This is a genomic window from Pseudomonas sp. TH07, from assembly GCF_016651285.1.
Lineage (GTDB): Bacteria > Pseudomonadota > Gammaproteobacteria > Pseudomonadales > Pseudomonadaceae > Aquipseudomonas.
The window spans coordinates 6,304,680-6,362,350 of sequence record NZ_JAEKED010000001.1; the positions used below are offsets into that span (position 1 = coordinate 6,304,680).

A 57,671-nucleotide genomic window follows, 5' to 3' on the forward strand; every position below is an offset into this window, starting at 1 on the left:
GGCATGTAGAGCATGTCGCCGTGACCCAGCAGTTGTTCGGCACCGCCCTGGTCGATGATGGTCCGCGAGTCGATCTTGCTCGACACCTGGAACGCCATGCGGGTCGGGATGTTGGCCTTGATCAGACCGGTGATCACGTCCACCGAAGGCCGCTGTGTGGCGAGGATCAGGTGGATACCGGCAGCACGGGCCTTCTGTGCGATCCGCGCGATCAGCTCTTCGACCTTCTTGCCGACAATCATCATCATGTCGGCGAATTCGTCGACCACCACCACGATGGTCGGCAGCTTGACCAGCAGCGGCGCCTCGTCGTGGATGCTCTCGCGGTTATACAGCGGGTCGGTCAGCGGTGTACCGGCATCCTGGGCTTCCTTGACCTTGGCATTGAAGCCCGAAAGGTTGCGTACGCCCATCTTCGCCATCAATTTGTAGCGCCGCTCCATCTCGGCCACGCTCCAGCGCAGGGCGTTGGCGGCGTCCTTCATGTCGGTCACTACCGGGCACAGCAGGTGCGGAATGCCTTCGTAGATCGACAGTTCGAGCATTTTCGGGTCGATCATGATCAGCTTGGCGTCTTCCGGGCCGGACTTGAACAGGATCGACAGAATCATCGCGTTCACCCCCACCGACTTACCGGAACCGGTGGTACCGGCCACCAGCAGGTGAGGCATTTTCGCCAGGTCGGTGATGACCGGACGGCCGCCGATGTCATGGCCCAGGGCCAATGTCACCGGGGATTTGAAGTTGTCGTATTCCGGGGTCGACAGCACTTCGGAGAAGCGCACGATCTGCCGATCCTCATTGGGAATCTCGATGCCCACGGTGGTTTTGCCGGGGATCACTTCGACCACCCGCACACTGGTCACCGCCAGGGAACGCGCCAGGTCCTTGGCCAGGTTGGCGATGCGGCTGACCTTGACCCCGGCCGCCGGCTGGATTTCGTAACGGGTAATGACCGGGCCCGGGTGAATCGAATCCACCGACACCTCGACCCCGAACTCCTTGAGTTTGATTTCCAGCAGGTGGCCGACCGCCGCCAGGGATTCGGGGGAATAGTTGAGCTGTTTCTTTTCTGCCGGGTCGAGGATGGAAATAGGTGGCAGCGTGCCTTCAACGGCGCTGTCGACGAACAGCGGCACTTGCTTCTCTTTCTGCACGCGCTTGCTCGGTTCCGCTGCTTTCGGCGGAGCGGGGGCGATGACCGGCGGCACCTGTTTCTCGCGCTCGGACATGTGCTTGCTCAGGGCCTGCTCGCGCTCGATCAGGCGCTCCTTGACCTTGGCCTGCTCGCGCTTGTCGGTCACGGTTGGGGCCACGACTTCGTCGACCCGGGCATCCACTTCGCGCAACTGGGCCACCAGTTGCTTGCGCTCGGTACGGGCCGCCCACCAGCGATTGGCGGCGCCCTGGAACAGTTCGAACAGGTCGAGGGTGATCTTGCCCGTGACGTCCATGACCTTGAACCACGACAGATCGGTGAACACAGTGAGGCCAAACAGAAACAGCGCGATAAACATCAGGGTGCTGCCCTGGATGTTCAGTGCGTTTTTGGCCAGGTCGCCCAGGCTTTCGCCCAGCGCCCCACCCGCCCCGGCCGGCAAGCCGGTGGCAGCGTGGAAATGGATATGGGCCAAGGCGGCGCCGGACAACACTAGGAACACCAGGCCAATCAGGCGCCAGGAAAACAGCCAGCCGCTCCACTGCCAGGGTTCATGCCGTTGACGGAAGATCTGATAAGTCTTGATCGCCAATAACAGCGGGAAGATATAGGCGAAATAACCCAACACCATAAACAGGATATCAGCGCTGTATGAACCGGCAGGGCCACCGAAGTTCTGCACATCTTCGATCTTGCTGTTATGGCTCCAGCCCGGATCGTCCTTGCCATAGGTCAACAATGCCATCATCAAAAACAGGCATAAGGCACCAATGGCGATCAATGCACCTTCCTTGAGCCGGTAGTGCAATTGCTGACGCCAGAGCGGGACTACTGTTTTAGGTGTTGCGGTGGATTTCTTCAAAACGCGTCTTTTCCTGCGCCTACGGCGCGTCCAACTGATGATTGACTACAAAATACTGCTCGAACGAGCAGGTAAATAAAGTTGATTGGCCTGACTGGGGCTACTTTTAACACTCTGCCCCGGGATCCTGAAACAGGGCAATTCTGAATATCTTGATACATACCGGCATTGTACGGGTTTGCTCGCTTCATGCCACGCTGGTACATCCTCGGTTTAGCATAACCAACGGCACTTTACGCACTATTCAATTTGAGCATGCATTGCCTTTTGTGACAAAGGCTTATGAGGTGTTTTTATGAACCAAGTGAAGCATTCACGCCTGATTATTCTGGGCTCCGGCCCTGCCGGTTACAGTGCTGCCGTGTATGCCGCCCGGGCCAACCTCAAGCCGACTGTCATTACCGGCCTGCAGGCCGGAGGACAATTGACCACCACCACCGAAGTCGACAACTGGCCCGGTGACGTCGAAGGCCTGACCGGCCCGGTGCTGATGGAACGCATGCAAAAACATGCCGAGCGCTTTGATACCGAGATCGTCTACGACCACATCCACACGGCCAAGTTGCAGCAGCGACCGTTTATCCTGATCGGCGACAGCGGCACCTACAGCTGCGACGCACTGATCATTGCCACCGGTGCATCGGCCCAATACCTGGGGCTGCCGTCGGAAGAAGCCTTCGCCGGCAAGGGGGTATCGGCCTGCGCCACCTGCGACGGGTTCTTCTACCGCAACCAGGTGGTCGCTGTGGTCGGGGGCGGCAATACCGCCGTGGAAGAAGCACTGTATCTGTCGAACATCGCCAAGGAAGTGCACCTGGTGCATCGGCGCGACAAGCTGCGCTCGGAGAAAATCCTGCAGGACAAATTGTTCGAGAAAGTCGCCAACGGCAATATCCGCCTGCACTGGAATCAGAACCTGGATGAAGTGCTGGGGGATGCCAGCGGCGTGACCGGTGCCCGCCTGCGGGACAGCCTGAGCGGCGCCACCCACGAGCTGGAGCTGGCCGGAGTCTTTATCGCCATTGGCCACAAGCCCAACACAGACCTCTTCCAGGGCCAACTGGAGATGCGTGACGGCTACCTGCTGGTCAGGGGCGGCAGTGAGGGCAATGCCACCGCTACCGGCATCGAGGGGGTGTTCGCGGCCGGCGACGTTGCCGACCATGTCTACCGCCAGGCCATTACCTCAGCCGGGGCCGGCTGCATGGCGGCGCTGGACGCCGAGAAATTTCTCGACGACAACTAAGCGCTCGTCCTACGCTTGGGGCGGGCCTTCGCGGCCCGCCACCGCCCTCCCCTTCCGCAAGTTTGAATACCATGCTGACCTGGCTCCAACGCAACACCCTTGATTTCCCTCCTCTGGAAAAGGCCATGCGCGACCCCAACGGCCTGCTGGCAGCTGGCGGCGACTTGTCCGCCGATCGGTTGATCCAGGCCTATCGCCATGGCTGTTTTCCTTGGTTTTCCGAAGGCCAGCCCATTCTCTGGTGGTCGCCGGACCCGCGCACCGTGCTGTTTCCGCAGGAACTGCATGTGTCCCGCAGCCTCAACAAGCTGCTGCGCCAGCAACGCTACCGCGTCACCTTCGATCAGGACTTCGCCGCGGTCATCAGCGCCTGCGCCGCGCCGCGCGACTATGCCGATGGCACCTGGATCACCGACGCCATGCAGCAGGCCTACCTGCAGTTGCATGCACGGGGCTACGCCCATTCGGTGGAAGTCTGGGACCAGGGCGAACTGGTCGGCGGGTTGTACGGCTTGGCGATGGGCCAGCTTTTTTTTGGCGAGTCGATGTTCAGCCGAGCCGACAACGCATCGAAATTCGGCTTTGCCACCCTGGTCAAACACCTGCATGAGTGGGGATTTGTGCTGATCGACTGCCAGATGCACACCAGCCACCTGCAAAGCCTGGGCGCCCGTGCCATCACCCGCAGTGACTTTGCCGGCTATCTGCGCCAGCACCTGGATCAGCCCAGCCGCGCCACGTGGGTTTGCTGAGCGATTTTTGCACCTGTGGCTTACACTTAATTCAAAGCTTATTCCGAGGGTTGACTCATGACCGAGTTGGCGCGTTTGAAGTTCTATGCCACTCAACCCCACTCTTGCAGCTACCTGCCCGATGAACAGGCCACCACCCTGTTTCTCGATCCTAGCCAGCCAATGGATGTGCATGTCTACGCAGACCTGTCGGAAATGGGCTTTCGCCGCAGTGGCGACCACCTGTATCGCCCGCATTGCCAGAACTGCAACGCCTGCGTTCCCGCACGCATCCCCGTCGCGCAGTTTTTGCCCAATCGCCAGCAAAAACGCATTCTCAAGCGCAACAGCGAACTGAGCGTGAAAGCGGTGAAGCCTGCATTCAGCGAAGAATATTTCGAGCTGTACCGCCGCTACATCGAACAACGCCATGCCGATGGCGATATGTTCCCGCCCAGCCGCGATCAGTTCTCCACGTTCCTGGTGCGCGACCTGCCGTTCTCTCGATTCTACGAATTCCGCCTCGAAGGTCGCCTGCTGGCCGTGGCGGTGACCGATTTGCTGCCTAATGGCTTGTCTGCGGTCTACACCTTTTACGAACCGGACGAAGAGCGTCGCAGCCTGGGACGCTACGCGATCCTCTGGCAGATCGGCGAAGCCCTGCGCCTGGGGCTGGAGGCTGTCTACCTCGGCTACTGGATCAAAAACTGCAAAAAGATGAACTATAAGACCCAATATCGCCCTATCGAGCTGCTGATTAACCAGAGATGGGCAACCCTCAGCTAGAAGGTCTTGGCTTAAACCCCATTTTTCGGGCACAATGCACGCCGCTTTTGCCTGGCGCAGTTGCACCGGGCCATTCATTGGATACCGAGGGCTTTACTGCATGTCGAAAGAAGACAGCTTCGAAATGGAAGGCACTGTCGTCGACACCCTGCCCAACACCATGTTTCGTGTGGAGTTGGAAAATGGGCACGTCGTAACCGCGCATATCTCCGGCAAGATGCGCAAGAACTACATTCGTATTCTTACCGGTGACAAAGTGCGCGTCGAGCTGACGCCCTATGACTTGAGCAAAGGGCGCATCACTTACCGCGCTCGCTAAGCAAGTCAATACAAGACGCCCGGTTATGCCGGGCGTTTTTGTTCGCGTCGAGAAAACCTGACAGGCGCCGGAGCGGCTTACCCCGCGCAGATCGATGCGCCGCGCACGCACAAACCCCAGATAGCACAAAGGCACCTTGCGGTGCCTTTGGCTGTTTTACATCGATTGCGATCACGCCATTTCTGCGGTGGTCTCGAAGTCGAAGGTCAGCTCGCCGTCCTTGATGTCGATGTGAACCACACCGCCATGATCGGCCAACTCGCCAAACAGGATCTCCTCCGCCAGCGGACGCTTGATCTTGTCCTGGATCAAACGCGCCATTGGCCGCGCGCCCATGGTCACATCGTAACCACCCGCCGCCAGCCAGCTGCGAGCAGCATCGGTCACTTCCAGCTGCACGCGCTTGTCTTCCAACTGCGCCTGAAGCTCGGTAAGGAACTTGTCCACCACACTTTTGATGACCTCATGACTGAGGCGACCAAATTGGATAATGGTGTCCAGGCGGTTGCGGAACTCCGGCGTGAAGCTCTTCTTGATCACTTCCATGGCATCGGAAGAGTGATCCTGGTGGGTGAACCCGATCGAAGCCCGCGCGGCCGTTTCAGCACCGGCGTTGGTGGTCATGATCACGATCACGTTACGGAAGTCAGCCTTGCGCCCGTTGTTATCGGTCAGGGTGCCGTGGTCCATCACCTGCAACAGCAGGTTGAAGACTTCCGGATGCGCCTTCTCGATCTCATCGAGCAGCAATACGCAATGCGGCTGCTTGGTAATCGCTTCGGTCAGCAAGCCGCCCTGGTCGAAACCGACATAGCCGGGAGGTGCACCGATCAAACGCGATACGGTGTGGCGCTCCATGTACTCGGACATGTCGAAACGAACCAGCTCGATCCCCAGCGCCTTGGCCAACTGCCGCGCCGCCTCGGTCTTGCCCACCCCGGTAGGACCGGCGAACAGGAAGGACCCCACAGGCTTGTCCGGAGACTTGAGGCCCGCACGGGACAGCTTGATGGCGGTAGACAGCGAGTCGATCGCCGCATCCTGACCGAAGACCGTCAGTTTCAGGTCGCGCTCAAGATTACGTAACAGCTCCTTGTCGGAACTGGTGACGTGCTTCGGAGGAATACGCGCAATTTTCGCGACGATATCTTCCACCTGCGGCACTTCAATACGTTTGACGCGCTTTTCGACCGGTTGCAGGCGCTGATAGGCACCCGCCTCGTCGATCACATCAATGGCTTTGTCCGGCATGTGCCGATCATTGATGTAGCGTGACGCCAACTCTGCGGCAGCACGCAGCGCTTCATCACTGTATTCAATGCCGTGGTGCTGCTCGAAGCGCCCCTTAAGGCCACGCAGGATACCGATGGTGTCTTCAACCGAAGGTTCGGACACATCGACTTTCTGGAAGCGCCGCGCCAAGGCACGGTCCTTCTCGAAGATCCCACGGAACTCCTGGAAGGTGGTCGAGCCAATGCAACGAATATCACCCGAGGACAGCAGCGGTTTCAGCAAGTTGGAGGCATCCATCACGCCGCCAGACGCCGCACCCGCACCAATAATGGTGTGGATTTCGTCGATAAACAGGATCGCTTGTGGGCGTTTTTTCAACTCGCCAAGCAACGCCTTGAAGCGCTTCTCGAAGTCGCCACGGTATTTGGTCCCGGCCAGCAAAGCGCCCAGGTCCAGGGAATAAACCACGCTATTGGCCAACAGATCAGGCACCTGATTGTCGACGATACGCTTGGCCAGGCCCTCGGCGATGGCAGTCTTGCCGACACCCGCCTCACCCACCAGCAACGGGTTGTTCTTGCGACGACGCGCAAGGATCTGCGCCACCCGTTCAACCTCAAGCTCACGCCCCACCAACGGATCGATTCGACCCTGGCGTGCGAGTTCATTGAGATTACTGGCATAGGCATCCAGAGGATTGCCCGAAGAAGAAGACTCACCACCCTCTTCGTCCTGCATATCTTGCTCACCTTCAGAGTGATCGCCATGCCCCGGCACCTTGGAGATGCCATGGGCGATGTAGTTGACGACGTCGATGCGGGCAACGCTCTGCTGTTTCAGCAGGAACACGGCCTGACTCTCTTGCTCACTGAAGATTGCGACCAGCACATTGGCGCCGGTCACTTCCCGCTTGCCCGAGCTCTGTACGTGGAAGACAGCACGCTGCAATACCCGCTGAAAGCCCAGAGTTGGCTGGGTTTCACGATCCTCGTCATGCACGGGGATCAATGGCGTGGTGGAGTCGATGAACTCCTGCAGATCATGCTTGAGTTTGTCGAGGTTAGCTCCGCAGGCACGTAAAACAGTGGCGGCGGCCTCATTATCTAAAAGAGCCAACAAAAGGTGCTCAACCGTCATGAACTCATGACGCTTCGAGCGGGCCTCCTTGAAGGCGAGATTGAGGGTGACTTCGAGCTCGCGGTTTAACATAGCTTCACCTCATACCCAAGTGGTCGGCGTTAACCGTCCTTCTCGATTTCACAGAGTAGCGGATGCTGGCTTTCCCTGGCGTACTGGTTGACCTGCATGGCCTTGGTCTCGGCGATGTCGCGGGTAAACACTCCACATACTGCCCGTCCTTCTGTGTGAACGGCCAGCATTACCTTGGTCGCCAGCTCGCGATTCAGGTTAAAAAACACCTCGAGCACTTCGACGACGAAATCCATCGGTGTGTAGTCATCATTGAACAAAACCACCTTGTACATCGGCGGCGCCTGCAATGCAGGCTTAGCTTCCTGTACAGCCAAGCCAGCGGAATCGTCGTCGTGTAGATCCGGGCGATCCTGATTGAATGTTAGTCGAATCTGGCTGAATGCATGCATGGAAAGAAAGGTTCGTTAGTTGTGCAAATACAGTGGTGGGGGCACCTCGGGACGATTTCAACTCCGACCGCCGGGTCACCTTGACTATCGGCAAAACGGTGTTACAACCAATAGAGCCCACATTGGGTAAAAAAGGTCCGCGCAGTCAACCTTATTTATCAGGTCCCAGTGCGGATGAACGGATGATACTCCAGTGATGGAGTCTGTTGCAGAGGGATATGAGTATGGCAAGCGGCAAGGTCAAGTGGTTCAACAATGCCAAGGGCTACGGTTTTATCAACGAGGAAGGCAAGAGCGACGACCTTTTTGCCCATTACTCGGCCATCGACATGGATGGCTATAAAACCCTGAAAGCCGGGCAGCCCGTGAGCTTCGAGATCATTCAAGGCCCCAAGGGCTTGCATGCCGTGAAGATTACCGAGCTCAAGCTTCCAGGCGAAACCAGCCATGAAACACAGCAGGAAACAGCCTTGAGCTGAGACTCGCCAGCATCCGGACATAAAAAAACCGGCCGACTCAAGGGATTGAGTCGGCCGGTTTTGTTTTAGCCGTCAATCACTCACATATGCGAGATCAGCGCATCACCGAACGCGGAAGACGACAGCAGCTTGGCACCGTCCATCAGACGCTCGAAGTCATAGGTCACGGTCTTGGCCGAGATGGCGCCGTTGGTGCCCTTGATGATCAGGTCGGCCGCTTCGGTCCAGCCCAGGTGGCGCAGCATCATTTCTGCGGAAAGAATCAGCGAACCCGGGTTCACCTGGTCTTTACCCGCATACTTCGGTGCAGTGCCGTGGGTAGCCTCGAACATGGCGATGGTGTCGGACAGGTTGGCGCCTGGCGCGATACCGATCCCCCCCACTTCCGCCGCCAGGGCGTCGGACAGGTAGTCACCATTGAGGTTGAGGGTCGCGATCACATCGTATTCGGCCGGGCGCAGCAGGATCTGCTGGAGCATGGCGTCGGCGATGGCGTCCTTGACGATAACGTTCTTGCCGGTTTTAGGGTTCTTGAACTGCATCCACGGGCCGCCGTCGAGCAGGGTCGCGCCGAACTCTTCGGCCGCCACTTCGTAGGCCCATTCCTTGAAGGCACCTTCGGTGAACTTCATGATGTTGCCTTTGTGCACGATGGTCAGCGAGTCGCGGTCATTGTCGACCACGTACTGCAGCGCCTTGCGCGCCAGGCGCTTGGTGCCCTGCAGGGAAACCGGCTTGACGCCGATGCCGCAGTTTTCGTCGAAACGGATCTTGGTGACGCCCATTTCTTCTTTAAGGAACTTGATGACCTTGGTCGCTTCCGGCGAACCGGCTTTCCACTCGATGCCGGCGTAAATGTCTTCCGAGTTCTCACGGAAGATGGTCATGTCGACGTCGCCTGGTTTTTTCACCGGGCTTGGCACACCTTCGAACCAGCGCACCGGGCGCAGGCAGACATAAAGGTCGAGCTGCTGGCGCAGGGCCACGTTCAGGGAGCGGATACCACCACCAACTGGCGTGGTCAGCGGGCCCTTGATGGACACCACGTAATCCTTGACTGCGTCCAGGGTTTCCTGAGGGAGCCAGGTGTCCTGGTCGTACACTTGAGTAGCCTTCTCGCCGGCATAAACCTCCATCCAGGAAATTTTGCGCTCGCCGCCGTAAGCCTTCTTAACAGCAGCATCTACAACCTTGATCATGACCGGGCTGATATCAACGCCAATACCATCACCTTCAATAAAAGGGATGATCGGGTTGTTAGGAACATTGAGAGAATGGTCTGCATTGACGGTGATTTTGTCGCCGACTGCTGGAACCTGAATCTTCTTGTATCCCATGCTGAACTCCGTTGTGTGGATTGAACATCTGGCTGCGTTCGAGCGTACCCCAGTTGAATCTGCACGGAAACCTCAGCTTCCCGTCATCTGCCGGGAAGTTGCACAGTTCGCCGCGTACAAGCCTGAAATCAAAGGGAAAAGCGCCAAACTTGAGCACATCGGTCGACTCTACGCCCCCACCGCGCCTGCGACCTTTAGACCAATGGACGAGTAGCGCCCTCTATGAACCATCGGCGTTTTGCCAGCTACCTATGTATAATGCCGCCGCTGACCACAGAGTCACGACGGCTGACCTCTCTAAGACGAGGCTTTCCGCCCGAAAAGCCGAGCTGTTACCGCAGCTCACCCGCTTGACGCTCGACTGATGCACCCAACATCACCGCGAAGAAATCTCGACATTCGGCTCATGGACGACTTTGAACGAACGCGCTTACCCGGCGCACCTCGAGTTTCTGCGCACGCTTTAGCAAAGAAGAGAGTTAATCCGAATATGCCCACCCGTTCGAAGATCATCTATACCTTCACCGACGAAGCCCCTGCACTCGCCACCTACTCACTGCTGCCTATCGTAGAAGCCTTCACCGCTTCCGCTGATATTGCCGTGGAAACCCGCGACATCTCGCTGGCTGGCCGCATCCTCGCAAGCTTCCCCGAGCAACTGGGCGCCAAAGCCGTGCCGGACCACCTCGCCGAACTGGGCGACCTGGCCGTCACGCCGGAAGCCAACATCATCAAGCTGCCGAACATCAGTGCCTCGGCTCCACAACTGCAAGCCGCGATCAAAGAGCTGCAGGACCAGGGTTATGCCCTGCCGGACTACCCGGAGACCGTCACCAGCGACGCCGACAAAGAAACCAAGGCCCGTTACGACAAGGTCAAGGGCAGTGCGGTAAACCCGGTACTGCGCGAAGGCAACTCCGACCGTCGCGCTCCACTGTCGGTCAAGAACTACGCGCGCAAGCACCCGCACAAAATGGGCGCCTGGGCCAAAGACTCCAAGTCCCACGTGGCTCACATGAGCAATGGCGACTTCTACGGCAGCGAAAAAGCCGCCCTGATCGAAGCCGCCGACAGCGTTAAAATCGAGCTGATCGCTCAAGACGGCACCCACACCGTCCTGAAAGAAAAAACCGCCGTGCAAGCCGGCGAGATCCTCGATTGCGCCGTCATGAGCAAAAAAGCCCTGCGCGCCTTTGTCGCCGCCGAAATCGAAGACGCCAAGAAACAAGGCGTGCTGCTGTCGGTGCACCTCAAAGCCACCATGATGAAAGTCTCCGACCCGATCATGTTTGGTCAGATCGTTGCCGAGTTCTACCAGGACGCCCTGGCCAAGCACGCTGACGTACTGAAAGAAATCGGCTTCAACCTGAACAACGGTATCGGCGACCTGTACGCCCGTATCAAGGCCCTGCCAGCCGAGCAGCAGGCGCAGATCGAAGCTGACATCCAGGCCGTATACGCCGCACGCCCTTCCCTGGCGATGGTCAACTCCGACAAAGGCATCACCAACCTGCACGTGCCGAGCGACGTGATCGTCGACGCCTCGATGCCGGCCATGATCCGTGACTCCGGCAAAATGTGGGGCACCGACGGCCAACTGCACGACACCAAGGCACTGATCCCGGATCGCTGCTACGCCACCATCTACCAGGCGGTGATCGAAGACTGCAAGCAACACGGCGCCTTCGACCCAACCACCATGGGCAGCGTGCCGAACGTCGGCCTGATGGCGAAAAAAGCCGAAGAGTACGGCTCCCACGACAAGACATTCCAGATCAAGGCTGACGGCGTGGTTCGCGTCACCGACGGCAAGGGCAACCTGCTGCTGGAACAGAAAGTCGAAGCTGGCGACATCTTCCGCATGTGCCAGACCAAAGACGCGCCGATCCAGGACTGGGTCAAGCTGGCCGTCAACCGTGCTCGCGCCAGCGCCACTCCGGCCATCTTCTGGCTGGACCCAATGCGCGCCCACGACGGCGTTATGATCGAGAAAGTTCAGGCTTACCTGAAGGATCACGACACCACCGGCCTCGACATCCGCGTGATGTCGCCGGTAGAAGCCATGAGCTTCACCCTGGCCCGCACCCGCGAAGGCAAGGACACCATCTCGGTCACCGGCAACGTGCTGCGCGACTACCTGACCGACCTGTTCCCGATCATGGAACTGGGCACCAGCGCCAAGATGCTGTCGATCGTGCCACTGATGAATGGCGGCGGCCTGTTCGAAACCGGCGCCGGCGGTTCGGCTCCGAAGCACGTGCAACAGCTGCTGGAAGAAAACTTCCTGCGCTGGGACTCCCTGGGTGAATTCCTGGCCCTGGCCGCTTCCCTGGAGCACCTGGGCAACACCTACAACAACCCCAAGGCGCTGGTACTGGCCAAGACCCTGGACCAGGCCACCGGCCAGTTCCTGGACAACAACAAGTCGCCTTCGCGCAAAGTCGGCAACATCGACAACCGCGGCAGCCACTTCTACCTGGCGCTGTACTGGGCTCAAGCCCTGGCGGCCCAGACCGAAGACGCCGCACTGCAAGCGCAGTTCAGCACCCTGGCCAAGACCCTGACCGAGAACGAGGCGACCATCGTTGCCGAGCTCAATGCGGTCCAGGGCAAGCCCGTGGACATCGGCGGCTACTACAGCGCCAAGCCTGAGCTGGTGAGCAAGGCCATGCGCCCAAGCGCCACCCTCAACGCGGCCATCGCTGCGCTGGTGTAAGCAAGACCGAACCCACAAACCCCGGCCGCGAGCCGGGGTTTGTGCTTCTGGCACCTTTTCAGGAGCATCTTTCATGGAATGGCAACCCCACATCACCGTCGCCACCATTGTCGAAGACAACGGCCGCTTCCTGTTCGTCGAGGAATATCAGGACGAACAAGCCGTACTCAACCAGCCCGCCGGGCACCTGGATCCCAACGAGAGCCTGTCCCAGGCCGCCGTGCGCGAAACCCTGGAAGAAACCGGCTGGGACGTGGAGCTGATCGGCGTCGTCGGTCTCTACCTCTATACCGCCCCCAGCAACGGCGTGACCTACCAGCGCGTGTGCTTCGCCGCCAAGCCGCTCAAACATCACCCGGACTATCAGCTGGATGACGGCATAATCGGCCCGCGCTGGTTGACCCGTGACGAACTGCTCGAACAACGCGCACACTGGCGCAGCGAGCTGATCATCCGTTGTGTCGATGATTACCTGGGCGGCCAACTGCACAGCCTTGAGCTGATTCGCCCGGCGCTTTAACCGCAGTTTTAGCCTTGCAGGCCTCAGCCTGTTAGAATCGCGTCCTTTTTCAAGACACCCATTGAATTCCTATGCGTGATCCAGCCCCTTCTGACACCCAAAAGAAGCGCGTCATCGTCGGCATGTCCGGCGGCGTGGATTCTTCCGTTTCCGCCCTCCTGCTGATCGAGCAGGGCTACCAGGTGGAAGGCCTGTTCATGAAGAACTGGGAGGAAGACGACGGAACGGAATACTGCACCGCCATGGACGACCTCGCGGACGCCCAGGCCGTGTGCGACAAGATTGGCATCAAGCTGCACACCGCCAACTTCGCCGCCGAGTACTGGGACAACGTGTTCGAACACTTCCTGGCCGAATATAAAGCCGGACGCACGCCGAACCCGGACATCCTCTGCAACCGGGAAATCAAGTTCAAGGCGTTCCTCGACTACGCCATGATGCTCGGCGCCGACCTGATCGCCACCGGCCACTATGTGCGCCGTCGCGACCTCGACGGCCGTACCGAATTGCTCAAGGGCCTGGACCCGAACAAGGACCAGAGCTACTTCCTGCACGCCGTCGGCGGCGAACAGATCGCCAAGACCCTGTTCCCCGTAGGCGAGCTGGAAAAACCCGAAGTTCGCGCCATTGCCGAGAAACACGACCTGGCCACGGCCAAGAAAAAGGACTCCACCGGCATCTGCTTTATCGGCGAACGCCGTTTCAGCGACTTCCTCAAGCAGTACCTGCCCGCCCAGCCCGGTGAAATCAAAACCACCGAAGGTGAAATCATCGGCCGTCACCACGGCCTGATGTACCACACCATCGGCCAGCGCCAGGGTCTGGGCATTGGCGGTCTGAAAGACGCCAGCGACGAGCCGTGGTACGTGCTGCTCAAGGACCTGGAGCACAACGAGCTGATCGTCGGCCAGGGCAATGACCACCCATGGCTGTTCTCCCGCGCCCTGCTCGCCTCCGAGATCTACTGGGTCAACCCGGTCGACCTCAGCGAACCACGGCGCCTGACAGCCAAAGTCCGCTATCGCCAGGGCGACCAGCCCTGCACCCTGGAAAAAACCGCCAACGGCTATCGCGCAACCTTCGACGACCCGCAGCGCGCGGTGACCCCAGGCCAATCCGTGGTGTTCTATGACGGCGAAATTTGCCTGGGCGGTGGCGTGATCGAAGTTGCAGAGCCTTGGAGCAGCAAGGCATGAGCCCGACTCAGGAGCAATTGACGGCGCTGGGCGGCGTGTTTCTGGCAGCGGTCCTGGTCGACAAGATCGCCAAGACCGGCCAGGTCACCGAAGCCGGCCTGAGCTGCATGCTCGGCAGCTTGCTGATCCGTGACCCCAAGGACACCCTGGAAGTCTACGGCGGCGACGACATCAACCTGCGCGAAGGCTATCGCGCACTGATCGGCGCCCTGGAGCGCGACCCCAGCACTCTGCAGCGCGAGCCCCTGCGTTACGCGCTGTCGATGCTCGGCCTTGAGCGGCAACTGGCCAAGCGCGAAGACCTGCTGGAGACCATCGGCAAGCGCCTGCCGCAGATCCAATCCCAGGTAGAGCACTTCGGCCCCGCCCATGAAAACGTGATCGCCGCCTGCGGCGCGCTGTATCAGGACACCTTGAGCACCCTGCGCCAGCGGATCCAGGTGCACGGCGACATGCGCAACCTGCAGCAGCCGAGCAACGCCTCGAAAATCCGCGCCCTGCTGCTGGCCGGGATCCGCTCGGCACGCCTGTGGCGCCAATTGGGCGGCCATCGCTGGCAGCTGGTCATCAGCCGTCGCAAATTGCTCAAAGAACTTTATCCGTTGATGCGCAGCAGCTGAGCTGCGCCCGCAAGCGCTGTTTGCACGTCGTTACGCGTAAGACGCTGGTCAGTTGGCAACGGACCAGCGGTTTTTTTCATGTATGATACGCGCCCCATTTCGTTGCCCGACTGTCCGAGAACACCCCATGCAGCTTTCTTCGCTCACTGCGGTTTCCCCTGTTGACGGCCGCTACGCCGGCAAAACCCAGGCCCTGCGCCCTATTTTCAGCGAGTACGGCCTGATCCGTGCCCGCGTCCTGGTTGAAGTGCGCTGGCTCCAGCGCCTGGCCGCTCACCCCGCAATCGGCGAAGTGCCGGCGTTCTCTGCCGAAGCCAACGCCGTATTGAATGCCCTGGCCGAAAACTTCGCCCTGGAGCACGCCGAGCGCGTCAAGGAAATCGAGCGCACCACCAACCACGACGTCAAAGCCATTGAGTACCTGCTCAAGGAACAGGCCGCCAAGCTGCCTGAACTGGCCAATGTCAGCGAATTCATCCACTTTGCCTGCACCAGCGAGGACATCAACAACCTGTCCCACGCCCTGATGCTGCGCGAAGGCCGTGATGAAGTGATGCTGCCACTGATGCGCCAGACTGCCGACGCCATCCGCGAGCTGGCCATCCGCTTCGCCGATGTACCGATGCTGTCGCGCACCCACGGCCAACCGGCTTCGCCGACCACCCTGGGCAAAGAACTGGCGAACGTGGTGTACCGCCTTGAGCGCCAAATCGCCCAGGTCGCTGCCGTTCCGCTGCTGGGCAAGATCAACGGCGCCGTAGGCAACTACAACGCACACTTGTCGGCCTACCCGGAAATCGACTGGGAAGAGAACGCCCGCGCCTTTATCGAAGACGAGCTGGGCCTGGGCTTCAACCCCTACACCACCCAGATTGAGCCGCACGACTATATTGCCGAGCTGTTCGATGCCATTGCCCGCTTCAACACCATCCTGATCGACTTCGATCGCGATATCTGGGGCTACATCTCCCTGGGCTACTTCAAGCAGCGCACCATCGCTGGCGAAATCGGCTCGTCGACAATGCCGCACAAGGTCAACCCGATCGACTTCGAAAACTCCGAAGGCAACCTGGGCATCGCCAACGCGCTGTTCCAGCACCTGGCGAGCAAGCTGCCGATTTCCCGCTGGCAGCGTGACCTGACCGACTCCACCGTACTGCGCAACCTCGGCGTCGGCTTTGCCCACAGCGTGATCGCTTATGAAGCCAGCCTCAAAGGCATCAGCAAGCTGGAGCTCAACGCACAGAAAATCGCTGCCGACCTGGACGCCTGCTGGGAAGTCCTGGCCGAGCCGATCCAGACCGTGATGCGTCGCTACAACATCGAAAACCCCTACGAAAAACTGAAAGAGTTGACGCGCGGCAAGGGCATCAGCCCTGAAGCGCTGCAAACTTTCATCGATGCCCTCGACATGCCTGTTGCCGCCAAGGCCGAGCTGAAAAAGCTGACCCCGGCGAACTACATCGGTAACGCTGTAGAGCAAGCCAAGCGCATCTGATCGACCGCTATACCCGTTTGAGACGCCCGGCAGCGCCGGGCGTTTTTATTCCCGTCTGAAAAGTGCTTTTTTTCAATAGGTTACACATGAATCCTGACATTCCTCTTCAACTGCTGGGCGGCATTACCGCACGTGAATTCCTGCGCGACTACTGGCAGAAAAAACCACTGCTGATCCGTCAGGCTATTCCTGATTTCGAAAGCCCGATCGACGCCGACGAGCTGGCCGGCCTGGCCCTGGAAGAGGAAGTTGAATCGCGCCTGGTGCTCGAGCATGGCGAGCATCCCTGGGAATTGCGCCGCGGCCCGTTCGCCGAAGACGCGTTCAGCAAACTGCCGGAGCGCGACTGGACCCTGCTGGTACAGGCTGTTGACCAGTTCGTTCCGGAAGTGGCCGAGCTGCTGGAGAACTTCCGGTTTCTCCCAAGCTGGCGCATCGATGACGTGATGATGAGCTTCGCCGCACCCGGTGGCAGCGTGGGTCCGCACTTCGACAACTACGACGTGTTCCTGCTGCAAGGCCATGGCCAGCGCAACTGGAAAATCGGCCAGATGTGCGACTCCGAGAGCCCACTGCTGAAACACGCCGACCTGCGTATCCTGGCCGACTTCGAAGAGACCGCCGAATGGGTCCTGGAACCCGGCGACATGCTCTACCTCCCGCCGCGCCTGGCGCACTGGGGCGTTGCGGTGGACGACTGCCTGACCTACTCGGTAGGCTTTCGCGCGCCAAGTGCTGCCGAAGTCCTGACCCACTTCACCGACTTCCTCAGCCAGTTCCTGCCTGATGAAGAGCGCTACACCGACGCCGACGCGACCCCGGTCAGCGACCCGCACCAGATCCAGCACGATGCACTCGATCGCCTCAAAGGCTTGCTCGCCGAGCACATGAGCGACGAACGCCTGCTGCTGACCTGGTTCGGCCAGTTCATGACCGAGCCACGCTACCCGGAATTGGTAGTGGGCCCGGAGCTCGAAGAAGAAGACCTGCTGGGCAGCCTGGAGCAAGGCGCCGTCCTGATCCGCAACCCGAGTGCGCGCCTGGCCTGGTCGGAAGTGGATGAAGACCTGCTGCTGTTCGCCAGCGGCCAAAGCCGACTGCTTCCGGGTAAACTGCGCGAGCTGCTGAAAATGGTTTGCGCCGCGGATGCGCTGCACGTCGACAACCTTGGCCCGTGGCTGGCCGATGACGATGGCCGCAACCTGCTGTGCGAACTGGTCAAGCAAGGGAGCCTGGGGTTTGCCGATGAATAAGATTCGCGTACGTGTCGCTGACTGGCAAAAGGATAACGCCGAGATCCGGCGCATTCGTGAAGCCGTGTTTATTGCTGAACAGTCCGTACCACCTGAACTGGAGTGGGACGCGGATGACGACAGCGCGGTGCATTTCCTGGCCTTTGAAGGTGACTTTCCGATCGGCACGGCGCGCCTGCTGCCGGACGGCCATATCGGCCGGGTATCAGTCCTCAAGGACTGGCGCGGTCTGAAAGTCGGCGACGCGCTGATGCAAGCGGTGATCGGCGAAGCCGAAAAACGTGGCCTGAAGCAGCAGATGCTCAGCGCCCAGGTCCAGGCCACGCGGTTCTATGAGCGCCTGGGGTTCAGCATTGTCAGCGAGGAGTTCCTCGAGGCGGGCATCCCCCACGTCGATATGGTGCGCGGCGCCTGACCCAAAGGCCTCAATAGCGACAACAAGACGCCCCGGCATCCGGATATTCAGCACGCTAAGCTGGACCCAGGACGCCGGGGCGTTTTGCCATCTGCGATTCAACTTGCCCCACCCCGGGCCGACAAACTGTCAAACTCAAGGCTTTACGCACCACCCATCTGCGGAGATAACGGATATGTCCCTACGCACCCTGCTCACGACGCTGCTGCTGACCTTCAGTTTCTCGGTCATGGCTGCCACCGAGATCGTGCCCCTGAACCACCGCACCAGCGCAGATTTGCTGCCAGTGGCGCAGAACTTCCTGGGCAAGGACGGCAAGGTCAGTGCCTATGGCAACCAACTGATCGTCAATGCCGAACCCGGCAAGATCGAAGAACTTCGCGCCTTTATCGCCCAGCTCGATACCGCCGCCAAGCGCCTGCTCATCACCGTCGACACCAACGAAAACAATATTCAGGACAACCAGGGCTATTCGGTGAATGGCGCCCCGCAGGCGCGCATCATTAACCGCAGCACCGAGAGCCGCGACGGCGGCATCCAGCAGATCCAGGCCAGCGAAGGCATACCGGCATTGATCCAGGTCGGGCAAAGCGTGCCGCTGACCACCACCCAGCCCGATGCCTATGGCCGTCCGCAGAACCAGACCCAGTACCGCAACGTCACCCAGGGTTTCTACGTCACCGCCAGTGTGACCGGCGACACCGTGCACCTGAGCATCAGCACCAACCGTGACCGCATGAGCCAGGAACGTCCCGATGTAGTGAACGTGCAAAGCACCGACACAACCGTCAGCGGGCGCCTCGGCGAGTGGATCACCCTGGCCGGCGTCAATCGCCAGACACAAGCCGACAAACAGGGCCTGGGCCGCAGCTACTCGACTCAAGGTCGGGATGACATGACCTTGCGAGTCAAGGTCGACTCCTTGGACTAAAGCACCAAAAACTGACTGATTAGTCGTATTAGACCAAAGATGTAGTGCCATAAAAAAAGCACTACAAAACATTTGACGAGCCAAAAAACCGAAGGCATGATGGCCTCGCTCCCGCTAATCAGGGGCCCTGGCAAGGGCCTTCGGATCGCCGCTCTAACCTACCCACCTGAGCCGATTCGTGTCTGTACCGCCCACAAGGCGTGTTTGACGAGATTGCGACTGGAACGAAGTTGTCCCGAGGGACGGAAGCGTAATTAGGTAGAACGGCAACACACTGCTGGAACGCATAAAGGCCCACGATGCCCAGACGCGCCCGACAGCTGGCCCTCACCTGCTCACTTTCCCCTCGAGCCCATCGTTCACCCGTCGCAATCCCCGCCAAACCCGGCTTGACCACCTAAGCTTCTGGTCAGCGAGCAGCCATCTACGCATCCTTCAACCCTGCGTAACTGGCGGAGCGAGAATTTTCCACCCCAGACCTATGCGACGAGGTTTATCTCCATGGCACTGACACGCGAACAGCAAATTGCAGCCCTTGAAAAAGACTGGGCTGAAAACCCGCGCTGGAAAGGCGTGACACGCGCTTACTCCGCTGCTGACGTCGTCCGTCTGCGCGGTTCGGTTCAACCTGAGCACACCCTGGCACGCATGGGCGCCGAGAAGCTCTGGAACCTGGTGACTCAAGGTGCCAAGCCGTCCTTCCGCCCTGAGAAAGATTTCGTCAACTGCATGGGCGCCCTGACCGGCGGCCAGGCTGTACAACAAGTCAAAGCTGGTATCCAGGCCATCTACCTGTCGGGCTGGCAAGTCGCTGCAGACAACAACTCTGCGGAATCGATGTACCCCGACCAGTCGCTGTACCCGGTGGATTCGGTTCCAACCGTGGTCAAGCGCATCAACAACTCGTTCCGTCGCGCCGACCAGATCCAATGGAAAGCCGGCAAGAACCCGGGCGACGAAGGCTACATCGACTACTTCGCTCCAATCGTGGCTGACGCCGAAGCCGGTTTCGGCGGCGTACTGAACGCTTACGAACTGATGAAGAGCATGATCGAGGCAGGCGCCGCCGGCGTTCACTTCGAAGACCAGCTGGCATCGGTAAAAAAATGCGGCCACATGGGTGGCAAGGTACTGGTTCCCACCCAGGAAGCCGTGCAGAAACTGACCGCAGCTCGTCTGGCTGCTGACGTTGCCGGTACTCCGACCATCATCCTGGCACGTACCGACGCTAACGCTGCTGACCTGCTGACTTCCGACTGCGACCCGTACGACCAGCCATTCGTGACTGGCGAACGTACCCAGGAAGGCTTCTATAAAGTACGCGCCGGCCTCGACCAGGCTATCGCTCGCGGCCTCGCTTACGCTCCGTATGCCGACCTGATCTGGTGCGAAACCGCCAAGCCAGACCTGGACGAGGCCCGTCGCTTCGCCGAAGCGATCAAAAAGGAATACCCGGACCAACTGCTGTCGTACAACTGCTCGCCTTCCTTCAACTGGAAGAAAAACCTGGACGACGCGACCATCGCCAAGTTCCAGCGCGAACTGTCCGCCATGGGCTACAAGCACCAGTTCATCACCCTGGCCGGCATTCACAACATGTGGCACAGCATGTTCAACCTGGCGCACGACTACGCCCGCAACGACATGACTGCCTACGTGAAACTGCAAGAGCAGGAATTTGCCGACGCCGCCAAGGGCTACACCTTCGTGGCTCACCAGCAGGAAGTGGGCACCGGCTACTTCGACGACATGACCACCGTGATCCAGGGCGGCACCTCGTCGGTTACCGCACTGACCGGTTCGACCGAAGAAGAGCAGTTCCACTGATAGCGCTTCAAGCCTGAATCGGCCATTGCAGACCCGCTACACACCTAACTGCAATGCCGCACCTCTGACGCCCCGACTGGTTCGGGGCGTTTTTTTGCCCCGGCTTTCGCTGGCGACCAAGCCGAGACTCGCCAGCATCAGGCTCTCGCCGCATCCCATCCACCGCACGATCAGCTCAATCCGGCAAAACATTGATCCAGAGCGGTGTCCAGGCAAGTAAAAAAAGGTAAAAGGTCGGCGTTCGCTACTTGTAGTAACACGCATATAAAAAACAACTTTCCCGCCAGCCACCCGTACAACAGTTTAAAAACCACTCCAAACAATATTGATTATCATTTAGCCCATATAATATTCGTTACAGCTACCGCAAAACATAATTAACCAAATGCCCGCTAATGCCCGCATCGCCTGGCTTACGGGGCTTGCGAGGTGACCTATGTCCTTATTCCAATAAACAATTTCGCTATAGAGATTTTACTTGCCCGTTGTTTAGCCATAAAATCACCGCGATTGATTGCGCTGCGACATATCGTCACTGCTTTATTTCTTTATCAAGCTCAGAGACCTTTGCTCTCTGTTAAGGATTACCAGCATGCCCGAAGCGACAGGACTCATGGCCCACAACTGGGGCTTTGCCATTTTCCTTCTGGGTGTCGTCGGCCTTTGCGCCTTCATGCTCGGCGTCTCCAGCCTCCTCGGGTCAAAAGCCTGGGGCCGCAGCAAAAACGAACCGTTCGAGTCCGGCATGCTACCTACCGGTGGCGCCCGCTTGCGGCTCTCAGCCAAATTCTATCTGGTCGCGATGCTGTTCGTGATCTTCGATATCGAAGCCCTTTTTCTCTTTGCCTGGTCTGTGTCCGTCCGCGAAAGCGGCTGGACCGGATTCGTCGAAGCTCTCGTTTTCATAGCAATTCTGTTGGCAGGTCTTGTCTACCTATTTCGAGTGGGCGCCCTTGATTGGGCTCCGGAAGCTCGTCGTAAGCGGCAGGCGAAGCTAAAACAATGAGGCTTTGGCGATGCAATACAATCTCACCAGGATCGACCCCGATGCTCCTAACGAGCAGTATCCGATCGGCGAACGGGAAACCGTTTCCGATCCGTTAGAAGATCAAGTCCACAAAAACATCTACATGGGCAAGCTGGAAGACGTGCTGAACGGCGCGGTCAACTGGGGACGTAAGAACTCCCTGTGGCCGTACAACTTCGGCCTTTCCTGCTGCTATGTGGAAATGACCACCGCCTTCACGGCGCCCCACGACATCGCGCGCTTTGGCGCCGAGGTTATCCGGGCATCGCCGCGTCAGGCGGATTTCATGGTTATTGCCGGAACCTGCTTCATCAAGATGGCGCCGATCATTCAGCGTCTCTACGAGCAAATGCTCGAGCCGAAGTGGGTTATCTCCATGGGTTCGTGCGCCAACTCCGGTGGCATGTACGACATCTACTCCGTGGTTCAGGGGGTGGATAAATTCCTGCCCGTGGACGTCTACGTGCCTGGCTGCCCGCCTCGCCCCGAAGCTTTCCTGCAAGGCCTGATGCTGCTGCAGGAATCGATCGGCAAGGAGCGTCGCCCACTTTCCTGGGTCGTCGGCGATCAAGGCGTATACCGCGCTGAGATGCCTTCGCAAAAGGAACAGCGCCGCGAACAGCGTATTCAGGTCACCAACCTGCGCAGCCCAGACGAAGTCTGATCCAGCTCTGTTCTTACAAAGAAACGAGAAACTGGCTTCATTCTTTACGTTGACCCAAAGCGATAAAAAACCATGACTACAGGCAGTGCTCTGTACATCCCGCCTTATAAGGCAGACGACCAGGATGTGGTCGTCGAACTCAATAACACTTTTGGCCCTGAGGCGTTCACCGCCCAGGCCACCCGCACCGGCATGCCGGTGCTGTGGGTTACCCGCGCCAAACTTGTCGAAGTCCTGACCTTCCTGCGCAACCTGCCCAAGCCGTACGTCATGCTCTATGACCTGCACGGCGTGGACGAGCGTCTGCGCACCAAGCGCCAGGGCTTGCCGGGCGCCGACTTCAGCGTCTTCTATCACCTGCTGTCGATCGAACGTAACAGCGACGTGATGATCAAGGTCGCCCTGTCCGAAAGCGACCTCAGTCTGCCGACCGTGACCGGTATCTGGCCCAACGCCAACTGGTACGAGCGCGAAGTCTGGGACATGTTCGGCATCGACTTCCCGGGCCACCCTCACCTGTCGCGCATCATGATGCCGCCGACCTGGGAAGGTCACCCGCTGCGCAAGGACTTCCCGGCGCGCGCCACCGAATTCGACCCGTTCAGCCTGACCCTGGCCAAGCAGCAACTGGAAGAAGAAGCCGCACGCTTCAAGCCGGAAGACTGGGGCATGAAACGCTCCGGGGCCAACGAGGACTACATGTTCCTCAACCTGGGTCCGAACCACCCTTCGGCTCACGGTGCGTTCCGCATCATCCTGCAGCTGGACGGTGAAGAGATCGTCGACTGCGTACCGGACATCGGCTACCACCACCGTGGTGCCGAGAAGATGGCCGAGCGTCAGTCCTGGCACAGCTTCATTCCCTACACCGACCGTATCGACTACCTCGGCGGGGTGATGAACAACCTGCCGTACGTGCTCTCGGTCGAGAAACTGGCCGGCATCAAGGTGCCGGAGAAGGTCGACGTCATCCGCATCATGATGGCCGAGTTCTTCCGTATCACCAGCCACCTGCTGTTCCTGGGGACCTATATCCAGGACGTCGGCGCCATGACCCCGGTGTTCTTCACCTTCACCGACCGCCAGAAGGCGTACACGGTGATCGAAGCCATTACCGGTTTCCGCCTGCACCCGGCCTGGTACCGCATCGGTGGCGTCGCCCACGACCTGCCGCGCGGCTGGGACAAGCTGGTCAAGGACTTCGTCGAATGGCTGCCCAAGCGCCTCGACGAGTACACCAAGGCGGCCTTGCAGAACAGCATCCTCAAGGGTCGTACCATCGGCGTTGCCGCCTACAACACCAAAGAGGCCCTGGAATGGGGCGTCACCGGTGCCGGACTGCGTTCCACCGGTTGCGACTTCGACCTGCGTAAAGCGCGTCCATACTCCGGCTACGAGAACTTCGAGTTCGAAGTGCCGCTGGCCGCCAACGGCGATGCCTATGACCGCTGCATGGTCCGCGTCGAAGAAATGCGCCAGAGCATCAAGATCATCGACCAGTGCATGCGCAACATGCCGGAAGGCCCGTACAAGGCGGATCACCCGCTGACCACGCCGCCGCCCAAAGAGCGCACGCTGCAGCACATCGAGACCTTGATCACGCACTTCCTGCAAGTTTCGTGGGGCCCGGTGATGCCGGCCAACGAATCCTTCCAGATGATCGAAGCGACCAAGGGCATCAACAGTTATTACCTGACGAGCGATGGCGGCACCATGAGCTACCGCACCCGGATTCGTACCCCAAGCTTCCCGCACCTGCAGCAGATCCCTTCGGTGATCAAAGGCAGCATGGTCGCGGACTTGATCGCGTACCTGGGTAGTATCGACTTCGTTATGGCCGACGTGGACCGCTAAGCATGAACAGCACGCTTATCCAGACAGACCGTTTCGCCCTGAGCGAAACCGAGCGCTCGGCCATCGAGCACGAGCTGCATCACTACGAAGACCCGCGCGCGGCGTCTATCGAAGCCCTGAAGATCGTCCAGAAGGAACGTGGCTGGGTGCCCGATGGCGCCCTGTACGCCATCGGCGAGATCCTCGGCATCCCGGCCAGCGACGTTGAAGGCGTGGCGACGTTCTACAGCCAGATCTTCCGCCAGCCGGTCGGCCGTCACATCATCCGCGTCTGCGACAGCATGGTCTGCTACATCGGCGGCCATGAGTCAGTGGTCAGCGAGATCCAGAGCAAGCTCGGTATCGGCCTCGGCCAGACCACCGTCGACGGCCGCTTCACGCTGCTGCCGGTGTGCTGCCTGGGCAACTGCGACAAGGCGCCGGCGTTGATGATCGACGACGACACTTTCGGTGACGTACAGCCTGCTGGCGTCGCCAAACTGTTGGAGGGCTACGTATGACCCTGACATCCTTCGGCCCTGCCAACCGCATCCAGCGCAGCGCAGAAACCCACCCCCTGACCTGGCGTCTGCGTGACGACGGCGAGCCGGTCTGGCTCGACGAATACCAGGCCAAGAACGGTTATGCCGCGGCGCGCAAAGCATTTGCCGACATGTCCCAGGACGATATCGTCCAGACCGTGAAAGACGCGGGCCTCAAGGGCCGCGGCGGTGCAGGCTTCCCCACGGGCGTGAAGTGGGGGCTGATGCCCAAGGACGAATCCATCAACATCCGCTACCTGCTGTGCAACGCGGATGAAATGGAACCCAACACCTGGAAAGACCGCATGCTGATGGAGCAACAGCCCCATCTGCTGATCGAAGGCATGCTGATCAGTGCCCGCGCACTGAAAACCTACCGTGGCTACATCTTCCTGCGTGGCGAATACACCACCGCCGCCAAGCACCTCAACCGTGCCGTGGAAGAAGCCAAGGCCGCAGGCCTGCTGGGCAAGAACATCCTGGGCAGCGGCTTCGATTTCGAGCTGTTCGTCCACACCGGTGCCGGGCGTTACATCTGCGGTGAAGAAACCGCACTGATCAACTCCCTCGAAGGCCGCCGCGCCAACCCGCGCTCCAAGCCGCCCTTCCCTGCCGCCGTTGGCGTGTGGGGCAAGCCGACGTGCGTGAACAACGTCGAGACCCTGTGCAACGTGCCGGCGATCATCGGCAACGGCGTGGACTGGTACAAATCCCTGGCCCGCGAAGGCAGTGAAGACCACGGCACCAAGCTGATGGGCTTCTCCGGCAAAGTGAAGAACCCCGGCCTGTGGGAGCTGCCATTCGGCGTGACCGCGCGCGAGTTGTTCGAAGACTACGCCGGCGGCATGCGCGACGGCTTCAAGCTCAAGTGCTGGCAGCCAGGCGGCGCCGGTACCGGCTTCCTGCTGCCTGAACACCTGGACGCACAAATGTACGCCGGCGGCATCGCCAAAGTCGGCACCCGTATGGGTACCGGCCTGGCCATGGCGGTGGACGACAGCGTCAACATGGTGTCCTTGCTGCGCAACATGGAGCAGTTCTTCGCCCGCGAATCCTGCGGCTTCTGCACCCCTTGCCGCGATGGCCTGCCATGGAGCGTCAAGCTGCTGATGGCCCTCGAGAAAGGTGAAGGGCAAGCCGGCGATATCGAGACCCTGCTGGGTCTGGTCGGCTTCCTCGGCCCAGGCAAGACCTTCTGTGCTCACGCACCGGGTGCCGTGGAGCCGTTGGGCAGTGCCATCAAATACTTCCGTCCAGAGTTCGAAGCCGGCATCGCGCCTAGCAGCGCCGCCGTCCCGCCTCTGGCCCGACCGATCGTAGTCGGCGCGTAACGCTTAAAAAGGCGAAGGGTCCGTACTCTTCGCCTTCTCATGTGCTGACGCCTTGAAGGCTGTGTTGATGCACATGAATAACAAGATTCCATTAGCCACGCCCGCTGACAACGGGCCAACGAAGAACTTTGAACCATGGCCACTATCCACGTAGACGGCAAAGCGCTCGAAGTCGATGGGGCGGACAACCTGTTACAGGCGTGTCTGTCACTAGGCCTCGACATCCCTTATTTCTGCTGGCACCCCGCTCTTGGTAGCGTCGGTGCCTGTCGCCAGTGTGCGGTCAAGCAGTACACCGACGAGAACGACACCCGTGGTCGTATCGTCATGTCCTGCATGACGCCAGCCACCGACAACACCTGGATCTCCATCGAAGATGAAGAATCCAAGGCGTTCCGCGCCAGCGTTGTCGAATGGCTGATGACCAACCACCCGCACGACTGCCCTGTGTGCGAAGAGGGCGGTCACTGCCACCTGCAAGACATGACCGTAATGACGGGCCACAACGAACGTCGTTACCGCTTCACCAAGCGCACCCACCAGAACCAGCAACTGGGCCCGTTCATTTCCCACGAAATGAACCGCTGCATCGCCTGCTACCGCTGCGTGCGCTTCTACAAAGACTACGCCGGCGGCACCGACCTGGGCGTATTCGGCGCCCACGACAACGTGTACTTCGGTCGCGTTGAAGACGGCGTGCTCGAAAGCGAGTTCTCCGGCAACCTCACCGAGGTCTGCCCGACCGGTGTGTTCACCGACAAGACTCACTCCGAGCGCTACAACCGCAAGTGGGACATGCAGTTCTCGCCGAGCATCTGCCATGGCTGCTCCAGCGGTTGCAACATCTCCCCGGGCGAGCGTTACGGCGAACTGCGGCGCATCGAGAACCGTTTCAACGGTTCGGTGAACCAGTACTTCCTCTGCGACCGTGGCCGTTTCGGCTATGGCTACGTCAACCGCGAAGACCGCCCACGCCAGCCATTGCTGGCCGGTGGCGCCAAGCTGACCCTCGACGAAGCCCTGGATAAAGCCGCCGACCTGCTGCGCGGCCGCAACATCGTCGGTATCGGTTCGCCACGCGCCAGCCTCGAAAGCAACTACGCGCTGCGTGAACTGGTAGGCGCCGAGCACTTCTACTCCGGTATCGAAGCTTCCGAGCTGGAGCGCATCCGCCTGGTCCTGCAAGTGCTGAACGACAGCCCGCTGCCAGTGCCGAACATGCGCGACATCGAAGACCATGACGCGATCTTCGTCCTCGGCGAAGACCTGACCCAGACCGCTGCCCGCATGGCCCTGGCCCTGCGCCAGTCGGTCAAGGGCAAGGCCGAAGACATGGCCGACGCCATGCGCGTCCAGCCTTGGCTCGACGCTGCGGTGAAAAACATCGGCCAGCACGCGCTGAACCCGCTGTTTATCGCCAGCCTGGCTGAAACCAAGCTCGACGATATCGCCGAAGAGTGCGTGCACGCTGCACCGGACGACCTGGCCCGCATCGGTTTCGCCGTGGCCCACGCCCTGGACGCCAGCGCCCCCGCCGTCGACGGCCTGGACAGCGAAGCTCTGGAACTGGCCAAGCGCATTGCCGACGCCCTGCTCGCGGCCAAGCGACCGTTGATCATCGCCGGCACCTCCCTGGGCTCCAAGGCACTGATCGAAGCCGCCGCCAACATCGCCAAGGCCCTGAAGCTGCGCGAGAAAAACGGCTCCATCAGCCTGATCGTGCCGGAAGCCAACAGCCTCGGCCTGGCCATGCTCGGCGGCGAGTCGGTGGACGCAGCCCTGCAAGCGGTGATCGACGGCAATGCCGACGCCATCGTGGTCCTGGAAAACGACCTGTACACCCGCACCGATTCGGCCAAGGTCGATGCCGCGCTGAATGCCGCGAAAGTGGTGATCGTCGCCGATCACCAGAAGACCGCCACCAGCGACCGCGCGCACCTGGTCCTGCCAGCGGCCAGCTTCGCCGAAGGCGACGGCACCCTGATCAGCCAGGAAGGCCGCGCCCAGCGTTTCTTCCAGGTGTTCGATCCGAAGTACATGGACGCCAGCATCCTGGTTCACGAAGGCTGGCGCTGGCTGCATGCCCTGCGCGCCACCCTGCTGAACCAGCCGATAGACTGGACCCAGCTCGACCACGTGACGGCTGCCGTCGCTTCCAGCGCACCGCAACTGGCCCGTATCGTCGACGCCGCGCCGTCCGCCGCGTTCCGCATCAAGGGCATGAAACTGGCCCGCGAGCCGCTGCGCTACTCCGGTCGTACCGCCATGCGCGCCGATATCAGCGTGCACGAGCCACGTACTCCGCAAGACCCGGACACCGCGTTCGCCTTCTCCATGGAAGGTTACTCGGGTTCGGCTGAGCCTCGTCAGCAGGTGCCTTTCGCCTGGTCGCCGGGCTGGAACTCGCCACAGGCCTGGAACAAATTCCAGGACGAAGTCGGTGGTCACATTCGCGCGGGCGACCCGGGCACCCGCCTGATCGAAACCCAGGGCGACAAGCTGAACTGGTTCGCCAGCGCGCCACGGGCCTTTTCGCCGGCCCAGGGTACCTGGCAAGTGGTGCCGTTCTATCACCTGTTCGGCAGCGAAGAGAACTCTTCGAAAGCCGCCCCGGTGCAGGAGCGCATTCCCGCTGCCTACGTGGCCTTGGCCAAGTCCGAAGCGGACCGCCTGGGTGTCAACGACGGCGCCCTGCTCAGCCTGAACGTGGCGGGCCAGACCCTGCGCCTGCCGCTGCGCATCAACGAAGAACTGGGCGCTGGCCTGGTTGCCCTGCCGGCAGGTCTGGCGGGTATTCCACCGGCGATTTTCGGCAAAACCGTTGATGGTCTGCAGGAGGCAGCGCAATGACCTGGTTCACCCCTGAAGTGATCGACACCATCATCGCGGTGGTCAAGGCCATCGTGGTGCTGTTGGCCGTGGTGGTTGCCGGCGCCCTGCTCAGCTTCGTCGAACGTCGCCTGCTGGGCTGGTGGCAGGACCGTTACGGTCCGAACCGCGTCGGCCCATTCGGCATGTTCCAGATCGCTGCCGACATGCTGAAAATGTTCTTCAAGGAAGACTGGACCCCGCCGTTTGCCGACAAGGTGATTTTCACCCTGGCACCGGTTGTGGCCATGAGTGCCTTGCTGATCGCCTTCGCGATCATCCCGATCACCCCGACCTGGGGCGTCGCGGACCTGAACATCGGCCTGCTGTTCTTCTTCGCCATGGCCGGTCTTTCGGTCTACGCGGTGCTGTTCGCCGGCTGGTCGAGCAACAACAAGTTCGCCCTGCTGGGTTCCCTGCGGGCTTCGGCCCAGACCGTGTCCTATGAAGTGTTCATGGGCCTGGCGCTGATGGGCATCGTGGTCCAGGTCGGCTCGTTCAACATGCGCGACATCGTCGAGTACCAGGCGCAGAACCTGTGGTTCATCATTCCGCAGTTCTTCGGCTTTTGTACCTTCTTCATCGCTGGCGTGGCCGTGACTCACCGTCACCCTTTCGACCAGCCGGAAGCGGAGCAGGAACTGGCCGACGGTTACCACATTGAATACGCCGGCATGAAATGGGGCATGTTCTTCGTTGGCGAGTACATCGGCATCATCCTGATCTCGGCACTGCTGGTGACCCTGTTCTTCGGTGGCTGGCACGGTCCGTTCGGTATCCTGCCGCAACTGGCCTTCGTCTGGTTCGCCTTGAAGACCGCGTTCTTCATCATGCTGTTCATCCTGCTGCGCGCCTCTATCCCGCGTCCGCGTTATGACCAGGTGATGGACTTCAGCTGGAAATTCTGCCTGCCGCTGACCCTGATCAATTTGCTGGTGACCGCTGCGGTTGTGTTGTTGAACACGCCAGCGGGCGCGGTTCAGTGAGGATTTGACCCATGTTCAAATATATTGGCGACATCGTTAAGGGTACTGGTACCCAGTTGCGCAGCCTGGTGATGGTTTTCGGCCATGGCTTCCGCAAACGCGACACCCTGCAGTACCCGGAAGAAGCCGTGTACCTGCCACCGCGCTACCGCGGCCGCATCGTCCTGACCCGTGATCCCGACGGCGAAGAGCGCTGCGTAGCCTGCAACCTGTGCGCCGTGGCGTGCCCGGTGGGTTGCATCTCGCTGCAGAAAGCTGAAACCGAAGACGGTCGCTGGTACCCGGACTTCTTCCGCATCAACTTCTCGCGCTGCATTTTCTGCGGCCTCTGCGAGGAAGCCTGCCCGACCACCGCGATCCAGCTCACGCCGGATTTCGAAATGGCCGAGTTCAAACGTCAGGACCTGGTTTACGAGAAAGAAGATCTGCTGATCTCCGGCCCCGGAAAAAATCCTGATTACAACTTCTATCGTGTTGCAGGTATGGCCATTGCCGGTAAGCCAAAAGGCTCCGCGCAAAACGAAGCCGAGCCGATCAACGTGAAGAGCTTGCTGCCTTAAGGAAGAAAGATGGAATTCGCTTTCTATTTCGCGTCAGGTGTTGCCGTTGTGTCCACATTGCGTGTGATCACCAACACTAACCCTGTGCACGCCCTGCTCTACCTGATCATTTCGCTGATCGCCGTGGCCATGACGTTCTTCAGTCTCGGTGCGCCGTTTGCCGGCGTACTGGAAGTGATCGCCTATGCCGGCGCCATCATGGTGCTGTTCGTGTTCGTGGTGATGATGTTGAACCTGGGCCCGGCCTCGGTTCAGCAAGAGCGCATCTGGCTCAAGCCCGGCATCTGGATCGGACCGGTGATTCTCAGCGCCCTGCTGCTGGCTGAACTGCTGTATGTGCTGTTCAGCCATCAGAGCGGCGCCAGCATCGGTCACACCGCCGTGGACGCCAAGGCCGTAGGCATCAGCCTGTTCGGTCCTTACCTGCTGGTGGTCGAACTCGCCTCGATGCTGCTGCTTGCTGCAGCGGTCACGGCATTCCACCTGGGCCGCAACGAGGCGAAGGAGTAACTCATGCCTACTATCTCTATGGGTTCTATCCCGCTGGAACATGGCCTGGCAGTCGCCGGGATCCTGTTTTGCCTGGGCCTGGTCGGCCTGATGGTGCGCCGTAACATTCTCTTCGTGTTGATGAGCCTGGAAATCATGATGAACGCCGCTGCCCTGGCGTTCATCGTGGCCGGTGCCCGTTGGGCGCAGCCGGATGGACAGATCATGTTCATCCTGGTGATCAGCCTTGCAGCCGCCGAGGCCAGTATTGGCTTGGCAATCCTGCTGCAGCTGTACCGCCGCTTCCATACGCTCGATATCGACGCTGCCAGTGAGATGCGCGGATGAACCTTATCTTTCTGACTTTCGTATTCCCCCTGATCGGTTTCCTGCTGCTGTCGTTCTCCCGTGGACGCTTCTCGGAAAACCTCGCCGCCCTGATCGGCGTCGGCTCCATTGGCCTCTCGGCCATCGTGGCGGCCTATGTGATCTGGCAATTCAACGTCGCTCCGCCCGAGGCTGGCCACTACACCCTGGTGCTGTGGCAGTGGATGGCGGTGGAAAACTTCACCCCTAACTTCGCCCTGTACATCGACGGCCTGTCGATCACCATGCTGGGCGTCGTGGTCGGTGTCGGCTTTCTGATCCACCTGTTCGCGTCCTGGTACATGCGCGGCGAAGCCGGTTACTCGCGCTTCTTCGCCTACACCAACCTGTTTATCGCCAGCATGCTGTTCCTGGTCCTGGGCGATAACCTGTTGTTCCTGTACTTCGGCTGGGAAGGCGTGGGCCTGTGCTCCTACCTGTTGATCGGTTTCTACTACAGCAACCGCAACAACGGTAACGCGGCACTCAAGGCCTTTATCGTCACCCGTATCGGCGACGTGTTCATGGCCATCGGCCTGTTCATCCTGTTCCAACAGGTGGGCACGCTGAACATCCAGGAACTGCTGGTGCTGGCACCGCAGAAATTCCAGGCCGGCGACTTCTGGATCACCCTGGCGACTCTGATGCTGCTGGGCGGCGCTGTCGGTAAATCCGCGCAGCTGCCATTGCAGACCTGGCTGGCGGACGCGATGGCCGGCCCGACTCCGGTATCGGCACTGATCCACGCCGCGACCATGGTCACCGCAGGTGTCTACCTGATCGCCCGTACCCACGGCCTGTTCACCCTGGCGCCGGAAATCCTGCACCTGGTGGGCCTGGTCGGCGGCGTGACCCTGGTCCTGGCCGGCTTTGCCGCGCTGGTACAGACGGACATCAAGCGGATCCTCGCCTACTCGACCATGAGCCAGATCGGCTACATGTTCCTGGCTCTGGGCGTCGGCGCCTGGGACGGCGCGATCTTCCACCTGATGACCCACGCCTTCTTCAAGGCCCTGCTGTTCCTTGCTTCCGGTGCGGTGATCGTTGCCTGCCACCACGAGCAGAACATCTTCAAGATGGGCGGCCTGTGGAAGAAACTGCCGTTGGCCTACGCCAGCTTCATCGTCGGCGGCGCGGCCCTGGCAGCCCTGCCTCTGGTGACCGCGGGCTTCTACTCCAAGGACGAGATCCTCTGGGAAGCCTTCGCCAGCGGCAACCATGGCCTGCTGTACGCCGGTCTGGTCGGTGCGTTCATGACTTCGCTGTATACCTTCCGCCTGATCTTCATCGCGTTCCACGGTGAAGCGAAGACCGAAGCCCACGCCGGTCACGGCATCGCTCACTGGCTGCCACTGTCGGTGCTGATCGTATTGTCCACCGCCATTGGCGCGATGATCGTTCCGCCGCTGCACGGCGTGCTGCCACAGAGCGTTGGCCATGCCGGCGGCGAAGCCAAGCACAGCCTGGAAATCGCTTCGGGCGCCATCGCCCTGGCCGGTATCCTGCTGGCAGCCCTGTTGTTCCTTGGCAAGCGTCGCTTTGTGACCGCCATCGCCAACAGCGGCATCGGGCGTCTGCTCTCGGCCTGGTGGTTCGCCGCCTGGGGCTTCGACTGGATCTACGACAAACTGTTCGTCAAGCCGTATCTGGCCATCAGCCACGTACTGCGCAAAGACCCGCTCGACCAGACCATCGGTTTGATCCCGCGTATGGCCAAAGGCGGACACAACGCCCTGAGCCGTACCGAAACCGGTCAACTGCGTTGGTATGCCGCCTCGATGGCTGCTGGTGCCGTGCTGGTTATCGGCGCCATCGTGCTGGTAGCGGTCTGACATGAACCTTGCGAACTTGCGAAAGGAATTGAGCCCGTCATGATTCTGCCTTGGCTAATCCTGATCCCCTTCATCGGCGGCCTGCTGTGCTGGATGGGTGAGCGCTTCGGCGCCACCCTCCCCCGCTGGATTGCGCTGTTGACCATGACCCTGGAACTCGCTCTCGGCCTCTGGCTGTGGGCCCATGGTGACTATTCATTTGCACCGGCGCCGGGCGCCGATCCGACCTGGGCGCTTGAGTTCAAGCACATCTGGATCCAGCGCTTCGGCATCAGCGTGCACCTGGCGCTGGACGGCCTGTCGCTGCTGATGATCCTGCTGACCGGCCTGCTGGGTATCCTCTCGGTACTCTGCTCCTGGAAAGAGATTCAGCGTCACGTGGGTTTCTTCCACCTGAACCTGATGTGGATCCTGGGCGGCGTGGTCGGCGTGTTCCTCGCCCTCGACCTGTTCATGTTCTTCTTCTTCTGGGAAATGATGCTGGTGCCGATGTACTTCCTCATCGCGCTCTGGGGTCACAGTTCTTCGGACGGCAAAAAGACCCGTATTTATGCGGCGACCAAGTTCTTCATCTTCACCCAGGCTTCCGGCCTGATCATGTTGGTGGCGATCCTCGGTCTGGTCCTGGTCAACTTCAACAACACCGGCGTGATTACCTTCAACTACGCCGACCTGTTGAAAACCAAGATGTCGTTGACCACCGAGTACATCCTGATGCTCGGCTTCTTCATCGCTTTCGCGGTGAAGCTGCCAGTGGTGCCGTTCCACTCCTGGCTGCCTGATGCTCACGCCCAGGCGCCAACCGCCGGTTCCGTGGACTTGGCGGGCATCTTGCTGAAGACCGCGGCCTATGGTCTGCTGCGTTTTGCCCTGCCGCTGTTCCCGAACGCCTCGGCCGAGTTCGCTCCCATCGCCATGACCCTGGGTCTGATCGGGATTTTCTACGGTGCGTTCCTGGCCTTCGCCCAGACCGACATCAAGCGTTTGATCGCCTTCTCCAGCGTTTCGCACATGGGCTTCGTGCTGATCGGGATCTACTCCGGCAGCCAGCTCGCCCTGCAAGGCGCAGTGATCCAGATGCTGGCCCACGGTGTTTCGGCAGCCGCGCTGTTTATCCTCAGCGGACAGTTGTACGAGCGCACTCACACCCGCGACATGCGTGAAATGGGTGGCCTGTGGTCGAAGATCGCCTACCTGCCGGCCATCAGCCTGTTCTTTGCCGCCGCTTCCCTGGGCTTGCCGGGCACTGGCAACTTCGTCGGCGAGTTCCTGATCCTGATCGGCACCTTTGTCGCCGCGCCATGGATCACGGCGATTGCCACCTCGGGCCTGGTGTTCGGTTCGGTCTACTCGCTGATCATGATCCACCGCGCCTACTTCGGCCCGTCCAAGTCGGACGCGGTCCTGCATGGCATGGATGCTCGCGAACTGATCATGGTGCTCGGCCTTGCGGTGTTGCTGATCTATATCGGCGTCTACCCGCAACCGTTCCTCGATACCTCTGCCGCCACGATGCATGGCGTGCAGCAATGGCTCGGTACCGCCTTCACTCAACTCGCTTCGGCACGGTAAGAGCGCTATGGAATTCACGATTCAACACTTTATCGCGCTAGCGCCGTTGTTGATCACCAGCGCCACGATCATCGTGGTGATGCTGGCGATCGCATGGCGCCGCAACCACTCACAGACCTTCCTGATTTCCGTGGCCGGTCTGAACCTGGCCTTGCTGTCGATCCTCCCAGCCTTGAAAGTCGCGCCACTGGCCGTGACCCCACTGCTGCAGATCGACTCGTTCGCCTGCCTGTACATGGCGTTGATCCTGGTCGCCACCCTGGCCTGTGTCACCCTCGCTCACGCCTACCTCGGCGATGGCGGTACCGGTTACCCGGGCAACCGTGAAGAGCTGTACCTGCTGATCCTGATGGCCGCCGCCGGTGGCCTGGTCCTGGTCAGCGCGCAGCACCTGGCTGGCTTGTTCATTGGCCTGGAACTGCTGTCGGTACCGGTCTACGGCCTGGTGGCCTATGCCTTCTTCAACAAGCGTTCCCTGGAAGCCGGCATCAAGTACATGGTGCTGTCGGCCGCCGGTTCCGCGTTCCTGCTGTTCGGCATGGCCATGCTCTACGCCGATGCCGGCAGCCTGAGCTTCGTCGGGATCGGCCAGGCCATCGCGGCCACCGGCCTGCCAAGTTCCCTGGCTCAGTTGGGCCTGGGCATGATGCTGATCGGCCTGGCGTTCAAACTATCGCTGGTGCCGTTCCACCTCTGGACCCCGGACGTCTACGAAGGTGCTCCGGCACCGGTGGCGGCGTTCCTGGCCACCGCTTCCAAGGTGGCGGTGTTCGCAGTGATGGTGCGTCTGTTCCAGATCTCGCCAGCGGCCAGCAGCGGCGTGCTGAGCACCGTGCTCAGCGTGATCGCCGTGGCGTCGATCCTGTTCGGTAACCTGCTGGCACTGACCCAGAGCAACCTCAAGCGTCTGCTGGGTTACTCGTCCATCGCCCACTTCGGTTACCTGCTGATCGCCCTGGTGGCGAGCAAGGGCCTGGCCCTGGAAGCCATCGGCGTGTACCTGGTCACCTACGTCATCACCAGCCTCGGTGCATTCGGCGTGATCACCCTGATGTCCTCGCCTTACAAGGGTCGCGACGCAGACGCCCTGTACGAATACCGCGGCCTGTTCTGGCGCCGTCCGTACCTGACCGCCGTACTGACTGTGATGATGCTGTCCCTGGCCGGTATCCCGCTCACCGCAGGCTTTATCGGCAAGTTCTACATCATTGCCACCGGTGTCGAGTCGCACCAGTGGTGGCTGGTGGGTTCCCTGGTACTGGGCAGCGCCATCGGCGTCTTCTACTACCTGCGCGTGATGGTCACCCTGTACCTGATCGAGCCGAACCTGCGTCGCCACGATGCGCAATTGCACTGGGAGCAAAAGGCAGGCGGCGTGATGCTGCTGGCCATCGCCCTCCTGGCGTTCTTCCTCGGCGTCTACCCGCAACCGCTGCTGACCCTGGTCCAGCAGGCAGGCCTCGCGGGCTGATCGCTCAAGGGCGAACTGCAGTACAACAGAACGGCGCCTTCGGGCGCCGTTCTGCATTCAGGCCCTGCCCTTCTTACCCGGCATTTACAGAAAAGCCCTTCAACCTTTGCCAACCTGCCTGACAGCCCATATCAGGCCCAGGCAGTAAGGTTGAGCCACAGGCTAATAAACCGAGTGGGGGTGGTTGATGAAACGGCAAAGATTCTCCGAACGGCTGGAAGGCCTCGACGCCCCGGCTGATGAACATCAAGGCGGCAAAGGCCTGCCCAGCAGTGCCAAGCCATGGGGCACGACAGGCAAACGCCACACAGAAAAACGGCACCCGAAGGTGCCGCCCCTGTCGCAATCGGCAGCTGTTACTTGCGCGCCGCCTCCCACGACTTGATCAGCTCGTTGTAGCTCACGGTCTCGCCCTTGGGCTTTTCGTTGGCCAGTTTCGGTTTCGGCGCGCCAGGTTGATCGAACCAGTATTGCGCGTCGCGCTCAGGGTTCATTTTCGGCCCGCACACCGGCTGGACTTTCGAGCGTTCAAGCCGGGTCATGATCGCGTCCTGGTCCTTGGCCAGGCCATCGAGGGCTTGTTGCGGGGTTTTCTCGCCGCTGGCGGCTTCCGAAATATGGCTCCACCACAACTGCGCCAGGCGAGGGTAGTCCGGCACGTTGGTCCCGGTCGGGGTCCATTGCACCCGGGCCGGGCTGCGATAGAACTCCACCAGGCCACCGAGCTTCGGCGCCAGGTCGGTCATGGCTTGCGAGTTGATGTCCGATTCGCGGATCGGCGTCAGGCCGACGATGGTTTTCTTCAGCGACACGGTTTTCGAGGTCACGAATTGTGCATAGAGCCAGGCCGCGAGTTTCTGTTTCTCCGGCGTGGACTTCATGAAGGTCCAGGAGCCCACGTCCTGATAACCCAGCTTCATGCCCTCCTCCCAGTAGGGCCCGCGCGGTGAAGGTGCCATGCGCCATTTCGGCGTGCCGTCGGCGTTCATCACCGCCAGACCCGGCTTGGTCATGTCGGCGGTGAAGGCGGTGTACCAGAAGATCTGCTGGGCGATATTGCCCTGGGACGGCACCGGCCCGGATTCGGAGAACGTCATGCCGGCCGCTTCCGGTGGTGCATAGGCCTTGAGCCAGTCGACGTACTTCTGCGTGGCAAACACCGCCGCCGGGCCGTTGGTGTCGCCGCCACGGGTCACGCTGGAACCCACCGGGTGGCAGTCCTCGACGCGAATCCCCCACTCGTCCACCGGCAAGCCGTTGGGCAGGCCCTTGTCGCCGCCACCGGCCATGGAGAACCAGGCATCGGTGAAGCGCCAGCCCAGGGACGGGTCCTTCTTGCCGTAGTCCATGTGGCCGTAAACCCGCTTGCCGTCGATCTCCTTGACGTCCTCGGTGAAGAACTTGGCGATGTCTTCATAAGCCGACCAGTTGACCGGCACCCCCAGCTCGTAGCCGTATTTCTCCTTGAACTTGGCTTTCAGGTCGGCGCGCTCGAACCAGTCGGCGCGGAACCAGTAGAGGTTGGCGAACTGCTGGTCCGGCAGTTGGTAGATTTTGCCGTCTGGCGCGGTGGTAAAGGAGATGCCGATAAAGTCCTTGATATCCAGGGTCGGCGAGGTGAAGTTCTTGCCTTCATTGGCCATCAGGTCGGTGATGGATTCGGTCTTGCCATAGCGAAAGTGCGTGCCGATCAGGTCCGAATCGTTAACCCAGCCATCGTAGATATTTTTGTCGGACTGCATCTGGGTCTGGAGTTTTTCCACCACATCGCCTTCTTGCAGCAAATCGTGGGTCAACTTGATCCCGGTGATTTCGCTGAAGGCCTTGGCCAGCACCTTGGACTCGTACTCGTGGGTGGTCAGGGTTTCCGAGACCACGTTGATTTTCATGCCACGAAACGGCTCGGCGGCCTTGATGAACCACTTCAGCTCTTCCAACTGCTGGGCTTCGCTCAAGGTGGATGGCTTGAATTCGCTGCCTATCCATTTCTTCGCCGCGTCTTCATAGGCGTCGGCCCAGGCCGTAGCGCTCAACCCGCTGAGAGCCAGCATGGCTGCCAATGAAACGCTATGTCGCAGCTTATTGTTTTTGTCGAACATAGAGACCTCCTGGTTAAATTTCGGAGCGGGGTCGCCGAACACCACACAGCTAACCCCAACGCATCACAGCCAACAGCCACACCAGGGACAGCGCGGACGCCACCCAAATGCTCCAGTCGGTCAGGCCAATCACCATCAGGTGCAGGTAGGCACTGCCGAGAAGACCGATAAACAGCCGATCGCCACGGGTGGTGGCAATCGGTAACAAGCCCCGTCGCGGGATGCTGGGCGAGCGCAACTCCCAGGTGGTCATGCCGGTCAGGATCAAGGCGATCGCGACAAAGAACGCCGCCGTGGGCGTGGTCCAGGCCATCCATTCCATCATCAGTTCCTCAGACCCGGCCCAGGGCAAAGCCCTTGGCCACGTGGTTGCGAACAAACCAGATCACCAGCATGCCCGGCAGGATGGTCAGTACCCCGGCCGCCGCCAGTACCCCCCAGTCGATGCCTGAAGCCGACACCGTGCGGGTCATGACCGCAGCGATCGGCTTGGCATTCACCGAAGTCAGGGTGCGCGCCAGCAACAGCTCGACCCAGGAAAACATAAAGCAGAAAAACGCCGTGACGCCGATCCCCGAGCCAATCAGCGGGATGAAGATCTTGATGAAGAACTTGGGAAAACCGTAGCCATCGATGTAGGCGGTTTCGTCGATTTCCTTGGGCACCCCTGACATGAATCCCTCGAGGATCCACACCGCCAACGGCACGTTGAACAGGCAGTGGGCCAGCGCCACCGCAATATGGGTGTCGAACAAGCCGATGGAGGAATAGAGCTGGAAAAACGGCAGCAGGAACACCGCCGGCGGCGCCATGCGGTTGGTCAGCAGCCAGAAGAACAGATGCTTGTCGCCAAGGAACCGATAGCGGGAAAACGCATACGCCGCCGGCAGCGCCACGCTGAGGGAGATCACCGTATTCAGGCTCACGTAGTACAGCGAATTGAGGTAACCGCTGTACCAGCTGGGATCGGTAAAGATCACCTTGTAGTTGGCCAGGGTGAAATCCTGGGGAAACAGCGTCAGGCCGCCGAGGATTTCGCTGTTGCTCTTGAAGGACATGTTCAGCAGCCAGTAGATCGGCACCAGCAGGAACAGGATGTAGACCAGCAGAGGAATGACCTTCTTCATGGGAGTACCAGGCCTCAACGGTTGGCGTCGGAGTGGGTCATGGCGGTGTAGAACAGCCAGGACACCAACAGGATGATGAGGAAGTACACCAGCGAGAACGCCGCCGCCGGGCCAAGGTCGAATTGGCCGACGGCCATTTGGGTCAGGGTCTGACTGAGGAAGGTGGTGGCATTCCCCGGACCGCCGCCGGTGAGCACGAACGGCTCGGTGTAGATCATGAAGCTGTCCATAAAGCGCAGCATCACCGCGATCAACAGCACACTCTTGAGCTTGGGCAGCTGGATATGCCGGAATACCGCCCAGCTCGAGGCCCGATCGATCCGTGCCGCCTGGTAGTACACATCCGGGATCGCCCGTAGTCCCGAATAACACAGCAGCGCCACCAGGGAGGTCCAGTGCCAGACATCCATCACCAGCACCGTGACCCAGGCGTCCATGGTGTTGGCCGCGTAGTTGTAGCTGATGCCCATGGCATTGAGGCTCGAACCCAGCAGGCCGATATCGGCGCGGCCGAAGATCTGCCAGATGGTGCCCACCACGTTCCACGGGATCAGCAGCGGGATCGCCAGGATAATCAGCACCAGCGACGACCAGCGGCCCTTGGTCGGCATGGTCAGGGCGATGCCGATACCGAGGGGGATTTCGATCAGCAGCACACACGCCGAATAGATGAACTGGCGCAGCAGCGAGTCATGCAGCCGCGGGTCGAGCAGCACCTGGCGGTACCAATCGGCACCGACAAAATAACGGCTCGACTGATCGAAGATGTCCTGCACCGAATAGTTGACCACGGTCATCATCGGGATCACTGCACTGAAGGCCACCAGCAGGAACACCGGCAGCACCAGCCACCAGGCCTTGTTGTTCTGCACCTTGTTCATGGCAGCATCTCCAACAGGTAATCGTCGGCATAGACCATCAGCCACTGCGCCGGAAAACTGATGTACGCAGTGCCCTGAGGCACGGGCTTGTCTTCGGCCAGGCGCACCTTGAGCGGCTGGCCATCGAGCTTGAGGGTCATGATCTTGTAGGTGCCGAGGTCTTCGACATGTAAGACAGCGGCCTGCAACGCGTCATCAAACGGCTCATCCCACACATGGACGAATTCCGGGCGGATGCCGATCTTGAGGGTGGTCCATTGCGACTCGGCGATGCGTTGCTGCTGGGCCTCGGACAGCGCCAGGTGAGTGCTGGCGAAACCGACGCCCCCAGGTTGCGGCTGGACCTGGATCAGGTTCATCCCGGGGCTGCCAATGAAGTAACCGACAAACGTATGGCTGGGTCGCTCGAACAACTCCCGGGGCGTGCCGAATTGCACGATCTGCCCGCCGTACATCACGGCGATCTTGTCGGCGAAGGTCGAGGCTTCAAGTTGGTCATGGGTCACGTAGACCATGGTGATGTTGAATTGCTCGTGGATCTGCTTGAGCTTGCGCCGCAGTTTCCACTTCAAGTGCGGGTCGATCACCGTCAGCGGCTCATCGAACAGGATCGCCGATACGTCATCGCGCACCAGGCCACGGCCCATGGAGACCTTCTGCTTCTCGTCGGCAGTGAGGTTGCGCGCCTTTTTATCCAGCAGGGCCTGCAGATCCAGGACTTCGGCGATCTCCTGGACCTTGCTGTGGATCCTGGCCTCGGCCATACCCTGGTTACGCAGGGGGAAGGCCAGGTTGTCGAACACCGTCATGGTGTCGTAGACCACCGGAAACTGGAAAACCTGGGCGATGTTGCGTTTTTCCGGGGTCAACTGATTGACCACCTTGGCATCGAACAGCACCTGGCCCTCGGACGGGCTGAGCAACCCGGAAATGATATTGAGCAAGGTCGACTTGCCGCAGCCGGACGGCCCCAGCAAGGCATAGGCCCCGCCCTGCTCCCAGACATGGTTCATCTCGCGGATCGCGTAGTCTTCAGGCCCGGCCGGGGTCCGGCTGTAGCTGTGGGCGAGGTTGTGCAAGCGGATCTCGGCCATCAGGCAACCCTCGCGACACGACGACTGGGAGCCTGGACCAGACGGCCCTGGGCATCGAATACAAACAGCTTGTGGGTCGGGATATAAATGCGGATCGGCGCATCGACGTCGTACTCGTGCACCCCGGGCAAATGCAGCACCAGCAGGAAGTGCTCGTTGCGCACATGGAGGAAGGTCTCGGAGCCGCTGATTTCCGCCACCTCGACGGTCACCGCCAACTCCAGGTCATCGTCATTGCTCGGCACCAGGGAAATATGGCTGGGGCGCACGCCGAAACGGAACTCGCCCTCGCCCACCGGGCGCAAATCGACGTTCAGCGGGAAGTGCACGAAGTTGGCGAAACTCACTTCATTGCCGGTGATGCGCCCAGGCATCAGGTTGATCGGCGGCTCGGAGAACAGCTCGGCGGCCAGCACCGTCTGCGGCTGATGGTAAACCTCGGCGGTCTGGCCGCTCTGCACCACTCGGCCCTCGTGGAGGATGGTGGTGGTGCCGCCCAGGGCCAGGGCTTCGTTGGGCTCGGTGGTGGCGTAGATGGCAATGGTATGGCGCGCCTTGAACAACTCGCGCATTTCCTGGCGCAATTCTTCGCGCAGCTTGTAGTCGAGGTTGACCAGGGGTTCGTCGAACAGGATCAGGTCGGCATCCTTGACCAGCGCCCTGGCCATGGCCGTGCGCTGCTGCTGGCCGCCCGACAACTCCAGAGGGTAGCGCTGCAGGAACTTCTCGATGCGCAGCATCTGCGCGGTCTCCAACACCTTGCTGCGAATCTGTTCGGCCGAGACCCCAGCCTGGCGCAGCGGCGAGGCGATGTTCTCGAACACGGTCATGGTCGGGTAGTTGATGAACTGCTGATAGACCATCGACACATTGCGCAGGCGCACCGGGCGCTGGGTCACGTCGACCCCGTTCATCAGGATGCGGCCACTGTCAGGCTTGTCCAGGCCGGCCATCAGCCGCATCAGGCTGGTCTTGCCGGACAGTGTGCGGCCGAGCAGGACATTGAAGGATCCGGGTTGAAAGCTGAGGCTGGCGTCATCGATCCAGATCTGGCCTTCGACGACACGGCTGACGTGCTCCAGTGTGAGTGACATGGCTCGGCCTTTTTATTATTGGAGTCAAGCGACCGGGACAGCAGAGCGAGTTTCGTGCCAATCACCTGGGGGTTGCAGCAAGCCATTGATAAGGCTCGGCTTTGCGCAAATAGGGGCCCGCCGCGTTTTCACTGCTGAACAGAAATGAACAGCTCTGGCTGAACACTTGAACAGCTGCGCGGTTGACAATGAACAATTGTGAACAACACTGGATAGACGCTTTCTGCAACCCAAGGCTTGTGCTGCGGCGCCAGCAAGCCCGACACGCTGTCTTCAATAAGAAAAATAATAAGAGACCCACGGCCATGAGCGCTCCTGCCCCGCTGTTGCCCCATGACACCATCATCAAGGACTCCTGGCGGCGCTGCCGCGCGTTCGGCCTCGATCACCAAAGCCCCCCAGTATTCGATCAACTGCCCGCCGAGCGCATCGCGCAACTGCTCGAAAGCCAGCATTCCCTGGTGCAGACCACGCACCAGGAAGTGCTGCCCTATTACGAGAACATCCTCAGCAACTCCAATTGCCTGATCATGCTCGCCGACAACCAGGGCCAGGTCCTCACCTCATGGGGCACCCAGCGCTTTATCGAGCCGCGCCTGGCCCACGGCTTCAATACCGGCGTCAGTTGGCGGGAAGACCGCACCGGCACCAACGCCATTGGCACTGCCCTGGCCTGCGAGCAGGCGGTGCACATTGAGCACGACGAGCATTTCCTCAAGGCCAACCGCTTCATGACCGGCTCCGCCGCACCGATCTTCGACACCGAGCGCCGGGTGATCGCGGTGCTGGACGTGTCCAGTGACAGCTACCTGCCGCCCTCCCACACCCTGGGCATGGTCAAGATGATGAGCCAGACGGTGGAGAACCGGCTGATCCTCAATCTGTTCCACGGCCGGCACTTCCAGCTGACCTTCAACACCGGGCTGAACAACCTCGACAGCCAATGGGCCGGGCTGCTGATCTTCGACGACAGCGGCCAGGTGCTCTCAGCCAACCGGCGCGCCGACAACCTGCTGGGGATCAGCCTGTCGCGTGTGGCCATCGACAGCCTGTTCCAGGTGTCGTTGCTGGAACTGCTCAACCAGCCCGAAGGCCAGCCCTTCGCCCTGCAAGCCGCCGGGCGCAATCGCTTCCATTGCCTGCTCAAACGGCCCCAGCACAGGCCGGTCCAGGCCCGGGTATTTGCCCAACCCAGCGCCGCCCCCACCCCTGCCCCGACGTCGGCCCTCAACCTCAACTCCCTGCACTTCGGCGACAGCCGGGTTGAAAAAGCCGTGCGCCAGGCTGAGCGCCTGCTGGAAAAAGACATCCCGCTGCTGATCCACGGTGAAACCGGGGTCGGCAAGGAAGTGTTCGTCAAAGCCCTGCACCAGGCCAGCTCACGCAGCAAACAGGCATTGATTGCGGTGAACTGCGCGGCGATCCCCGCCGAACTGGTGGAGTCCGAGCTGTTCGGCTATGAAAAAGGTGCGTTCACCGGGGCCAGCCTCAAAGGCAGCATCGGGCTGATTCGCAAGGCCGACAAAGGCACGCTGTTTCTCGATGAGATCGGTGATATGCCGCTGCCAACCCAGGCGCGCCTGCTGCGGGTGCTACAGGAGCGCTGCGTGCAGCCGGTGGGCAGCAGCGAGCTGTTCGCGGTGGATATCCGGATCATCTCTGCCACCAACCGCTCCCTGCGCGAGCAGGTACAGCTCGGCCGCTTCAGGGAAGACCTGTATTACCGCATCGGCGGCCTGACCCTGGAACTGCCGCCCCTGCGCGAACGCAGCGACAAAGCGGCGCTGTTCCAGAAAATCTGGGAACAGCAGCGTGAACCCAGCCAATGGGCCGGGCTCAGCCGCGAGGTACAAGCCCTGTTCGAACGCCACCCCTGGCCCGGCAACTTGCGCCAGGTCAGCAGCGTGATGCAGGTGGCCCTGGCCATGGCCGAGGAACAACCGGTACGGCCGGAGCATTTGCCGGATGACTTCTTTGTCGACCTGGAGATGGAAGCGGTCGAGACGCCGACGATGGATGGGCATGACGCCGAGGACTTGAACCAGATGCTCCAGGCCGCGGGCGGTAACATCTCCCACCTGGCCCGGCGCCTGGGTGTAAGCCGCAACACCCTCTACAAGCGATTGCGCCAGCTACAGGGCTGAGCGCGGCGATGACAAGGCCGCAGGCAAACAAAAACCCGCACCAGGCGGGTTCTGTTTGTAGCCGTTACTGCAATCAGTCAGCCAGACGCCAGGTGGTCCCGCCCTTGCCGTCTTCCAGCACCACGCCCATGGCGGTGATCTGGTCGCGGATACGGTCGGATTCCGCCCAGTTCTTGTCGGCACGGGCCTGCAGGCGAGCCTGGATCAGCGCTTCGACCTCAGCCGCATCGACCCGACCTTCGGCGCCGGCCTGCAGGAAGTCATCGGCTTCCAGTTGCAGCACGCCGAGCACACTGGCCAGCTCTTGCAAACGCGCCGCCAGACCCGCCGCGGCATTGAGATCGCTCTCACGCAGACGGTTGATTTCGCGCACCATCTCGAACAGCACAGCGCAGGCTTCGGGGGTACCGAAGTCGTCGTTCATCACCTGGGTGAAGCGTTCGACAAAGGCTTCGCCACCGGCCGGGGCCACTTTCGGCAGGCCTTTGAGCGCGTGGTAGAAACGCTCCAGGGCACCTTTGGCGTCCTTGAGGTTGTCTTCCGAGTAGTTGATCGCGCTGCGGTAATGGCTCGACACCAGCAGGTAACGCACGACTTCCGGGTGGTACTTGGCCAGCACGTCGCGAATGGTGAAGAAGTTGTTCAAGGACTTGGACATCTTCTCGCCATTGATGCGAATCATCCCGCAATGCATCCACGCGTTGGCGTAGGTCTTGCCGGTGGCCGCTTCGCTCTGGGCGATTTCGTTTTCATGGTGCGGGAACTCAAGATCGCTGCCGCCGCCATGAATGTCGAAAGTCTCGCCCAGGCAGCAGGTCGACATCACCGAGCATTCGATGTGCCAGCCCGGACGGCCGTCACCCCACGGCGAAGGCCAGCTTGGCTCGCCCGGCTTGGTGCCTTTCCACAGCACGAAGTCCAGCGGGTCCTGTTTCGACTCCTCGACTTCGATCCGCGCGCCGATGCGCAGGTCTTCGATCTTCTTGCGCGACAGCTTGCCGTAGCCCATGAACTTGGCGACGCGGTAGTACACGTCGCCATTGCCCGGGGCGTAGGCGTAGCCCTTGTCGATCAAGGTCTGGATCATGCTCAGCATGCCCGGAATGTGATCCGTGGCACGGGGCTCCAGGTCCGGCTTGAGGATATTGAGGCGCGCCTCGTCCTCGTGCATCGCGGTGATCATGCGCTCGGTCAGCGCGTCGAACGGTTCGCCGTTCTCCCGCGCGCGATTGATGATCTTGTCTTCGATGTCGGTGATGTTGCGCACATAGGTCAGGTCATAACCGCTGAAACGCAACCAGCGGGTCACCAGGTCAAAGGCAACCATGCTGCGGCCGTGGCCGATGTGGCAGTAGTCGTACACGGTCATGCCGCACACGTACATGCGCACTTTGTTGCCATCCAGCGGCTTGAAGACTTCTTTGCTCTTGGTGAGCGTGTTGTAGATCGTTAGCACTTTAATTCCTTGACTGAATCACTGGCCCCAGGAGTCGCGCAGGGTCACGGTACGGTTGAATACCGGCTGACCAGGTTTCGAGTCCTTGATATCCGCGCAGAAGTAACCTTCGCGCTCGAACTGGAAACGGTCTTCCGGCTGTGCGTTGCCCAGCGAGGGTTCGGCACGACAACCAGTGAGCACTTGCAGGGAGTCAGGGTTGATGTTGTCCAGGAAACTGGCGCTGTCCTCGGCCTTCTCCGGGTTCGGAGAACGGAACAGGCGATCGTACAGGCGCACTTCGCACTCGACGCTGGCGGCAGCCGGCACCCAGTGCACCACGCCCTTGACCTTGCGGCCTTCAGGGTTCTTGCCCAGGGTTTCAGGATCGTAGGAGCAGCGCAGTTCGACGATGTTGCCCTCGGCGTCCTTGATCGCTTCATCGGCACGGATCACGTAGCTGCCGCGCAGGCGCACTTCGCCGTTGGGCTCCAGGCGCTTGTAGCCTTTTGGCGGCTCTTCCATGAAGTCGTCACGGTCGATGTAGATCTCACGCGCGAACGGTAGCTTGCGCACGCCCAGCTCTTCTTTCTGTGGGTGACGCGGCAGTTCGAGGTCTTCGACCTGGCCTTCCGGGTAGTTGGTGATCACGACTTTCAACGGACGCAGCACGCACATGGCGCGCGGGGCGTTGGCGTCGAGGTCCTGACGGATGCTGAACTCGAGCATGCCGTAATCGACCACACCGTCCGAGCGGTTGGTGCCGACCATCTCGCAGAAATTGCGAATCGACGCCGGGGTATAGCCGCGGCGACGGAAGCCCGACAGGGTCGACATGCGCGGGTCGTCCCAACCATGGACGTGCTTCTCGTCCACCAGTTGCTTGAGCTTGCGCTTGCTGGTGATGGTGTAGTTCAGGTTCAGGCGGCTGAACTCGTACTGGCGCGGGTTGGCCGGCACCGGCAGGTTCTCCAGGAACCACTCGTACAGCGGACGATGGCTTTCGAACTCCAGGGTGCAGATCGAGTGGGTGATGCCTTCGATGGCGTCCGACTGACCGTGGGTGAAGTCGTAGTTGGGGTAGATGCACCACTTGTCACCGGTCTGGTGGTGATGGGCGTGGCGGATGCGATACATGATCGGGTCGCGCAGGTTCATGTTCGGCGAGGCCATGTCGATCTTGGCCCGCAGCACCCGTGCACCGTCCGGGAACTCGCCGGCGCGCATGCGGTTGAACCAGTCGAGGTTTTCTTCGACGCTGCGCTCGCGGAACGGGCTGTTCTTGCCCGGCTCGGTCAGGCTGCCACGGTATTCCTTGGCTTGATCCGGGCTCAGGTCGTCGACATAGGCCTTGCCGGCCTTGATCAGCTCCACCGCCCAGTCGAACAACTGGTCGAAGTACTTCGAGGCATAGCGCACTTCACCGGACCATTGGAAACCTAGCCACTTGATGTCGCTTTCAATGGCGTCGATGTATTCCTGGTCTTCCTTGGCCGGGTTGGTGTCGTCGAAGCGCAGGTGAGTCACGCCGCCGAATTCCTGGGCCAGGCCGAAGTTCACACAGATCGACTTGGCGTGGCCGATGTGCAGGTAACCGTTGGGCTCAGGCGGGAAGCGGGTCACGATCTGCGTGTGCTTACCCGAGTCCAGGTCCGCCTGGATGATCGGGCGCAGGAAGTTGACCGGTACGGCCGGTCCAGTCTTGGAATTCGAGGTAGGGTCGACAGTGGGCTTGCTCATAGGATCCTTGAACGTACAAGTGCGCGGCCGGGTGCGGCCTGATCAATCAAAAACGGACACTATAGCCGATGCGGCCAAGCGCCTGACAGCGCCGCTTGGAAAACTGCGGCTATTAATGCAACTCAAATGAAAAAACAGCCTCGAATTTCGTGCGCCTCACGCTAAACTGCGCACCGTGGCTGATATCAGCCCGTACGGTTCGGGGCCCGCAGGCCCTATCAGCGCCCCGAAACCCACGAATTCCTTGAACCACGCACTACTTGAAAGAGTACCGATCATGACCCAAGTCAAACTGACCACCAACCACGGCGACATCGTGCTGGAACTGAACGCCGAGAAAGCCCCGGTCACCGTGGCCAACTTCATCGAATACGTTAAGGCCGGCCACTACGAAAACACCGTGTTCCACCGTGTCATCGGCAACTTCATGATCCAGGGCGGCGGTTTCGAGCCAGGCATGAAAGAAAAGAAAGACAAGCGCGCCAGCATCCAGAACGAAGCCGACAACGGCCTTTCCAACGACAAGTACACCGTGGCCATGGCTCGCACCATGGAGCCGCATTCGGCCTCCGCACAGTTCTTCATCAACGTCGCCGACAACAGCTTCCTCAACCACAGCGGCAAGACCACCCAGGGCTGGGGCTACGCAGTCTTCGGCAAAGTGGTTGAAGGCAGCGACGTGGTCGACAAGATCAAGGGCGTCTCCACCACCATGAAAGGCGGCCACCAGGACGTACCAGCAGACGACGTGATCATCGAGAAAGCCGAGATCATTGAGTGATATTGCTGATTTCAGATTTGCATCTGGAACAGGAGCGCCCGGACATCACCCGGGCGTTTCTGGATTTACTCGGCGGACGTGCCCGCGAGGCACAGGCGCTGTACATCCTCGGTGACTTCTTCGAGGTGTGGGTCGGCGACGACGCCATGAGCCCCTACCAGCTTTCCATTTGCCAGGCGCTGCGGGAATTGAGCGACAGCGGTACGCAGATTTTCCTGATGCATGGCAATCGCGACTTCATGCTCGGCAAGGCCTTCTGCAAGGCGGCCGGCGCCACCCTGCTCAAGGACCCGAGCGTGGTCGACTTCTACGGTGAGCCGGTGCTGTTGATGCACGGTGACAGCCTCTGCACCCGCGACGAAGCCTACATGCGCATGCGCCGCTACCTGCGCAACCCGCTCACCCTGTGGATTCTGCGGCACTTGCCGTTGCGCACCCGGCACACGCTGGCGCGCAAGCTGCGCAACGAAAGCCGCGCGCAAACCCGGATGAAAGCCAACGACATCGTCGATGTGACACCCGAAGAAGTACCGCGGGTGATGCAGGCGTTTGGCGTCCACACCCTGGTCCACGGCCATACCCACCGCCCTGCCATCCACAAGCTGCAACTGGGCGAGCAGGCGGCCAAGCGCATCGTGCTGGGGGATTGGGATCGTCAGGGGTGGGCCTTGCAGGTCGACGAGCAGGGTTTCCAACTGGCCGCGTTCGATTTCGTACCGACTCAGCTGGCCCTTCCCAGCCAGTAAGCCCCCTGTGGTGAAAGAGCGTGCTCCATCACCACAGGTTGCGCCTCAGTGGCCGCCTGAAGCCGGACCGGCCTTGGCCGCAAACGGCGGTTTGGCCAGCCAGACCAGCAGAATCAACCCCATGAACACCCAGCCCAACAGGGTGAAATAGTCGACGGTCGACAGCATGTAGGCCTGGCTGGTCAGCACCTGGTCCAATTGCGCATAGGCCTTGGTGCCGGCCCCGCCGAGGTTGTTCAGGGCCTCGCGGGTTGCAGGGTCGAAGGTGCTGATGCTCTCGCTCATATAGGCGTGGTGCTGGTCGGCCCGGCGGATCCAGATCCAGGTAGTGAGCGACGCCGCGAAGCTGCCGCCCAGGGTCCGCAGGAAGGTCGCCAACCCCGCGCCGTCGGCAATCTGGTGCGGTGGCAGGTCCGACATCAGGATGCTCAGGGTCGGCATGAAGAACAGCGCCACCCCGATCCCCATAAACAGCTGCACCAGGGCGATGTGCTGGAAGTCCACTTCACTGGTGAACCCGGCGCGCATGAAGCAGCTCAGGCCAATCGCCAGGAACGCCAGCCCGGCCAGCAACCGCAGGTCGAACTTGTGGGCGTACTTGCCGACAAAAGGCGACATCAGCACCGGCAGGATACCGATCGGCGCCACCGCCAGCCCGGCCCAGGTGGCGGTGTAGCCCATCTGGGTCTGCAACCACTGCGGCAGGATCAGGTTGATGCCGAAGAACCCGGCATAACCGCCCACCAGCACAATGGTGCCGATGCGAAAGTTGCGATAGGCGAACAGCCGCAGGTTGACCACCGGGTGGCGGTCGGTCATTTCCCAGATCACGAACACCGCCAGGGCAATCACCGAAATCAGCGTGCCGATGATGATGAAGTTGGACTCGAACCAATCCAGGTCGTTGCCCTTGTCCAGCACCACCTGCAGCGCGCCGACGCCGACGATCAGGCTCAGCAGGCCGATGTAGTCCATCGGCTGGCGACTGGTAACCACCGGTCGCGCCTTCAGTTGCTGCTTGACCACCCAGGCGGCAAACAGGCCGATCGGCACGTTGATAAAGAAGATCCACGGCCAACTGTAACTGTCGGTGATCCAGCCGCCGAGGATCGGCCCGGCAATCGGCGCGACCACCGTGACCATCGCCAACAGTGCCAGGGCCATCCCCCTTTTGGCCGGCGGATAGACCGCGATCAACAGGGTCTGGGTCATCGGGTACAACGGCCCCGCCACCACCCCCTGCAACACGCGAAAGCCCACCAGCTCGGGCATCGAGGTGGAAATACCGCACAGAAACGAGGCCAGCACAAACAGAATGGTGGCCCAGATAAACAGCTTCACCTCGCCGAAACGCCGGCTCAACCAGCCGGTCAGCGGCAAGGCAATGGCGTTGCTCACGGCAAACGAGGTGATGACCCAGGTGCCCTGCTCGGAACTCACCCCCAGGTTGCCGGAAATGGTCGGCAAGGCCACGTTGGCGATGGTGGTGTCGAGCACCTGCATGAAAGTCGCCAGGGACAGGCCGATGGTGCTGAGCAGCAGGCTGGGCGGCGTGAAAGACGCGTTATTGCTCATCGCGAATCCTTTGGAACGAGGCTGGCGCCGCGACCCTCAAGGGCCGCGACTGGCGGATTGGCGGATCAGCGCTGCGCGGTCTTGCCGATGGCAGCGCTGTTGTCGTGGATCAGGCGCGCGATCATGGCGTCGGCTTCGCCCAACTGGCGGTCGTAGACGTTGGTGCTGAACGAGGCTTTTTGCGGGGGTTGCTGGGCCAGTACCGGGCCGCTCTGGTCATGCAGATTGACGTTGACCAGGGTCGACAGGCCGACCCGCAGTGGGTGCTGCGCCAGCTCTTCGGCATTGATGTGGATGCGCACAGGCACTCGCTGCACGATCTTGATCCAGTTACCGGTGGCGTTCTGCGCCGGGAGCAAGGCAAAGGCACTGCCGGTGCCGGCCCCCAGGCTGTCGATGGTGCCGCTGTATTTGACGTCGCTGCCGTAGAGGTCGGCTTCGATATCCACCGGCTGGCCGATGCGCATGTCACGCAGCTGGGTTTCCTTGAAGTTGGCGTCGATCCACAGCTGATTCAGCGGGATGACCGCCATCAACGCGGTGCCGGGCTGGACCCGCTGCCCCAGTTGCACAGTGCGCTTGGCCACATAACCGGTGACCGGTGCAATCAGCGTGCTGCGGGCGTTGGTCAGGTAGGCCTGGCGCAACTGGGCGGCGGCGGACTGCACGTCCGGGTGCGACGAAACCACGGTGTCGTCCACCAGGGCATTGGTGGTGTTGAGTTGTTGCTGGGCGTTGGCCAGGGCGTTTTGCGCCGAGGTCAGGTCATCCCGGGCGTGGGACAGCTCTTCCTGGGAAATCGCCCCGCTGGCGGCCAGGTTTTTCCGGCGATTGAAGTTGTCCTGGGCTTTTTGCACCTCGGCTTTCTGCGCCGCCACCTGGGCTTTCATGCCGTCGACATTGCTGTACAAACCACGCACCTGACGCACAGTGCGAGCCAGGTTGGCCTGGGCGCTTTGCAGCCCGACCTGGGCATCGTTGGGGTCGAAGTTGATCAGCACCTGGCCTTCATGCACCAGGTCGCCATCGTCGGCACCGATGCTGACCACGGTGCCGGTCACCAGCGGCGTGATTTCCACCACGTTGCCGTTGACGTAGGCGTCGTCGGTGCTTTCATTCCAGCGCCCGTACAGCTCGTGCCAGGCGAAAACGCCGATGCCGCCGAGGATCACAATCAGCGCCAGGATCAGCAGCATGATTTTGCGCTTGCGCGGATTGCTCGTGTCCGGGGTGTTTTCGGATGTTTGGTTAGTCTCGGCAGTGGCCATGACAAGTCCTCGAATTATTTAGTCTGCGTGGCGGGGGTCGGGGTGGCCGAAGCCAGGTTGCCGGCCTCGAAGCCGCCCCCCAACGCCTGCATCAATTGAATCGACAGGTCGATCTGCTCGGCATTCAGGGTCGCCAGCTGACGCTGGGCCTGCAGCAATTGCTGCTCGATGCTGAGCACGTCCAGGTAGTTGCCGATGCCGGAACCGAAACGCTGGACCACGGTGTTGTAGGACTCCTGGGCAATATCGGTGGCATGCTGCTGCGCGGCGATCTGCCGGCCGATATCGCGCAACTGGGAAATGCTGTCGCTGACATCCCCCAGGGCAGTCACCAGGCTTTTGTTGTACTGGGCCACCGCCAGGTCGTAGTCGGCATCCCGCGCGTCGAGGTCGGCGCGCAAGCGGCCGCCGTCGAAAATCGGCAGCGAAATCGTCGGCGCAATGTTGAAGAAACGGCTGGCGGAACCGAACATCGCATCCCCCAGCAAGGCCTGGGTACCGGCGGCGGCACTGAGGTTGAGGTTGGGGTAGAAGCGGGTCTTGCCGGCGTCGATGCTCCTGCCTGCGGCCTCTACCCGCCAGCGGGCGGCGATCAGGTCCGGGCGACGGCCCAGCAGCTCGGCGGGCAAAGTGGAGGGCAAGGCCACGGCGCTGGCCTGCAAGACCTTGGGCCGGGCGATTTCATTGCCCCGGTCCGGGCCTTTGCCGAGCAGCACGGCCAGGGCGATCTTGGCGCTTTGCAGTTTTTTCTCGGCATCGATCAGGGTGGCCTGGGAACTGGCCTCGAGGCTTTCGGTCTGCTGGTACTGATACTGGCTGTCGATGCCGGAGCTGAGGCGCTTCTGGCTCAGGTCGAGCATCTGTCGGGTGCGCTTGAGGTCGTCATTGGCCAGGTCGTGGACAATGTGCGCCTGGCCCAGGTCGCTGTAGGCCCGTGCCACGTCGGCGGCCAATGTCAGTTGCGCGGCCTGGCGGTCGATTTCTGCAGCGCGAGCCTGACCCAGCGCGGCTTCCCAGGTGGCACGCTGGCCGCCCCAGAGGTCGAAGTTGTAATTGAAATTCAGCCCCAGGCTGCGCACCGTGCTGTAGGTGCCGCCCTGCCCGCTCGGGTCCTGGTCGCGGGCCAGGCGCGAACGGCTGACACTGCCGCTGGCATCCAGGGTCGGCATGCGCGAAGCATCGGCGGCATAGGCCGCGGCGCTGGCCTGATGGGCCCGGGCGCTGGCGATCTGCATATCCGGGCTGTCATGCAGGGCTTCCTGGATCAGGCCGTCGAGCTGTGGGTCGCCCAGGCTTTTCCACCAGTCATTCTTTGGCCAGGCCGCTGGCGACAGGGTCACACCCGTGAGGGACTGCCCGGCCTTGAGGCTCTTGGCATCAAGGCTCACGCCTTCGGTATCGAGGCCGCTGTAGCTGGCACAGCCGGCCATGCTCATGGCCAGCAGCACCAGGCTGACGCGGTTACGCAAGGTTTTACTGCTCATTTATCACCTACCCGCAACACGGTGATCGGGTCACCGGCTGCCAGCAAAATTTTCTTGAGGATCTGTTCCAGGGTTTCCAGCTCTTGCGGGCTGATGGCGCCCGCCAGTTGATTCATGGCCTGCGCGCCGATGTGGGGCAAACGGTCCGCGAGTTTCTGGCCTTCTTCGGTGAGCACCAGTTGCACCTGGCGCCGATCGCCTTCGGAACGCCGACGGGCGAGGAAATCCTTCTGCTCCAGGCGGTCGAGCATGCGCGTCATCGATCCGCTGTCCAGGGACAGGTGGCGGCACAGCTCGGCCGGGGTGTCGACGCCGAACTGGGCCATGATGATCAGCACCTTGAACTGCGCCGCCGTGATGCCGTGGGGCTCCATATGGGTGTCGATGATCCGGTCCTTGAGCAACGCAGCGCGCCCGAGCAGAAGGCCCAGGTGGCAGTTTTGGAAGTTGTCCGGCGTGTAATGTTTCATCTGACCACCCATTAGCTGCCTAGGCAGGGAAAGTATGTCGAGATGTTACTGCCTAGGCAGCGAATGTCAAAGCAATAATTAGCATGCTTTGTATTTGGCTGGATAAACGGCATCGGGCGCGGTGTTGGCCGCTGCGAGGGGTCAGGTATTCAGGAGATGTCCGTGAGGCCTGTAGCCGCTGCCGAGCCTGCGAGGCTGCGCTGGCCCGATCAGGCGCCGTGGGGGTGTCAGGTGTTCGGACGGTGACCGTAAGGGATAGCGTCCCAACGCGGCCCGAGCCTGCGGCAGCGGCTACAAACCTTTACCGCGAGGCTGCGCTGGCCCCTCAGGCACCACGGAGGCAGCAGCTACCGCTGCCTCAAAAATCGCGCTTATAGAAAATATCCAGGGAACTGGCCACGCCACTGGCCGCTTCCAGGTACACCTTTTTGCTCAACTTGTAGCGCAAGGCGATGGTGTTGGCCGGTTCGAACACGCCGACGCCGTAGCGCAGGCTGAGTTTCTCCGAGATATTGCCGCTGGCGACCACCGCCGTGTTGGTGCCGCTGCCCTGGGTGTCGAGCTGGAAGTCCTGGATCCCGAGGTTTTTCGCCAGGCTGCCGGTGAAGTTGGAACTGCCCATCAACCCCAGCCCCAGCGCCGCCTGGGCCAGCATGTTGTTGTCCTCGCCGGTGGAACTCAGCGGCCGCCCCAGCACCAGGTAGGACAGCGCCTGCTCCTGGCTCATGGCCGGTTCGGAGAAGATCTGCGTCACCGGCTGTTCGGCGCTGCCGCTCAGGCGGATCCCGGCGATCACGTCGTCGGTCTGGCGGATCGCTTCAATGTCCAGGTACGGCTGATCGATGGGCCCGGCGAACAACAGCCGCGCGCGACGCACGGTCAGGCGCTGGCCATAGGCCCGGTAGCGCCCGTCGTTGAGCCACAACTCACCACGGGTGTCCATGTTGTCACCGATATGCACATGCCCCTGCAGGTTGGCGGTCAGGCCGAAACCGGCAAAGCTGAGCTTGTCTTCGCCCACCACCACATCGACGTCCATCGCCATGGCCATCGGCGGTTTACCCTCGGCGGTCTGCTGCCCGATGATCACCGTGTCGTCCGAAACCTTGACCGTCGACGGCGGCAACTCGCGCACCTTGATCTCGCCCTTGGGCACATGGACCTTGCCGGCAATCGCCAGTTTGTCGCCCTGCATGGAGATTTTCAGGTCCGGCGCCACTTCCAGCACCGCGTAGGGCTCGACGGTTACCGGCAACTGCGAGCCCTTGAGATTCAGGTCCACCGCCAGCGCCTGACCCCAGGCGACTGTGCCAGTGAGGCTGCCCTGCCCGGCCTTGCCGCTTTTCCAGGCGCCATTGAGTTGCACGCTCTCACCGGCGATCTGCGCCTGCAGTTGCAAATCCTCAAGACTGATCGGCAGCTCGGAACCGGAAACCTCGCCACCACTGAGCGTCAGGTTGCCATTGACCTGAGGCGCCAACAGCCCGCCCGACAGGCGTCCGCTGCCATTGAGGTTGCCCGCCAGCTTCTCGACCATCGGCACAAACGGCCGCGCCACCGCCAGGTCCAGGCCGCTCAAGCGGAAGTCCCCGGACAGCGCCTTGTTTTTCGCCAGGGGATTGATCTGCGCCTGCACCAGCAACTCGCCAAGCTTGCCACCGGCGAACTCAAGCCGGGTGTCGATGCGCTTGGGGTTGAGCGTGGTGTTGAGTTTCAGGGCCTGGTACGGGAAGTCCAGCCACTGATCCTTTTCTTTGATGCGCAAGGTGCCACCGCTGGCGTCCACCAGGATCTGGCCTTTGGGCCCGCTGGCGGGCACGTCCAGTTGCAGGTCGGCATTGAGCTGACCCTTCCAGGCAAAATCCTTGGGCAGCCACTGCGCGAGGCTGTCGAGGGGGAATTGCTTGAGGTGATAGCGCAGCTTGGGCTCAGGCATCAGGCGTTGATCTTCGCCGCACAGGCTGGCCGCGCCGGAAGCCCAGCAATGGGCGCCGAAGTTGAGCTTGCCGTCGGCCAGGTACTCCAGTTTCGCCGGGGCTTGCAGCTTCCAGTCCTGGCCACCGCTCTGGATCTCGCCGCTGGCCAGGCGTCCGCGCCAGTTGCCTTGATTAAGGACGCCATCCAGACCCAAGGCCAGTTTCAGCAGCGGGCCTTGCAGGTCCAGTTGCAGCGTCTGGTTCTTGATATCGCCCTGGCCGGCCAGGGTCAGAGTGCCCAGCTGGGTATCTCCGACCTGGATCCCGCTGCCCTTGAGGTCGAGGCGGGCCTTTTGCGCGCTGTCGAGCTTCGCGGCAACCACCAGGCTTTGCAGGCGGTTATCGACAAACGCCAACTGCTGGCCTTGCAGGTCGAGCTTGCCCTGGGGCGCATTCAAGGTCCCGGCCAGGTCGAGGCGACCATTGGCCTGGCCGCGCAACTGCGGCCACAGCTGGCCCAGGCGCGGCAGCTTGATATCCAATTGCCCGGCAAGTTTCTGCTGCAGGCTGCCGGAGCCATTGATGCGGTTATCCCCCAGGCGGATATCGAGGGTGCTCAGAGTCCACTGCTGCCCCTGGCCATCGGCCTTGGCCTGCAACACCGCAGGTTGGCCACGCAGCTTGCCCTTGAGGTCGAGGTCGGCATTGAGCTTGAGCTGTTCGTTCTTCAATTGCCCCTGGCTGCGCAACGGACCCGCGAGCGTGCCCGGCAGCTCCGCCAGCCAGTACGCCGGGTTGATCGCCGACAACTGCAGCGCCGTGTCCCAGGCGATGCCGTCGGCAAATTGCAGTTTCAGGTGGCCCTCGGCCTTGCCCTGCCCGGCCGCCAGCTTGAATTCAGGGAGAAAGATCTGGGTCAGGTCACCACTGAACGGGCTGCCGAGGCTGAAGGCACCGGCCGGCCCATCGAGGTCGCCCTGGAAGTTGCCCAGGTAATGGCCGTCGCGGTACGACACTTCGGCATTGAAGGTGCGCACCGCCACCGCGGGCTCGTCGATCACCGGGTACAGGCGATGCCAGGGGAAATCCAGCCAGGCGACCTTGCCCTCGGCGCTGAAGCCTTCACTCCAATCCAGTGCGCCGGTCAACTTGAGGCTTTGCTTGTCGTTGGCGGTCAGGTCCAGGGCGGCGATCTGCGCACCGTTGGCGTCAACCTTGCCGGTCAGCGCCAGGGCCACCGGGCCCTGCTCGGCCGGCAGGCTGGCGCTGCCCTGCAATTGATAGCCGTGTTTCAGGTCGCCCTGGCCGGTCAGCAGCAACTGATTGAGCATCAGGGTATCCGGCAGCTCGGCGCTGGCCTTGAAAGCATCGGCAGTAATACGTACCTGGGCCGGCAGGTTCTCCACCAGCGGTTGCAGTTCGCCGCTGAGCTGGCCCTGCAAATAACCGCTGCTGTCGGCGTGCAAGGTCAGGGTCTTGAGCAGGTCGCCTTCGACCTTCAGCGCCAACGCCCAGGGCTCATTGCCCGGCGCCGGCAGGGTCAAGTT

47 protein-coding genes (2 of these 47 cut by a window edge) are annotated in these 57,671 nt (G+C 61.0%); 30 read left to right on the forward strand and 17 right to left on the reverse strand.

Annotated elements, in window-relative coordinates; genetic code table 11:
* A protein-coding gene (gene ftsK / locus JFU57_RS28790; protein WP_078473580.1) for a DNA translocase FtsK crosses the window boundary here: on the reverse strand, window positions 1–2,021 show its 5' portion. It extends 385 nt beyond the left edge of the window; only the first 2,021 of its 2,406 coding nucleotides appear in the window; the start codon lies at window positions 2,019–2,021; the stop codon falls past the left edge of the window.
* A gap of 295 nt (window positions 2,022–2,316) precedes the next feature.
* On the opposite strand from ftsK, the gene trxB reads away from it, so the two are divergent.
* The 4 genes from trxB (at window position 2,317) to infA (ending at window position 5,103) form a co-directional block, all read left to right on the forward strand.
* Window positions 2,317–3,267 carry a thioredoxin-disulfide reductase gene (gene trxB / locus JFU57_RS28795; protein WP_201131638.1) on the forward strand — a complete coding sequence of 317 codons (951 nt, stop codon included), beginning with the start codon at window positions 2,317–2,319 and terminating at the stop codon, window positions 3,265–3,267.
* 71 nt (window positions 3,268–3,338) lie between these two features.
* Window positions 3,339–4,019 (forward strand): leucyl/phenylalanyl-tRNA--protein transferase, encoded by a 681-nt coding sequence (aat, locus tag JFU57_RS28800; protein WP_201131639.1) that lies wholly within the window; start codon window positions 3,339–3,341, stop codon window positions 4,017–4,019.
* A gap of 57 nt (window positions 4,020–4,076) precedes the next feature.
* Window positions 4,077–4,784, forward strand: a complete 708-nt coding sequence (locus JFU57_RS28805; protein WP_078473583.1) for an arginyltransferase — start codon at window positions 4,077–4,079, stop codon at window positions 4,782–4,784.
* A 100-nt stretch (window positions 4,785–4,884) separates the two neighbouring features.
* Window positions 4,885–5,103, forward strand: coding sequence for a translation initiation factor IF-1 (infA, locus tag JFU57_RS28810; protein WP_002553999.1), 219 nt, complete (start codon window positions 4,885–4,887; stop codon window positions 5,101–5,103).
* A 171-nt stretch (window positions 5,104–5,274) separates the two neighbouring features.
* Here infA and clpA read toward each other — a convergent pair whose 3' ends face one another.
* Window positions 5,275–7,545 (reverse strand): ATP-dependent Clp protease ATP-binding subunit ClpA, encoded by a 2,271-nt coding sequence (gene clpA / locus JFU57_RS28815; protein WP_020296731.1) that lies wholly within the window; start codon window positions 7,543–7,545, stop codon window positions 5,275–5,277.
* 29 nt (window positions 7,546–7,574) lie between these two features.
* Window positions 7,575–7,937 (reverse strand): ATP-dependent Clp protease adapter ClpS, encoded by a 363-nt coding sequence (gene clpS / locus JFU57_RS28820; protein ID WP_020296732.1) that lies wholly within the window; start codon window positions 7,935–7,937, stop codon window positions 7,575–7,577.
* Window positions 7,938–8,161: 224 nt separating this feature from the next.
* On the opposite strand from clpS, the gene cspD reads away from it, so the two are divergent.
* Window positions 8,162–8,416: a cold shock domain-containing protein CspD gene (gene cspD / locus JFU57_RS28825; RefSeq protein WP_078473631.1), complete on the forward strand. Its 255-nt coding sequence runs from the start codon at window positions 8,162–8,164 to the stop codon at window positions 8,414–8,416.
* Window positions 8,417–8,496: 80 nt separating this feature from the next.
* Here the strand turns inward: cspD and icd are convergent, their stop codons facing one another.
* Window positions 8,497–9,753, reverse strand: coding sequence for an NADP-dependent isocitrate dehydrogenase (icd, locus tag JFU57_RS28830; RefSeq protein ID WP_020296734.1), 1,257 nt, complete (start codon window positions 9,751–9,753; stop codon window positions 8,497–8,499).
* A 490-nt stretch (window positions 9,754–10,243) separates the two neighbouring features.
* Here icd and JFU57_RS28835 point away from each other — a divergent pair, with 490 nt between their 5' ends.
* The 22 genes from JFU57_RS28835 (at window position 10,244) to nuoN (ending at window position 36,270) form a co-directional block, all read left to right on the forward strand.
* Window positions 10,244–12,469: an NADP-dependent isocitrate dehydrogenase gene (locus JFU57_RS28835; protein ID WP_078473585.1), complete on the forward strand. Its 2,226-nt coding sequence runs from the start codon at window positions 10,244–10,246 to the stop codon at window positions 12,467–12,469.
* Between the two features lie 73 nt (window positions 12,470–12,542).
* The gene (locus JFU57_RS28840; RefSeq protein WP_201131640.1) at window positions 12,543–12,989 is read left to right on the forward strand and encodes an NUDIX hydrolase; all 447 of its coding nucleotides are present in this window, start codon (window positions 12,543–12,545) and stop codon (window positions 12,987–12,989) included.
* A 71-nt stretch (window positions 12,990–13,060) separates the two neighbouring features.
* Window positions 13,061–14,185: a tRNA 2-thiouridine(34) synthase MnmA gene (gene mnmA / locus JFU57_RS28845; protein WP_020296738.1), complete on the forward strand. Its 1,125-nt coding sequence runs from the start codon at window positions 13,061–13,063 to the stop codon at window positions 14,183–14,185.
* Complete coding sequence (gene hflD, locus JFU57_RS28850) at window positions 14,182–14,805, forward strand: high frequency lysogenization protein HflD (protein WP_020296739.1); 624 nt, start codon at window positions 14,182–14,184, stop codon at window positions 14,803–14,805. Before mnmA ends, hflD begins: the two co-directional genes overlap by 4 nt.
* A 127-nt stretch (window positions 14,806–14,932) precedes the next feature.
* A complete protein-coding gene (gene purB, locus JFU57_RS28855; protein WP_201131641.1) occupies window positions 14,933–16,303 on the forward strand; it encodes an adenylosuccinate lyase in 1,371 nt (456 codons plus the stop codon).
* Between the two features lie 86 nt (window positions 16,304–16,389).
* Window positions 16,390–17,556 (forward strand): ribosomal protein uL16 3-hydroxylase, encoded by a 1,167-nt coding sequence (locus JFU57_RS28860; protein WP_078473587.1) that lies wholly within the window; start codon window positions 16,390–16,392, stop codon window positions 17,554–17,556.
* Window positions 17,549–17,971 (forward strand): GNAT family N-acetyltransferase, encoded by a 423-nt coding sequence (locus JFU57_RS28865; protein ID WP_078473588.1) that lies wholly within the window; start codon window positions 17,549–17,551, stop codon window positions 17,969–17,971. Before JFU57_RS28860 ends, JFU57_RS28865 begins: the two co-directional genes overlap by 8 nt.
* 175 nt (window positions 17,972–18,146) lie before the next feature.
* Entirely contained in the window at window positions 18,147–18,902 is a 756-nt protein-coding gene (locus JFU57_RS28870) for a secretin N-terminal domain-containing protein (protein ID WP_078473589.1), read from the forward strand.
* 501 nt (window positions 18,903–19,403) lie between these two features.
* Complete coding sequence (aceA, locus tag JFU57_RS28875) at window positions 19,404–20,729, forward strand: isocitrate lyase (protein WP_020296744.1); 1,326 nt, start codon at window positions 19,404–19,406, stop codon at window positions 20,727–20,729.
* Window positions 20,730–21,321: 592 nt separating this feature from the next.
* Entirely contained in the window at window positions 21,322–21,735 is a 414-nt protein-coding gene (locus JFU57_RS28880; RefSeq protein WP_003223812.1) for an NADH-quinone oxidoreductase subunit A, read from the forward strand.
* A 10-nt stretch (window positions 21,736–21,745) separates the two neighbouring features.
* Window positions 21,746–22,420, forward strand: coding sequence for a NuoB/complex I 20 kDa subunit family protein (locus tag JFU57_RS28885; RefSeq protein WP_020296745.1), 675 nt, complete (start codon window positions 21,746–21,748; stop codon window positions 22,418–22,420).
* A 72-nt stretch (window positions 22,421–22,492) separates the two neighbouring features.
* On the forward strand, window positions 22,493–24,274 hold the full coding sequence (gene nuoC, locus JFU57_RS28890; protein WP_201131642.1) for an NADH-quinone oxidoreductase subunit C/D: 1,782 nt from the start codon (window positions 22,493–22,495) through the stop codon (window positions 24,272–24,274).
* A gap of 2 nt (window positions 24,275–24,276) precedes the next feature.
* Window positions 24,277–24,774, forward strand: a complete 498-nt coding sequence (gene nuoE, locus JFU57_RS28895) for an NADH-quinone oxidoreductase subunit NuoE (protein WP_201131643.1) — start codon at window positions 24,277–24,279, stop codon at window positions 24,772–24,774.
* Window positions 24,771–26,126 carry an NADH-quinone oxidoreductase subunit NuoF gene (gene nuoF, locus JFU57_RS28900; protein ID WP_201131644.1) on the forward strand — a complete coding sequence of 452 codons (1,356 nt, stop codon included), beginning with the start codon at window positions 24,771–24,773 and terminating at the stop codon, window positions 26,124–26,126. Before nuoE ends, nuoF begins: the two co-directional genes overlap by 4 nt.
* 135 nt (window positions 26,127–26,261) lie before the next feature.
* The gene (gene nuoG, locus JFU57_RS28905) at window positions 26,262–28,976 is read left to right on the forward strand and encodes an NADH-quinone oxidoreductase subunit NuoG (RefSeq protein ID WP_078473591.1); all 2,715 of its coding nucleotides are present in this window, start codon (window positions 26,262–26,264) and stop codon (window positions 28,974–28,976) included.
* On the forward strand, window positions 28,973–29,980 hold the full coding sequence (nuoH, locus tag JFU57_RS28910) for an NADH-quinone oxidoreductase subunit NuoH (RefSeq protein WP_020296749.1): 1,008 nt from the start codon (window positions 28,973–28,975) through the stop codon (window positions 29,978–29,980). Before nuoG ends, nuoH begins: the two co-directional genes overlap by 4 nt.
* An 11-nt stretch (window positions 29,981–29,991) precedes the next feature.
* Window positions 29,992–30,540 (forward strand): NADH-quinone oxidoreductase subunit NuoI, encoded by a 549-nt coding sequence (nuoI, locus tag JFU57_RS28915; protein WP_007920177.1) that lies wholly within the window; start codon window positions 29,992–29,994, stop codon window positions 30,538–30,540.
* 9 nt (window positions 30,541–30,549) lie between these two features.
* Window positions 30,550–31,050, forward strand: coding sequence for an NADH-quinone oxidoreductase subunit J (gene nuoJ, locus JFU57_RS28920; protein WP_020296750.1), 501 nt, complete (start codon window positions 30,550–30,552; stop codon window positions 31,048–31,050).
* Window positions 31,051–31,068: 18 nt separating this feature from the next.
* The gene (gene nuoK / locus JFU57_RS28925) at window positions 31,069–31,377 is read left to right on the forward strand and encodes an NADH-quinone oxidoreductase subunit NuoK (protein WP_020296751.1); all 309 of its coding nucleotides are present in this window, start codon (window positions 31,069–31,071) and stop codon (window positions 31,375–31,377) included.
* Complete coding sequence (nuoL, locus tag JFU57_RS28930; RefSeq protein ID WP_078473592.1) at window positions 31,374–33,227, forward strand: NADH-quinone oxidoreductase subunit L; 1,854 nt, start codon at window positions 31,374–31,376, stop codon at window positions 33,225–33,227. The genes nuoK and nuoL overlap by 4 nt, the downstream gene beginning before the upstream one ends.
* Before the next feature lie 39 nt (window positions 33,228–33,266).
* On the forward strand, window positions 33,267–34,799 hold the full coding sequence (nuoM, locus tag JFU57_RS28935) for an NADH-quinone oxidoreductase subunit M (RefSeq protein ID WP_201131645.1): 1,533 nt from the start codon (window positions 33,267–33,269) through the stop codon (window positions 34,797–34,799).
* Window positions 34,800–34,806: 7 nt separating this feature from the next.
* Complete coding sequence (nuoN, locus tag JFU57_RS28940) at window positions 34,807–36,270, forward strand: NADH-quinone oxidoreductase subunit NuoN (RefSeq protein ID WP_201131646.1); 1,464 nt, start codon at window positions 34,807–34,809, stop codon at window positions 36,268–36,270.
* 356 nt (window positions 36,271–36,626) lie between these two features.
* Here nuoN and JFU57_RS28945 read toward each other — a convergent pair whose 3' ends face one another.
* From JFU57_RS28945 to JFU57_RS28970, 6 genes are read right to left on the reverse strand one after another with little or no spacing between them, the layout of a single operon-like run.
* Window positions 36,627–38,369: an ABC transporter substrate-binding protein gene (locus JFU57_RS28945; RefSeq protein WP_020296755.1), complete on the reverse strand. Its 1,743-nt coding sequence runs from the start codon at window positions 38,367–38,369 to the stop codon at window positions 36,627–36,629.
* A gap of 49 nt (window positions 38,370–38,418) precedes the next feature.
* The gene (locus JFU57_RS28950; RefSeq protein ID WP_020296756.1) at window positions 38,419–38,691 is read right to left on the reverse strand and encodes a DUF2160 domain-containing protein; all 273 of its coding nucleotides are present in this window, start codon (window positions 38,689–38,691) and stop codon (window positions 38,419–38,421) included.
* 10 nt (window positions 38,692–38,701) lie between these two features.
* Complete coding sequence (locus tag JFU57_RS28955; protein WP_020296757.1) at window positions 38,702–39,496, reverse strand: carbohydrate ABC transporter permease; 795 nt, start codon at window positions 39,494–39,496, stop codon at window positions 38,702–38,704.
* Window positions 39,497–39,510: 14 nt separating this feature from the next.
* Window positions 39,511–40,377, reverse strand: a complete 867-nt coding sequence (locus JFU57_RS28960; RefSeq protein ID WP_020296758.1) for a carbohydrate ABC transporter permease — start codon at window positions 40,375–40,377, stop codon at window positions 39,511–39,513.
* On the reverse strand, window positions 40,374–41,471 hold the full coding sequence (locus JFU57_RS28965) for an ABC transporter ATP-binding protein (RefSeq protein WP_201131647.1): 1,098 nt from the start codon (window positions 41,469–41,471) through the stop codon (window positions 40,374–40,376). Before JFU57_RS28965 ends, JFU57_RS28960 begins: the two co-directional genes overlap by 4 nt.
* On the reverse strand, window positions 41,471–42,565 hold the full coding sequence (locus JFU57_RS28970) for an ABC transporter ATP-binding protein (protein WP_201131648.1): 1,095 nt from the start codon (window positions 42,563–42,565) through the stop codon (window positions 41,471–41,473). Before JFU57_RS28970 ends, JFU57_RS28965 begins: the two co-directional genes overlap by 1 nt.
* Window positions 42,566–42,870: 305 nt before the next feature.
* On the opposite strand from JFU57_RS28970, the gene JFU57_RS28975 reads away from it, so the two are divergent.
* Window positions 42,871–44,709: a sigma-54-dependent Fis family transcriptional regulator gene (locus tag JFU57_RS28975; RefSeq protein WP_201131649.1), complete on the forward strand. Its 1,839-nt coding sequence runs from the start codon at window positions 42,871–42,873 to the stop codon at window positions 44,707–44,709.
* A gap of 73 nt (window positions 44,710–44,782) precedes the next feature.
* On the opposite strand, the gene cysS is transcribed toward JFU57_RS28975, so the two are convergent.
* Both cysS and JFU57_RS28985 read right to left on the reverse strand, forming a co-directional pair.
* The gene (cysS, locus tag JFU57_RS28980) at window positions 44,783–46,165 is read right to left on the reverse strand and encodes a cysteine--tRNA ligase (RefSeq protein ID WP_201131650.1); all 1,383 of its coding nucleotides are present in this window, start codon (window positions 46,163–46,165) and stop codon (window positions 44,783–44,785) included.
* 18 nt (window positions 46,166–46,183) lie between these two features.
* Window positions 46,184–47,884 carry a glutamine--tRNA ligase/YqeY domain fusion protein gene (locus JFU57_RS28985; protein ID WP_078473600.1) on the reverse strand — a complete coding sequence of 567 codons (1,701 nt, stop codon included), beginning with the start codon at window positions 47,882–47,884 and terminating at the stop codon, window positions 46,184–46,186.
* Window positions 47,885–48,161: 277 nt separating this feature from the next.
* On the opposite strand from JFU57_RS28985, the gene JFU57_RS28990 reads away from it, so the two are divergent.
* Together JFU57_RS28990 and lpxH are read left to right on the forward strand one after the other, a co-directional pair.
* Window positions 48,162–48,665, forward strand: a complete 504-nt coding sequence (locus tag JFU57_RS28990; protein ID WP_020296764.1) for a peptidylprolyl isomerase — start codon at window positions 48,162–48,164, stop codon at window positions 48,663–48,665.
* Window positions 48,662–49,411 carry a UDP-2,3-diacylglucosamine diphosphatase gene (gene lpxH / locus JFU57_RS28995; protein ID WP_201131651.1) on the forward strand — a complete coding sequence of 250 codons (750 nt, stop codon included), beginning with the start codon at window positions 48,662–48,664 and terminating at the stop codon, window positions 49,409–49,411. Before JFU57_RS28990 ends, lpxH begins: the two co-directional genes overlap by 4 nt.
* Before the next feature lie 45 nt (window positions 49,412–49,456).
* Here lpxH and JFU57_RS29000 read toward each other — a convergent pair whose 3' ends face one another.
* The 5 genes from JFU57_RS29000 to JFU57_RS29020 form a co-directional block, all read right to left on the reverse strand.
* A complete protein-coding gene (locus JFU57_RS29000) occupies window positions 49,457–50,986 on the reverse strand; it encodes a DHA2 family efflux MFS transporter permease subunit (RefSeq protein WP_078473602.1) in 1,530 nt (509 codons plus the stop codon).
* A 65-nt stretch (window positions 50,987–51,051) separates the two neighbouring features.
* On the reverse strand, window positions 51,052–52,254 hold the full coding sequence (locus tag JFU57_RS29005; RefSeq protein WP_078473603.1) for an HlyD family efflux transporter periplasmic adaptor subunit: 1,203 nt from the start codon (window positions 52,252–52,254) through the stop codon (window positions 51,052–51,054).
* A 14-nt stretch (window positions 52,255–52,268) separates the two neighbouring features.
* Window positions 52,269–53,738 carry an efflux transporter outer membrane subunit gene (locus JFU57_RS29010; protein ID WP_201131652.1) on the reverse strand — a complete coding sequence of 490 codons (1,470 nt, stop codon included), beginning with the start codon at window positions 53,736–53,738 and terminating at the stop codon, window positions 52,269–52,271.
* On the reverse strand, window positions 53,735–54,208 hold the full coding sequence (locus tag JFU57_RS29015) for a MarR family winged helix-turn-helix transcriptional regulator (RefSeq protein WP_020296769.1): 474 nt from the start codon (window positions 54,206–54,208) through the stop codon (window positions 53,735–53,737). Before JFU57_RS29015 ends, JFU57_RS29010 begins: the two co-directional genes overlap by 4 nt.
* Window positions 54,209–54,566: 358 nt before the next feature.
* Window positions 54,567–57,671, reverse strand: the 3' portion of a protein-coding gene (locus JFU57_RS29020; RefSeq protein WP_201131653.1) for a translocation/assembly module TamB domain-containing protein. It continues 567 nt past the right edge of the window; 3,105 of the gene's 3,672 nt are visible here — the last part of the coding sequence; its start codon lies beyond the right edge, outside the window — the gene reads right to left on this strand; the stop codon is at window positions 54,567–54,569.

Bases quoted from the DNA above. Each gene is read 5' to 3' on its own strand.
- mnmA (WP_020296738.1), top strand. From the start codon at position 13,061: ATGCGTGATCCAGCCCCTTCTGACACCCAAAAGAAGCGCGTCATCGTC.
- icd (WP_020296734.1), bottom strand. From the start codon at position 9,753: ATGGGATACAAGAAGATTCAGGTTCCAGCAGTCGGCGACAAAATCACC.
- JFU57_RS28975 (WP_201131649.1), top strand. From the start codon at position 42,871: ATGAGCGCTCCTGCCCCGCTGTTGCCCCATGACACCATCATCAAGGAC.
- cspD (WP_078473631.1), top strand. From the start codon at position 8,162: ATGGCAAGCGGCAAGGTCAAGTGGTTCAACAATGCCAAGGGCTACGGT.
- nuoG (WP_078473591.1), top strand. From the start codon at position 26,262: ATGGCCACTATCCACGTAGACGGCAAAGCGCTCGAAGTCGATGGGGCG.
- JFU57_RS28965 (WP_201131647.1), bottom strand. From the start codon at position 41,471: ATGGCCGAGATCCGCTTGCACAACCTCGCCCACAGCTACAGCCGGACC.
- JFU57_RS28840 (WP_201131640.1), top strand. From the start codon at position 12,543: ATGGAATGGCAACCCCACATCACCGTCGCCACCATTGTCGAAGACAAC.
- JFU57_RS29010 (WP_201131652.1), bottom strand. From the start codon at position 53,738: ATGAGCAGTAAAACCTTGCGTAACCGCGTCAGCCTGGTGCTGCTGGCC.
- nuoF (WP_201131644.1), top strand. From the start codon at position 24,771: ATGACCCTGACATCCTTCGGCCCTGCCAACCGCATCCAGCGCAGCGCA.
- clpS (WP_020296732.1), bottom strand. From the start codon at position 7,937: ATGCATGCATTCAGCCAGATTCGACTAACATTCAATCAGGATCGCCCG.
- purB (WP_201131641.1), top strand. From the start codon at position 14,933: ATGCAGCTTTCTTCGCTCACTGCGGTTTCCCCTGTTGACGGCCGCTAC.
- infA (WP_002553999.1), top strand. From the start codon at position 4,885: ATGTCGAAAGAAGACAGCTTCGAAATGGAAGGCACTGTCGTCGACACC.
- nuoI (WP_007920177.1), top strand. From the start codon at position 29,992: ATGTTCAAATATATTGGCGACATCGTTAAGGGTACTGGTACCCAGTTG.
- nuoJ (WP_020296750.1), top strand. From the start codon at position 30,550: ATGGAATTCGCTTTCTATTTCGCGTCAGGTGTTGCCGTTGTGTCCACA.
- nuoN (WP_201131646.1), top strand. From the start codon at position 34,807: ATGGAATTCACGATTCAACACTTTATCGCGCTAGCGCCGTTGTTGATC.
- JFU57_RS28970 (WP_201131648.1), bottom strand. From the start codon at position 42,565: ATGTCACTCACACTGGAGCACGTCAGCCGTGTCGTCGAAGGCCAGATC.
- JFU57_RS28960 (WP_020296758.1), bottom strand. From the start codon at position 40,377: ATGAACAAGGTGCAGAACAACAAGGCCTGGTGGCTGGTGCTGCCGGTG.
- nuoL (WP_078473592.1), top strand. From the start codon at position 31,374: ATGAACCTTATCTTTCTGACTTTCGTATTCCCCCTGATCGGTTTCCTG.
- trxB (WP_201131638.1), top strand. From the start codon at position 2,317: ATGAACCAAGTGAAGCATTCACGCCTGATTATTCTGGGCTCCGGCCCT.
- JFU57_RS29005 (WP_078473603.1), bottom strand. From the start codon at position 52,254: ATGGCCACTGCCGAGACTAACCAAACATCCGAAAACACCCCGGACACG.
- nuoE (WP_201131643.1), top strand. From the start codon at position 24,277: ATGAACAGCACGCTTATCCAGACAGACCGTTTCGCCCTGAGCGAAACC.
- JFU57_RS28885 (WP_020296745.1), top strand. From the start codon at position 21,746: ATGCAATACAATCTCACCAGGATCGACCCCGATGCTCCTAACGAGCAG.
- JFU57_RS28835 (WP_078473585.1), top strand. From the start codon at position 10,244: ATGCCCACCCGTTCGAAGATCATCTATACCTTCACCGACGAAGCCCCT.
- JFU57_RS28950 (WP_020296756.1), bottom strand. From the start codon at position 38,691: ATGGAATGGATGGCCTGGACCACGCCCACGGCGGCGTTCTTTGTCGCG.
- JFU57_RS28880 (WP_003223812.1), top strand. From the start codon at position 21,322: ATGCCCGAAGCGACAGGACTCATGGCCCACAACTGGGGCTTTGCCATT.
- clpA (WP_020296731.1), bottom strand. From the start codon at position 7,545: ATGTTAAACCGCGAGCTCGAAGTCACCCTCAATCTCGCCTTCAAGGAG.
- nuoK (WP_020296751.1), top strand. From the start codon at position 31,069: ATGGGTTCTATCCCGCTGGAACATGGCCTGGCAGTCGCCGGGATCCTG.
- nuoM (WP_201131645.1), top strand. From the start codon at position 33,267: ATGATTCTGCCTTGGCTAATCCTGATCCCCTTCATCGGCGGCCTGCTG.
- JFU57_RS29000 (WP_078473602.1), bottom strand. From the start codon at position 50,986: ATGAGCAATAACGCGTCTTTCACGCCGCCCAGCCTGCTGCTCAGCACC.
- JFU57_RS28985 (WP_078473600.1), bottom strand. From the start codon at position 47,884: ATGAGCAAGCCCACTGTCGACCCTACCTCGAATTCCAAGACTGGACCG.
- aceA (WP_020296744.1), top strand. From the start codon at position 19,404: ATGGCACTGACACGCGAACAGCAAATTGCAGCCCTTGAAAAAGACTGG.
- JFU57_RS28955 (WP_020296757.1), bottom strand. From the start codon at position 39,496: ATGAAGAAGGTCATTCCTCTGCTGGTCTACATCCTGTTCCTGCTGGTG.
- JFU57_RS29015 (WP_020296769.1), bottom strand. From the start codon at position 54,208: ATGAAACATTACACGCCGGACAACTTCCAAAACTGCCACCTGGGCCTT.
- JFU57_RS28990 (WP_020296764.1), top strand. From the start codon at position 48,162: ATGACCCAAGTCAAACTGACCACCAACCACGGCGACATCGTGCTGGAA.
- JFU57_RS28805 (WP_078473583.1), top strand. From the start codon at position 4,077: ATGACCGAGTTGGCGCGTTTGAAGTTCTATGCCACTCAACCCCACTCT.
- hflD (WP_020296739.1), top strand. From the start codon at position 14,182: ATGAGCCCGACTCAGGAGCAATTGACGGCGCTGGGCGGCGTGTTTCTG.
- JFU57_RS28860 (WP_078473587.1), top strand. From the start codon at position 16,390: ATGAATCCTGACATTCCTCTTCAACTGCTGGGCGGCATTACCGCACGT.
- JFU57_RS28945 (WP_020296755.1), bottom strand. From the start codon at position 38,369: ATGTTCGACAAAAACAATAAGCTGCGACATAGCGTTTCATTGGCAGCC.
- JFU57_RS28865 (WP_078473588.1), top strand. From the start codon at position 17,549: ATGAATAAGATTCGCGTACGTGTCGCTGACTGGCAAAAGGATAACGCC.
- nuoC (WP_201131642.1), top strand. From the start codon at position 22,493: ATGACTACAGGCAGTGCTCTGTACATCCCGCCTTATAAGGCAGACGAC.
- JFU57_RS28870 (WP_078473589.1), top strand. From the start codon at position 18,147: ATGTCCCTACGCACCCTGCTCACGACGCTGCTGCTGACCTTCAGTTTC.
- aat (WP_201131639.1), top strand. From the start codon at position 3,339: ATGCTGACCTGGCTCCAACGCAACACCCTTGATTTCCCTCCTCTGGAA.
- nuoH (WP_020296749.1), top strand. From the start codon at position 28,973: ATGACCTGGTTCACCCCTGAAGTGATCGACACCATCATCGCGGTGGTC.